51 protein-coding genes (1 of these 51 only partly in view) are annotated in these 57,671 nt (G+C 64.9%); 30 read left to right on the top strand and 21 right to left on the bottom strand.

Translation table 11 applies throughout. From position 1 onward, the window contains the following. Positions 1-1,196, top strand: the 3' portion of a protein-coding gene (gene menE / locus QFZ30_RS09350; RefSeq protein WP_307075540.1) for an o-succinylbenzoate--CoA ligase. Its footprint begins 343 nt before the window's first position; only the last 1,196 of its 1,539 coding nucleotides appear in the window; its start codon lies off the left edge, out of view; it ends in the stop codon at positions 1,194-1,196. 33 nt (positions 1,197-1,229) lie between these two features. Here menE and QFZ30_RS09345 read toward each other — a convergent pair whose 3' ends face one another. After that, positions 1,230-1,817 carry a PadR family transcriptional regulator gene (locus QFZ30_RS09345; protein WP_307075538.1) on the bottom strand — a complete coding sequence of 196 codons (588 nt, stop codon included), beginning with the start codon at positions 1,815-1,817 and terminating at the stop codon, positions 1,230-1,232. A gap of 172 nt (positions 1,818-1,989) precedes the next feature. Here QFZ30_RS09345 and QFZ30_RS09340 point away from each other — a divergent pair, with 172 nt between their 5' ends. Both QFZ30_RS09340 and QFZ30_RS09335 read left to right on the top strand, forming a co-directional pair. Continuing rightward, complete coding sequence (locus QFZ30_RS09340; protein WP_307075537.1) at positions 1,990-3,084, top strand: aromatic ring-hydroxylating dioxygenase subunit alpha; 1,095 nt, start codon at positions 1,990-1,992, stop codon at positions 3,082-3,084. Between the two features lie 40 nt (positions 3,085-3,124). After that, on the top strand, positions 3,125-4,135 hold the full coding sequence (locus tag QFZ30_RS09335) for a PDR/VanB family oxidoreductase (protein ID WP_307075535.1): 1,011 nt from the start codon (positions 3,125-3,127) through the stop codon (positions 4,133-4,135). 26 nt (positions 4,136-4,161) lie between these two features. Here QFZ30_RS09335 and QFZ30_RS09330 read toward each other — a convergent pair whose 3' ends face one another. After that, on the bottom strand, positions 4,162-5,217 hold the full coding sequence (locus QFZ30_RS09330; RefSeq protein WP_307075533.1) for a LacI family DNA-binding transcriptional regulator: 1,056 nt from the start codon (positions 5,215-5,217) through the stop codon (positions 4,162-4,164). A gap of 164 nt (positions 5,218-5,381) precedes the next feature. Here QFZ30_RS09330 and QFZ30_RS09325 point away from each other — a divergent pair, with 164 nt between their 5' ends. Then, positions 5,382-6,317, top strand: coding sequence for a dihydrodipicolinate synthase family protein (locus QFZ30_RS09325; RefSeq protein WP_307075531.1), 936 nt, complete (start codon positions 5,382-5,384; stop codon positions 6,315-6,317). Positions 6,318-6,452: 135 nt separating this feature from the next. After that, positions 6,453-7,751, top strand: a complete 1,299-nt coding sequence (locus QFZ30_RS09320; RefSeq protein ID WP_307075529.1) for an Nramp family divalent metal transporter — start codon at positions 6,453-6,455, stop codon at positions 7,749-7,751. A gap of 106 nt (positions 7,752-7,857) precedes the next feature. Here the strand turns inward: QFZ30_RS09320 and QFZ30_RS09315 are convergent, their stop codons facing one another. Beyond that, entirely contained in the window at positions 7,858-8,118 is a 261-nt protein-coding gene (locus QFZ30_RS09315; RefSeq protein ID WP_307080180.1) for a hypothetical protein, read from the bottom strand. A 155-nt stretch (positions 8,119-8,273) separates the two neighbouring features. Between QFZ30_RS09315 and hrpB the strand changes: the two genes are divergently transcribed. From hrpB to QFZ30_RS09300, 3 genes are all read left to right on the top strand, one after another. After that, positions 8,274-10,889 (top strand): ATP-dependent helicase HrpB, encoded by a 2,616-nt coding sequence (gene hrpB, locus QFZ30_RS09310; protein WP_307080178.1) that lies wholly within the window; start codon positions 8,274-8,276, stop codon positions 10,887-10,889. 151 nt (positions 10,890-11,040) lie between these two features. Next, positions 11,041-11,184 (top strand): hypothetical protein, encoded by a 144-nt coding sequence (locus QFZ30_RS09305; protein WP_307080431.1) that lies wholly within the window; start codon positions 11,041-11,043, stop codon positions 11,182-11,184. 153 nt (positions 11,185-11,337) lie between these two features. Then, complete coding sequence (locus QFZ30_RS09300; protein ID WP_307075527.1) at positions 11,338-13,500, top strand: elongation factor G-like protein EF-G2; 2,163 nt, start codon at positions 11,338-11,340, stop codon at positions 13,498-13,500. A gap of 26 nt (positions 13,501-13,526) precedes the next feature. Here the strand turns inward: QFZ30_RS09300 and QFZ30_RS09295 are convergent, their stop codons facing one another. Then, the gene (locus QFZ30_RS09295; RefSeq protein WP_307075525.1) at positions 13,527-14,192 is read right to left on the bottom strand and encodes an alpha/beta hydrolase family protein; all 666 of its coding nucleotides are present in this window, start codon (positions 14,190-14,192) and stop codon (positions 13,527-13,529) included. Positions 14,193-14,302: 110 nt separating this feature from the next. On the opposite strand from QFZ30_RS09295, the gene ligD reads away from it, so the two are divergent. Beyond that, a complete protein-coding gene (gene ligD / locus QFZ30_RS09290; protein WP_307075523.1) occupies positions 14,303-15,325 on the top strand; it encodes a non-homologous end-joining DNA ligase in 1,023 nt (340 codons plus the stop codon). Positions 15,326-15,331: 6 nt separating this feature from the next. Here ligD and QFZ30_RS09285 read toward each other — a convergent pair whose 3' ends face one another. The 3 genes from QFZ30_RS09285 to QFZ30_RS09275 form a co-directional block, all read right to left on the bottom strand. Then, on the bottom strand, positions 15,332-15,952 hold the full coding sequence (locus tag QFZ30_RS09285) for an L-threonylcarbamoyladenylate synthase (protein ID WP_307075521.1): 621 nt from the start codon (positions 15,950-15,952) through the stop codon (positions 15,332-15,334). Positions 15,953-16,175: 223 nt separating this feature from the next. Further along, on the bottom strand, positions 16,176-17,990 hold the full coding sequence (locus QFZ30_RS09280) for an AfsR/SARP family transcriptional regulator (protein ID WP_307075519.1): 1,815 nt from the start codon (positions 17,988-17,990) through the stop codon (positions 16,176-16,178). 321 nt (positions 17,991-18,311) lie between these two features. Then, on the bottom strand, positions 18,312-18,590 hold the full coding sequence (locus tag QFZ30_RS09275) for a hypothetical protein (protein WP_307075517.1): 279 nt from the start codon (positions 18,588-18,590) through the stop codon (positions 18,312-18,314). Positions 18,591-18,882: 292 nt separating this feature from the next. Between QFZ30_RS09275 and QFZ30_RS09270 the strand changes: the two genes are divergently transcribed. Next, entirely contained in the window at positions 18,883-19,257 is a 375-nt protein-coding gene (locus QFZ30_RS09270; RefSeq protein WP_307075515.1) for a cupin domain-containing protein, read from the top strand. A gap of 46 nt (positions 19,258-19,303) precedes the next feature. Here the strand turns inward: QFZ30_RS09270 and QFZ30_RS09265 are convergent, their stop codons facing one another. Next, on the bottom strand, positions 19,304-21,280 hold the full coding sequence (locus tag QFZ30_RS09265) for an amino acid transporter (protein ID WP_307075513.1): 1,977 nt from the start codon (positions 21,278-21,280) through the stop codon (positions 19,304-19,306). Between the two features lie 177 nt (positions 21,281-21,457). Between QFZ30_RS09265 and QFZ30_RS09260 the strand changes: the two genes are divergently transcribed. From QFZ30_RS09260 to QFZ30_RS09250, 3 genes are all read left to right on the top strand, one after another. Then, positions 21,458-23,416, top strand: a complete 1,959-nt coding sequence (locus QFZ30_RS09260) for a DUF4118 domain-containing protein (RefSeq protein ID WP_307075512.1) — start codon at positions 21,458-21,460, stop codon at positions 23,414-23,416. Then, a complete protein-coding gene (locus tag QFZ30_RS09255) occupies positions 23,413-24,132 on the top strand; it encodes a response regulator (protein WP_307075510.1) in 720 nt (239 codons plus the stop codon). The genes QFZ30_RS09260 and QFZ30_RS09255 overlap by 4 nt, the downstream gene beginning before the upstream one ends. A 122-nt stretch (positions 24,133-24,254) precedes the next feature. Continuing rightward, on the top strand, positions 24,255-24,686 hold the full coding sequence (locus QFZ30_RS09250) for a VOC family protein (RefSeq protein ID WP_307075508.1): 432 nt from the start codon (positions 24,255-24,257) through the stop codon (positions 24,684-24,686). Positions 24,687-24,710: 24 nt separating this feature from the next. Here QFZ30_RS09250 and QFZ30_RS09245 read toward each other — a convergent pair whose 3' ends face one another. The 4 genes from QFZ30_RS09245 to QFZ30_RS09230 form a co-directional block, all read right to left on the bottom strand. Continuing rightward, a complete protein-coding gene (locus QFZ30_RS09245) occupies positions 24,711-25,469 on the bottom strand; it encodes a maleylpyruvate isomerase family mycothiol-dependent enzyme (RefSeq protein ID WP_307075507.1) in 759 nt (252 codons plus the stop codon). Beyond that, entirely contained in the window at positions 25,469-26,293 is an 825-nt protein-coding gene (locus tag QFZ30_RS09240) for a fumarylacetoacetate hydrolase family protein (protein ID WP_307075505.1), read from the bottom strand. Before QFZ30_RS09240 ends, QFZ30_RS09245 begins: the two co-directional genes overlap by 1 nt. Further along, the gene (locus tag QFZ30_RS09235; protein ID WP_307075503.1) at positions 26,290-27,423 is read right to left on the bottom strand and encodes a cupin domain-containing protein; all 1,134 of its coding nucleotides are present in this window, start codon (positions 27,421-27,423) and stop codon (positions 26,290-26,292) included. Before QFZ30_RS09235 ends, QFZ30_RS09240 begins: the two co-directional genes overlap by 4 nt. Positions 27,424-27,554: 131 nt before the next feature. Further along, positions 27,555-28,352: an IclR family transcriptional regulator gene (locus QFZ30_RS09230; RefSeq protein ID WP_307075501.1), complete on the bottom strand. Its 798-nt coding sequence runs from the start codon at positions 28,350-28,352 to the stop codon at positions 27,555-27,557. Between the two features lie 48 nt (positions 28,353-28,400). Here QFZ30_RS09230 and QFZ30_RS09225 point away from each other — a divergent pair, with 48 nt between their 5' ends. The 8 genes from QFZ30_RS09225 to QFZ30_RS09190 all read left to right on the top strand — a co-directional run bounded on the left by QFZ30_RS09225 (position 28,401) and on the right by QFZ30_RS09190 (position 34,429). Then, positions 28,401-29,696: an MFS transporter gene (locus tag QFZ30_RS09225; protein WP_307075500.1), complete on the top strand. Its 1,296-nt coding sequence runs from the start codon at positions 28,401-28,403 to the stop codon at positions 29,694-29,696. Then, a complete protein-coding gene (locus tag QFZ30_RS09220; protein WP_307075498.1) occupies positions 29,689-30,936 on the top strand; it encodes an FAD-dependent oxidoreductase in 1,248 nt (415 codons plus the stop codon). Before QFZ30_RS09225 ends, QFZ30_RS09220 begins: the two co-directional genes overlap by 8 nt. A 59-nt stretch (positions 30,937-30,995) precedes the next feature. Continuing rightward, complete coding sequence (locus QFZ30_RS09215; RefSeq protein ID WP_307075496.1) at positions 30,996-31,679, top strand: hypothetical protein; 684 nt, start codon at positions 30,996-30,998, stop codon at positions 31,677-31,679. Positions 31,680-31,697: 18 nt separating this feature from the next. After that, entirely contained in the window at positions 31,698-31,961 is a 264-nt protein-coding gene (locus QFZ30_RS09210; RefSeq protein WP_307075494.1) for an HAD domain-containing protein, read from the top strand. 24 nt (positions 31,962-31,985) lie between these two features. Further along, positions 31,986-32,207 carry a hypothetical protein gene (locus QFZ30_RS09205; protein ID WP_307075492.1) on the top strand — a complete coding sequence of 74 codons (222 nt, stop codon included), beginning with the start codon at positions 31,986-31,988 and terminating at the stop codon, positions 32,205-32,207. A gap of 151 nt (positions 32,208-32,358) precedes the next feature. Continuing rightward, on the top strand, positions 32,359-33,576 hold the full coding sequence (locus QFZ30_RS09200) for an inorganic phosphate transporter (RefSeq protein WP_307075490.1): 1,218 nt from the start codon (positions 32,359-32,361) through the stop codon (positions 33,574-33,576). Beyond that, complete coding sequence (locus QFZ30_RS09195) at positions 33,573-33,794, top strand: hypothetical protein (protein WP_307075487.1); 222 nt, start codon at positions 33,573-33,575, stop codon at positions 33,792-33,794. The genes QFZ30_RS09200 and QFZ30_RS09195 overlap by 4 nt, the downstream gene beginning before the upstream one ends. Positions 33,795-33,865: 71 nt before the next feature. Next, complete coding sequence (locus QFZ30_RS09190; protein WP_307075486.1) at positions 33,866-34,429, top strand: dihydrofolate reductase family protein; 564 nt, start codon at positions 33,866-33,868, stop codon at positions 34,427-34,429. Between the two features lie 11 nt (positions 34,430-34,440). On the opposite strand, the gene QFZ30_RS09185 is transcribed toward QFZ30_RS09190, so the two are convergent. Next, entirely contained in the window at positions 34,441-34,914 is a 474-nt protein-coding gene (locus tag QFZ30_RS09185) for a hotdog fold thioesterase (protein WP_307075483.1), read from the bottom strand. Positions 34,915-34,933: 19 nt separating this feature from the next. Between QFZ30_RS09185 and polA the strand changes: the two genes are divergently transcribed. Continuing rightward, positions 34,934-37,771, top strand: a complete 2,838-nt coding sequence (polA, locus tag QFZ30_RS09180) for a DNA polymerase I (protein WP_307075481.1) — start codon at positions 34,934-34,936, stop codon at positions 37,769-37,771. A gap of 21 nt (positions 37,772-37,792) precedes the next feature. Here the strand turns inward: polA and QFZ30_RS09175 are convergent, their stop codons facing one another. The 3 genes from QFZ30_RS09175 to QFZ30_RS09165 form a co-directional block, all read right to left on the bottom strand. Continuing rightward, the gene (locus QFZ30_RS09175) at positions 37,793-38,107 is read right to left on the bottom strand and encodes an ArsR/SmtB family transcription factor (protein ID WP_307075479.1); all 315 of its coding nucleotides are present in this window, start codon (positions 38,105-38,107) and stop codon (positions 37,793-37,795) included. Continuing rightward, positions 38,104-38,574 (bottom strand): SRPBCC family protein, encoded by a 471-nt coding sequence (locus QFZ30_RS09170; RefSeq protein ID WP_307075477.1) that lies wholly within the window; start codon positions 38,572-38,574, stop codon positions 38,104-38,106. Before QFZ30_RS09170 ends, QFZ30_RS09175 begins: the two co-directional genes overlap by 4 nt. A gap of 107 nt (positions 38,575-38,681) precedes the next feature. Further along, positions 38,682-40,190 (bottom strand): multicopper oxidase family protein, encoded by a 1,509-nt coding sequence (locus QFZ30_RS09165; RefSeq protein WP_307075475.1) that lies wholly within the window; start codon positions 40,188-40,190, stop codon positions 38,682-38,684. A 153-nt stretch (positions 40,191-40,343) separates the two neighbouring features. Between QFZ30_RS09165 and QFZ30_RS09160 the strand changes: the two genes are divergently transcribed. The 4 genes from QFZ30_RS09160 (at position 40,344) to rpsA (ending at position 45,265) form a co-directional block, all read left to right on the top strand. Continuing rightward, a complete protein-coding gene (locus tag QFZ30_RS09160) occupies positions 40,344-41,537 on the top strand; it encodes a sensor histidine kinase (RefSeq protein WP_307075473.1) in 1,194 nt (397 codons plus the stop codon). Beyond that, positions 41,534-42,196, top strand: coding sequence for a response regulator (locus QFZ30_RS09155; protein ID WP_307075470.1), 663 nt, complete (start codon positions 41,534-41,536; stop codon positions 42,194-42,196). The genes QFZ30_RS09160 and QFZ30_RS09155 overlap by 4 nt, the downstream gene beginning before the upstream one ends. A 74-nt stretch (positions 42,197-42,270) precedes the next feature. Next, positions 42,271-43,569, top strand: coding sequence for a GNAT family N-acetyltransferase (locus tag QFZ30_RS09150; RefSeq protein WP_373462830.1), 1,299 nt, complete (start codon positions 42,271-42,273; stop codon positions 43,567-43,569). Positions 43,570-43,789: 220 nt separating this feature from the next. After that, a complete protein-coding gene (gene rpsA, locus QFZ30_RS09145; RefSeq protein WP_307075468.1) occupies positions 43,790-45,265 on the top strand; it encodes a 30S ribosomal protein S1 in 1,476 nt (491 codons plus the stop codon). Between the two features lie 132 nt (positions 45,266-45,397). On the opposite strand, the gene QFZ30_RS09140 is transcribed toward rpsA, so the two are convergent. Next, on the bottom strand, positions 45,398-45,943 hold the full coding sequence (locus QFZ30_RS09140) for a GNAT family N-acetyltransferase (RefSeq protein ID WP_307075466.1): 546 nt from the start codon (positions 45,941-45,943) through the stop codon (positions 45,398-45,400). Continuing rightward, the gene (locus tag QFZ30_RS09135) at positions 45,927-46,616 is read right to left on the bottom strand and encodes an IMPACT family protein (RefSeq protein ID WP_307075464.1); all 690 of its coding nucleotides are present in this window, start codon (positions 46,614-46,616) and stop codon (positions 45,927-45,929) included. The genes QFZ30_RS09140 and QFZ30_RS09135 overlap by 17 nt, the downstream gene beginning before the upstream one ends. Positions 46,617-46,732: 116 nt before the next feature. Here QFZ30_RS09135 and coaE point away from each other — a divergent pair, with 116 nt between their 5' ends. The 4 genes from coaE to QFZ30_RS09115 all read left to right on the top strand — a co-directional run bounded on the left by coaE (position 46,733) and on the right by QFZ30_RS09115 (position 52,848). Continuing rightward, positions 46,733-47,956: a dephospho-CoA kinase gene (coaE, locus tag QFZ30_RS09130; protein WP_307075462.1), complete on the top strand. Its 1,224-nt coding sequence runs from the start codon at positions 46,733-46,735 to the stop codon at positions 47,954-47,956. A gap of 82 nt (positions 47,957-48,038) precedes the next feature. Further along, positions 48,039-50,138, top strand: a complete 2,100-nt coding sequence (gene uvrB, locus QFZ30_RS09125) for an excinuclease ABC subunit UvrB (RefSeq protein WP_307075461.1) — start codon at positions 48,039-48,041, stop codon at positions 50,136-50,138. Positions 50,139-50,347: 209 nt separating this feature from the next. Then, positions 50,348-51,376, top strand: coding sequence for a TerC family protein (locus tag QFZ30_RS09120; protein ID WP_307075459.1), 1,029 nt, complete (start codon positions 50,348-50,350; stop codon positions 51,374-51,376). A gap of 110 nt (positions 51,377-51,486) precedes the next feature. Beyond that, complete coding sequence (locus tag QFZ30_RS09115) at positions 51,487-52,848, top strand: MFS transporter (RefSeq protein WP_307075457.1); 1,362 nt, start codon at positions 51,487-51,489, stop codon at positions 52,846-52,848. 24 nt (positions 52,849-52,872) lie between these two features. Here the strand turns inward: QFZ30_RS09115 and QFZ30_RS09110 are convergent, their stop codons facing one another. From QFZ30_RS09110 to QFZ30_RS09100, 3 genes are all read right to left on the bottom strand, one after another. After that, positions 52,873-54,246 carry an alpha/beta fold hydrolase gene (locus tag QFZ30_RS09110; protein ID WP_307080174.1) on the bottom strand — a complete coding sequence of 458 codons (1,374 nt, stop codon included), beginning with the start codon at positions 54,244-54,246 and terminating at the stop codon, positions 52,873-52,875. 13 nt (positions 54,247-54,259) lie between these two features. Beyond that, positions 54,260-54,760, bottom strand: coding sequence for a GNAT family N-acetyltransferase (locus QFZ30_RS09105; RefSeq protein WP_307075455.1), 501 nt, complete (start codon positions 54,758-54,760; stop codon positions 54,260-54,262). A gap of 63 nt (positions 54,761-54,823) precedes the next feature. Next, entirely contained in the window at positions 54,824-57,385 is a 2,562-nt protein-coding gene (locus QFZ30_RS09100; RefSeq protein ID WP_307075453.1) for a DEAD/DEAH box helicase, read from the bottom strand. Between the last annotated feature and the right edge of the window lie 286 nt (positions 57,386-57,671).

Genomic DNA, 57,671 nt, shown 5'->3' with positions numbered 1-57,671 from the left:
CCGTCTCGGGCTCACGGGACACAGATGTCCTGCAGCGCCTCGTGGTCCGTGAGTCAAGCTCCGCGGAGGTATCTGACCGCGGCGAGGACTACGCTGCCGCATTGGCCGCCGCCCCGGCTGGGCGCATCGACGTCCGGGTCGCGCTCGACGACCCAGCCATCATCCTCTACACCTCCGGCACCACCGGACGGCCCAAGGGCGCAGTGCTGACGCACGGCAACATCACCTGGAACTCCTACAACGTGCTGGTGGACTACGACGTGGCCAGCACCGACGTGGCATTGGTGATCTCACCCATGTTCCACGTAGCATCGCTCGGCATGGGCGTTCTGCCCGTGCTGCTGAAGGGCGGCACGCTGCTGCTGGAAGCGGGCTTCGTTCCAGGCCGGGCCTTGTCCCTGATCGAGAAGTACCGTGCCACCATGATCAGCGGCGTCCCCACCACGTACCAGATGCTGGCGGAACACGACGCCTGGGCTTCCACGGACCTCAGTTCGCTGAAGAAGATCACCTGCGGCGGATCTGCTGTGCCCGTCCGCGTCATGGAAGCCTATGAGAGCCGAGGGCTGTCCTTTTCCGGAGGCTATGGCATGACCGAAACCGCGCCGGGAGCCACCAGCCTGCAGCCGGACCGGAGCCGGGACAAGATGGGCTCGGTGGGCCTGCCACACTTCTTCACCGATGTGCGCATTGTGGACCCGCTCGGCGTTGTCCAGGCGCCCGGGGCCGTGGGCGAAATCCAGATCAAGGGCCCCAACGTCATCCGCGAATACTGGAACCGTCCTGACGCCACGGCGGGCAGCTTCGCCGACGGCGAATGGTTCCGTTCCGGCGACATCGGCTACGCCGACGAGGAAGGGTTCATATACATCGCCGACCGGCTCAAGGACATGATCATCTCTGGAGGCGAGAACATTTACCCGGCCGAGGTGGAGCAACTCATCATTGAGCTTGAAGCCGTGGCAAGTGTGGCCGTCATCGGGGTTCCCGACGAAAAATGGGGAGAGGTGCCGCGGGCGATCATCACCGTCCGCGGCGGTCATGCCGTTACGGAGGCAGAAGTCCGTGCCCACCTCGAGGGCCGGCTGGCGCGGTACAAAATCCCCAAGTCCGTGGTGATTGTGGACGAAATGCCGCGGACCGCCAGCGGCAAGATCCGCAAAGCCGAGCTGCGGCAGATGTACGCGGGGGAGTAGATGTACGCGGGGCCAGGCAAGCCGCCGCCGCGGTCAGGACTCGTCGTCGAGAAGATCTATGAGCTCCAGGCCGCGGCGGGCCCAGTCGATTTCCGTCTCGGCACGGGCAATGAGCCCCTCGTACGTGAAGATCTTGAACTGCGTTGTGCGCCGGCGATCGGCGTCCGGCGTCACTTCGAGGCGTTTCCTCAGCATGACGTTTGTTCCGCTCTGGAGTTCCCCGATCATGTTTTCCCACTGCTCCCGGCGCAGCTGATGGTAGGCGATATGGGCCTTCATCTGCTCGCGTGCTGATTCCGGCGCGGCCCATTCGAGGTACGCCGCCTTCAGGTGCACAGGATCTCGCTCCCTCGAGTACTCCAATGTGGTGTTCATCCACTCCCGGAAAGCCGCAGTTCCCGCCGCCGTGATCCGGTATCGGGTCTTGGTGCTCCGCGGACCCCACGGGACCTCTTCACCTGTGAGAAGTCCATCCTTCTCCATGCGACGGAGTTCAGGGTAGATCTGCGAGTCGGGCGCGTGCCAGACATACGCCACCGAGGACTCAAACCGTTTGGACAGGTCGTACCCGGTCATGGGCTCCACCGTAAGCAGTGCCAATAAAGCGTAGCGAAGACTCATGCAGGCCTCTTTCCCTGGTCCCTTGCAAATAACTATATCCATAGATAGTCTGTGATGCAGCGCACTAACTATGGGGATAGGTATTTGTCCCCGGTCTGTTTCACCTGCTTTTTGGAAACCATCCCCACGCCGTCATTGAGGACGCCGTCCGGGAGGACGGGAAGGATTCACCGTGACAGCTGTCCGGACTCAGAGCTCCACCACCAATAAGGTCCTTGGCTACCCCTTGGACGTCTGGTACGTCGCAGCGTGGGACAAGGAAGTGACACGCAAACCGATGGCCCGCAAGGTGGCAGGCCGCCCCCTGGCGCTGTATCGCACTGAAGACGGCAAAGCCGTGGCCCTCGCCGATGCGTGCTGGCACAGGCTGGCACCGCTGTCTATGGGCAAGACCCTCGGCAAGGACCAGATCCAGTGCCCGTACCACGGCATCGTCTACAACTCCGCCGGACGCTGCGTATCAATGCCTGCCCAGGAGACCGTGAACCCCAGCGCTACCGTGCCGTCTTTCCCGGTGGTGGAGCGTTACCGCTACGTCTGGGTGTGGCTCGGCGACCCCACCAAAGCTGACCCTGGACTCGTTCCGGACATGCACCAGCTGGACTCCCCGGAATGGGCCGGCGACGGCGAAACGATCTACGCGCCCTGCAACTTCCAGCTGGTTCTGGATAACCTCATGGATCTGACGCACGAGGAATTTATCCACTCCTCCTCGATCGGTCAGGAAGAACTGAGCGAATCCGACTTTGTGGTCACCCACGACGATGACACCGTGACTGTGGCGCGCTGGATGTTCAACATTGATGCTCCGCCTTTCTGGCTCAAGAACATGAGGGACAAGTTCCCGGGTTTCGAGGGCAAGGTGGACCGCTGGCAGATCATCACCTTCCGTTCCCCCTCCGTCATCAACATTGATGTGGGGGTGGCCAAAGCCGGCACGGGTGCCTTCGAGGGCAACCGAAGCCAGGGCGTCAACGGCTTCGTCATGAACGCCATCACGCCCGAAAGTGACAAGACCTGCCACTATTTCTGGGCTTTCATGCGCAACTACCGCCTGGACAGCCAGCTCATCACCACCCAGCTGCGCAACGGCGTGCACGGCGTCTTCGGCGAGGACGAGGCCATGCTTAGCGCACAACAGGCGGCGATCGACGCCAACCCGGACTACGAGTTCTACAACCTGAACATCGATGCCGGCGGCATGTGGGTCCGGCGCCTCATCGAACGCCAGCTCGAAGCCGAAGGCCGCCTGGTTCCCGTCGCCTAGGGGCGCAGGCAGGCAGCTACGAGACAGGTGTGAAATAGCCATGGCAGCATCCAACATTGAGATCTGGCAACTGGGAACAGTTGTTGAGGCAACCAACATCGCCACCGACATCCAGCGCGTAGTGCTGGAACCGTCCAAGCCCAGGAAAGCCGAGCCGGGCTCGCATATCGACGTGATGGTCCGGATTGACGGGCACCAGGAGAGGCGCTCCTACTCGGTTGTCGAGTCCAGCGACGACGGCATGCGGCTGGTCATCAGCGTCCTGAAGGCGCCGGTCTCGCGCGGCGGTTCCGTGTTTGTCCATTCATTGAAGCCGGGCGACGAACTCGAAATGACCCAGCCCCTCCAGAACTTCCCGCTTCGAGTCGGTGCGGAGCGGTACATCCTGCTGGCCGGCGGCATTGGCATTACCGCCATGATCAACATGGCCAGGGTCCTGAAGAACCTCAGGGCCGAGTACACGTTCGTCTACGCCGGCCGCAGCCGCACAGCCATGGCCTACCTGCCGGAGCTGCAGGAGATCCATGGCGGGAACCTGGTGGTCCATGTCGACGACGAAGGTACGTCCTTGGACGTCAACACCTTGGTAGCCCAGGCAACCGAGGGCACCGAACTGTACATGTGCGGCCCCATCCGCCTCATGGATGCTGTCCGCCGGGTGTGGACAGAGCGCGAGTTGAGCTTCCCCAACCTTCGCTACGAAACCTTCGGCAACAGTGGCTGGTACGACCCCGAAGAGTTTGTCGTCAGGGTCCCCGGCCTGAATCTTGAAGTGAAAGTCGGCCAGGGCAGGTCCATGCTGGAAGCACTCGAAGACGCCGGCGCCGACATGATGTTCGACTGCCGCAAAGGCGAATGCGGCCTCTGCGAAGTTCGGATCCTCCAGCTCGAAGGCAGCGTTGACCACCGCGACGTGTTTTACAGCACCCGCCAGAAGAGTGCCGCGGAAAGAATGACGTGCTGCGTCTCGCGGGCAGTCACCTCGAAGTCAGGGCTGATGGCTGACACGGCTGCCAACGGCCCGGCAGTGGTCACCATCGAAGTGTCCTGACAGTAAGCGGATGAACCCGTTGCGGGTTACGCCGACGCTGCCGAGCCACGATCCTGAGTCGTTGCCTGTCTGGGGGACCCACTCGATTCGCGGGGGATGAGCGTCGGCATGGATTTCCGAATGGTTGGTTCCTTGCCCGGGTTCACGATGAGATCGATCGCTGTAGCGGCAATCTGGTCGAGAGGCACCCGCACCGAGGACAGTGGAGTGGCGAGCCGCGATGAGAGCGGGATGTCGTTGTAACCGACCAGGGCCAAGTCGCCGCCGACGGTGATCTGGAAGCGATGGGCAGCTGCGATGATTCCCATGGCCAGGTTGTCGTTGGCGGCGAAGATGGCTGTGGGGCGTCTTTCGCCGCTTTTGCCCAGCAGGGCTTCCCCCGCGGAGAACCCGTTTTCGATACCGTAGCCGGCGGCCAATTGCCACTTTTCCGGCGGCTTGGTATCCGCTTCCTCCAGCGCTCTACGGGCTCCGGTGAGGCGGGCGATCCCCGTGGAGGTGAATGACGGGCCAGTGACGACAGCGATCTCGCGGTGGCCCAGGTCTATGAGGTGGCGTACGGCCAAGTAACCACCCACTTCGTCGTCTCCGAGCGCTGAGGGGCTCACCCCGTCGGTGCGCAGCACCAGGGCGTGCGCTACGCCGCGTTCGCGCAGGCGGCGGGGCAATTCGTCGTCGAGGCGTGCCGTAGCCAGGATCAGCCCGTCCACATTGCGGTCGAGCAGGGTCTCAGCGGCACGCCGTTCATCGTCGGGATCGTCCCCGCTGGTGGCAACCATGGCGAAGTAGCCGCGGGCGGAGGCGGCCTTTTCGAGTTCCTCGAACATCAGCGCCATCACCGTGTCACTGAGGCGGGGCACGAGCACACCGAGCGTCCGTGTTTCGCCGCGGCGCAGGCTCGATGCGAAAGAGTTCCGCCGGTAGCCCAGTTCCTCGGCCACCTTGCGGACATGCGCCGCAGCCGCGGAGCGTGAGGCCGTGCCTCGTTCGTCCAGGGCGCGGCTGGCTGTGGAAAGACTCACGCCGCTGGCGGCAGCAACATCCCTCAGTGTGACGATCGTGCCGGGGGCAGCCGGTTCCATGCGTGTTCTCCTGTTCGCGATTGTCCTAGAAGACACTCTATTTCCTCCTTCGTCTGCAACAGGCCCTTGACAGTGAGCTGGAACACGTCGCACAATGAAAACGTTCCCGCAAACGTTTTCATCTTATCGCGGGAGGAACGACCAACACGACAGAGGAAGCTCTCATGACCATCGATCTCCGCGGGCTCGTTCCCGCTCCTGTAACCCCGTTCAACCGCGACGGCAGCGTTGACGTCGACGCTATCCACCGTCTCGGCGGATGGCTGGCCAGCGTTGACGGGGTCAAGGGCCTTGTTGTCCTTGGCCACGCCGGCGAAGGAACCTTCCTGACCCAGGACGAGCAGGCACTCGTCATCCGCGAGTTCAAAAACGCTGTCAATGGCGAAATCCCGATCATCGCCGGCATCACGGGGGAGGGCAACACCGTCGCTGCCCTCGAAGCCAAGCGGGCCGTCGACGCCGGTGCAGCCGCCGGCCTGGTCTACCCGTCACACGGCTGGCTCCGCTTCGGATACCAGCAGGGCGCGCCGCAGACCCGGTACAAGGAAATCTACGAAACGTCCGGGCTGCCGTTGATCCTCTTCCAGTACCCGGACGCCACGAAGGCCACCTATGACCTGGAAACCCAGCTCGAGATCGCCGGCATGGAAGGCGTGTTCGCCACCAAGAACGGCGTCCGGAACATGAAGCGCTGGGACACCGAGATCCCTGTCCTGCGCGCCACTTATCCGGACCTGCAGATCCTCACCTGCCACGACGAGTACCTGCTGCACACCATGTTCGACGTGGACGGCGCGCTGGTTGGTTACGGCGGTCTCGCCCCGGAACCGCTGGTGGAACTGATCGCTGCAGGCAAGGCGAAGGACTACGCCGCCGCCCGGGCAATCCACGACCGCCTTCTGCCCGTGACCAAGAACGTCTACCACCGCGGATCACACATGGAAGGCACCGTCGCACTCAAGGAAGGGCTTGTCGCCCGCGGCATTCTTGAGCACGCCACGGTCCGGCCGCCGCTGCTTCCCCTGGCACCCGGCGCCGGCGATGAAATCGCGCTGGCCCTCCGGTCCGCCAACCTCGGCAACGTCACTGTTCCTGCATAACGCCACCTGTATAAGGCCTCTGGCACCCCGTCGGATGGCGGACCAACTGTCCGCCATCCGGCGCCCCAACGTTCCACCCTCCACCATCGGTCAACGACGACCCCCAGCAACGCCGCTGGAGAAGGAGTACTCGCAATGAGCGAGCAGAATAGGACCATCCACACCCCGGACAATCAACGAGGTCAGATGGTCACGCACGAAGAAAACGCAGTTCCCGCCGCACCGGCCAAACGGAGGACCTTCCTTGGCTACCTCGCCCTGATGGGCCCGGCCTTCGTTGTGGGGGCCTGGCAGTTCGGTCCCGGGAACCTCACCACTGCCGTTCAGGCCGGCAGCCGCTTCGACTACACCCTTGTCTGGGTCATCGCCGTGTCCACCGTCCTCATGATTTTCTTCACCGACATGAGCGTCCGGCTGGGCATCGCGACGCCCACGTCGCTGATCACATCCATCAAGGAACACCTCGGCAAATGGATCGGCATCCTTGCAGGGTTCGGCGTCTTTGGAATCACGCTCATGTTCTCCGTCGGCAACGCCGTCGGATCAGGCCTGGGACTCTCACTGATTTTCGGCGGCTCCCCGGTCCTCTGGACCGTTGTCTGCACCGCCGCCGTCGGCTTCGTCCTGGCCTTCCGCAACGTTTACGGCATCGTGGAAAAGGCCCTGCTGGTCATCGTCGTCCTCATGGGCCTGGCTTTCATTGCCAGCACCGTGGTTGCCCAGCCCGACTGGTACCGGTCCATGGAAGGCATGGTTCCAAGTCTGCCGCCAGGAAGTGAAATCCTCATCGTCGCCCTGGTCGGCACCAACTTCTCCATCAACGCCGCCTTCTATACCTCCTACGGCATCAAGGAACACCGCCGCACCCGCGCCGACTACCGCGACATCACCCTCGTCGACACCATTCCCGGCATCGTCGCCCCCGGCATCATGACCGCCCTCGTCATCATGGTCGCCGCCGCCGTGCTCGGCAAAACCGGCGCCGAAGCAGGAACCATCAACGCCCTCGCCTCCGTGTTCGCGCCCCTTGCCGGGCCCGTAGGCTCCATGCTCTTCGCCCTGGGCCTCTCCGGTGCAGCGTTCTCCTCCATGATCGCCAACGCCACCGCCGGCGGCACCATGCTCTCCGACGCCCTTGGCCGCGGCGCCAAGGCTGGTTCGCCCACGGCGCGAATCGTCACCGGCATCATCCTGGCCTTCGGCCTGGTGATCACCATCTCGTTCCAGTCTTCACCCGTAGGCCTGATCGTCATCGCCCAGTCCCTGACAGTCCTCATTGCACCACTGCTGGGCGTCCTGCTCCTGACTATGAGCAACAAGGCAGCCGTGATGGGAAACCTCCGCAACCGGTGGTGGCAGAACCTCTTCGCCGCCGTCGGACTCGTAACTATCCTGGCATCGTCAGTGCGGCTTATCACCACACTGCTGGGCTGACTGCCTCATCCAAGACAGGATTGGAAGATGCCCCGCACGTTGAACTACGGGGCATCCAGGAGGGAGCCGCGGTGTTCCTCGGCGGGCAATCTTCGGAAGAAGTCCGTTACTGCCCCATCCCGGGGTGGACCCGCACAAACTCGATCCCAGGCTGGACCTTCTTCTTCGGCCCTCGGGCAAACCCCTTGGCATCGAGCTGATTCTCCGCCCGGTACACTGCCAAGGCTTCGTCGTAGATCGCATTGAGCCTGCGGCCGGAGAACTCTTCCTGTGAACCGTCGCTGAAGGTGATGGTCACTGCTGAACTGCCCGGAAAGTGCCGTTTCATGCGGATGAAGCCTTCGGCGTCCTGGTTGAGATGAATCAAGGTGGTTCCCGCTTTCATGATTGATGACCTCCAGTCTTCCCTATGTCCGATGGCCGGCGGACCGGCATCTGGTTTATGGGGACAATGGACAGGTGACGTCACCGAGCACCTCTCCAGACCCCGCGGCTGACCCGGCCAACGATGGGACCTTCAACATGGGTACGATCGGCGCAGGCCTGGCCTTTGCGGCTTCGCTCGGGGAGCTCACGGAGGCGCTGCGCAGGGGCGGCCCGGCCGCGACTGCAGTGGTGCAGGCACCTCCGGGTACGGGCAAAACAACGCTGGTACCGCCGCTTCTCGCCAACCTCGCGTCCGGGGCCGCCGGGACCAACGCCGGGCTGCGGATTGTGGTCACCCAGCCCCGGCGGGTGGCCGCCCGTGCGGCGGCCCGGCGCCTTGCCGCCCTCGACGGCAGCCGGCTGGGTGACCGCGTCGGCTACACGGTACGCGGGGAGCGGCAGGCGGGGCCAGGGACCCTGGTCGAGTTTGTCACCCCCGGAATCCTGCTCCGCCGACTGCTGGACGATCCCGGACTGGAGACCACCGGAGCGGTCATCCTCGACGAAGTCCACGAACGGGGCCTGGAGACTGACCTGCTGCTGGGCATGCTCACCGAGGTCCGCCAGCTCCGCGGCGATCTGACCCTCGTGGCCATGTCCGCGACCTTGGATGCGCCCCGGTTCGCCGCCCTGATCGGGGAAGCACAGATCGGGGATCACGACGGCGGCGGGCCGGCTCCCGTCGTCGACTGTCCGTCCGCGCTGTACCCCCTGGATGTTGAATGGGTACCGGCGGCGGTGCCGCGGCTGGATGGCCGGGGAGTGACACGGGCGTTCCTGGACCATGTGGCGGATACCGCTGCGGCGGCACATGGACACGCAGGTGTCGGTACCGACGCGCTGGTCTTCGTACCGGGGGCCTGGGAGGTGTCCCAGGTGGCTGCCCGCCTGCGCGGACGGGCTGCTCCCGGTACCGAGGTGCTGGAGCTGCATGGCCGGGTCAGCCCGTCGGAACAGGACCGCGCTGTTTCCGGACGCGGTCCGGGCGGACCCGCGCGGATCATCGTTTCCACGGACCTGGCCGAATCCTCCCTGACGGTTCCTGGCGTGCGGCTGGTCATCGACTCCGGGCTCACCCGGGAGCCGCGGCGTGACGCCAGCCGGGGCATGTCCGGCCTGGTGACGGTTTCGTGCTCCCGCGCATCCGCCGAACAGCGCGCGGGCCGGGCGGCGCGGCAGGGCCCCGGGCGGGCAGTCCGCTGCTACGACCAGAGGACGTTCGGCGCGGCCCCGGCGCACGTCACCGCGGAGATCACTGTGGCTGACCTGACGGGCACCGCCCTGGTCCTGGCCTGCTGGGGATCGCCCGGCGGCCGGGGACTGGCACTTCCGGACGCTCCGCCGAAGGCCACGATGGATGAGGCCGTTGAGGTGTTGCGGGAACTGGGCGCCGTGGACCGGGATGGACTCGCCACCGGGCTTGGCAGGACCCTGTCCAGGGTCCCTGCGGACCCGCGGCTGGCCCGTGCCCTGTTGGACGGCGCAGCAGCCGTGGGCCACCGGGCAGCGGCAGAGGCCGTCGCTCTGGTGGCGGGTGACCAGCCTGCCCCGGGCGCCGATCTAACCAGGCTCTTGGCCACCCTGCGGACAGGCAAGGACCCTGCTGCCCGGCGCTGGACGGAGGATGTCGGGCGGATGGAGACGGTCGCACGGAAAGAGAGCGCCGCCGTCGTCCCTTCCATCCTCACGGCGCCCGTGACCGGACCGGAAGCTGTCGGCGTCGTCGTCGCCCTGGCGTTCCCGGACCGGGTGGCGCGGCGAGTCCCGGGGGAGGGGCCGGAGCGTTACCTGTTGTCCTCAGGTACGCGGGCCGGGCTGCCGGCGGGCAGCCCGCTGTCCGGGCATGAGTGGCTGGCCGTGGCGGAGGTATCGCGCGCCGAAGGGCGGGACGCGGCCGGGACCGGCGCTGTCATCCGTTCCGCCGCCCCGATATCGGCGGACACCGCCGAAGCCGCCGGCCGGCATCTGCTGACTGACACCGTGCAAGCGCGGTTCAGCCAAGGCCGGGTCACGGCCCGGCGGGAACGCCGGCTGGGAGCGATCGGACTGTCCTCCACCCCGGTCCGGCCCTCTGCGGCGGAGGGACGCGCAGCAGTGGCCACTGCCCTGGGGAAGGAGGGGCTGGGGACCATCGGATGGTCGACGGCGGCCGACACCTTGCGCCGCCGGCTTGCCCTCCTGCGCCGCGAACTTGGCGATCCCTGGCCTGATGTGTCCGAGCCTGCGCTGCTTGCCCGGCTGGACACGTGGCTGGGGCCGGAGCTCGAGGCGCTGGCCGGCGGTGCCTCGACCGGCGGTATCGACCTCACGGATCCGTTGCGCCGGCTGCTGCCGTGGCCCGCCGCCGCCAGGCTGGCGGAGCTGGTACCCGAGTGGCTTGAGGTGCCCAGCGGTTCGCGGGTACGGATTGACTACCCTGAAGTGCCGGACCAAGCATCGGACGACGGCGGCAGGCCGGTGGTGGCAGTCAAGCTTCAGGAGTGTTTCGGCTGGACAGACACGCCCCGGCTGGTGGATGGAAGGGTGCCGGTGCTGTTCCACTTGCTCTCGCCTGCGCGACGGCCGCTGGCGGTAACGGATGACCTGGCATCATTTTGGTCCGGACCGTACGCGCAGGTCCGGGCCGAGATGAGGGGCCGTTATCCCAAACATCCGTGGCCCGAGGATCCGTGGACAGCGTCTGCGACGGCACGGACCAAAGGACGGAAGTGACTCCGCAGCACATCGCCGAAAAGGCCGCGTGAGAACTCCGATACACAGATGAAACGTTGCGTCGACGTGTTGAAACATGCCCCGGCTAGGCTCGTTGTTACTTGGACAGCGTGGTCCACATAAGACATGGAAGGACGCAATGATGTTGCTTTTGACTAGCCTTAACCTGTTGCTTGATGCCCGCCGGAATGACGACAACAATTCGCACAGCGGCGGGAACGGCAAGACCGAGTTCCCCAATGGCCAGCTGACCTCCACCGCTTGGGAAGGCTGGTGGCACGACGACGCCGCCTAGCTGACAGCGTCTGCCTCCACCCCCGCTGACTCACGGCGGCCGCCGGTTTCACGATGGCACCGCTCTTCCTCTTGCTGTTCAGTCACTTCAGGGTGTCGAATCGTCTTACCAAGGCCGCGTGGCGGCTGACGACTAGGACGCCAGGAGACAGTCATGTCGGTGAAAGGCACAAATGGCCGGGGCAAGGTCCCCGGCCGCGGCGGTTCTGATCTCCGGCGGGCCGATGCATCCGCAGGGCTCCAGGCCGATGCACCGGAGAAGGTCCGCAACGTTGCGCTAGTAGGCCACTCGGGCGTGGGAAAGACCATGCTGGTCGAAGCCTTGCTGGCCGCCACCGGTGTCATATCCCGGATGGGCTCCATTGCGGACGGCAATACGGTCAGCGACGCGGAACCCTCCGAAATCCACCAGCAGCGCTCAGTGGTGCTGTCGGTTGCGCCGCTGGTTTTCGACGGCATCAAGGTGAACCTGCTCGACACGCCGGGCTACGCAGATTTCACCGGCGAGCTGCGGGCCGGACTGCGGGCGGCGGACGCGGCGCTCTTCGTGGTGTCCGCCCTGGACGACATCGATGCGGCAACCACAGCGCTGTGGGCCGAATGCGACCAGGTCGGAGTGCCGCGGGCGGTGGTGATCAGCCGGCTCGACCATCCGCGCGCGAATTTTGAAGCGACGGTCGCCGCATGCCAGCGGGCTTTCGGTGACCTGGTGGTGCCGGCGCATCTTCCGGTGCGGACAGGGGCGGCCATCACCGGGTTGCTGGGCCTGCTCTCCGGGACGGTTTCAGAATACGACGCCGCCGACGCGGCGCCGGCCGTGCGGGAAGCGAACACAGAGGAGCTGGCTTCGTCGGAGGCCGCACGCGGAGTGCTCATCGAAGGGATCATTTCAGAGAGCGAAGACGAGACGCTGATGGACCGCTATCTGGGTGGCGAGGAGATCGACGTCGATACCCTGACAAGCGACCTGGAGACCGCAGTTGCCCGCGGGTCGTTCTTTCCCGTGCTTGCCACGGCTGCGGAGACGGGACTGGGGATCACCGAGCTGCTGGAAATGCTGACCCGCGCGTTCCCGTCGCCGGTGGAACGTGACCTGCCGGCAGTGACGGACCTTGCGGGTACACCGGCCGGCCTGCTCGCGTGTGACCCGGCGGGACCGCTGGCCGGTGAAGTGGTACGCACCACCATCGACCCGTTCCTGGGCAGGGTCTGCCTGGTGCGCATCTTTTCCGGCACGCTGCGGCAGGAGTCGGCCGTGCACGTCGGCGGCCGCGGGCTGTCCGAGCGCGGCCACGAGGAACATGACAGCGACGAACGGGTCACCCACCTGTATTCACCCGTGGGTTCCAGCCTGAAGCCTGTGCCGTATTGCATCGCGGGGGACATCTGCGCGATTGCCAAGCTGGCCAATGCCGAGACCGGCGACACCGTTTCGGCCAAGGAGAACCCGCTGCTGGTGGAGTCGTGGGACATGCCCGAGCCGCTGATGCCTGTAGCCATTGAAGCGGCCTCGCGCAGTGACGAAGACGCCCTTGCCAAGAGCCTGGGGAAGGTGGCGGCCGGAGATCCGACGCTCCGGGTGGAACGCAACTCTGAAACCCACCAGCTGATTCTGTGGTGCATGGGGGAGGCCCACGGCGAGGTGGTGCTGGACCGGCTGCGGGACCAAGGGGTGAAACTGGCCACGGTTCCGGTAGTGACGCCGCTGCGGGAAACGTTCGCCGGACCTGCCACCGGCCACGGACGCCACGTCAAGCAATCCGGCGGCCACGGGCAGTACGCGATCTGCGATATCGAAGTCGAGCCGCTCGAGCGTGGTGCCGGGTTCGAGTTCGTCGACAAGACCGTCGGCGGGGTGGTTCCGGGCCATTACATCCCCTCTGTCGAGAAAGGCGTCCGGGCCCAGATGCAGAAGGGCGTCTCCGCGGGGTTCCCGGTAGTGGACATCCGCGTGACACTGGTGGGCGGCAAGGCACACAGCGTCGATTCGTCGGACGCCGCCTTCCAGGCCGCCGGGGCGCTGGCCCTGCGCGAGGCTGCCGCCGCCGGCCGCATCCAGCTGCTGGAACCCGTCTCGTCGGTGGCCATCACCACACCGGACGAGTACGTCGGTCCGGTGATGAGTGATTTGTCTTCCCGCCGCGGGCGTGTGACAGGAACGACGTCGGCAAGCGGGGAACGCACGGAAGTCGTCGCCGAAGTGCCCGACGGCGAACTGTTGCGTTACGCCATCCAGCTGCGTGCGCTCACCGCCGGAACCGGCCGCTTCCGGCGCAGCTACCTGCGCCATGAGCCGGTTCCGGCGAGCGCGTCTTAGGGTGCCGCCACTGTCTCAGGCCAGACTCAGCCGTTGGCGCGCATGAACGCCGCTACCGCTGGGGCCACCGAGGCGCCGACCTCTTCCGCGCTGCGCTTTCTCCCAGCGACGGCGAAGGAGTGGTCTCCGCCGTCGATCCATTCCAATACGGCGGCCGGACCGATCCGTGACACTACATCTTCAAGCAACGCGGGAGTCGCGAACGTATCCCGCGTCCCCTGCAGGAAAAGCATGGGAAGTTCCAGCCCGTAGAGGTGTTCATCGCGAAGTTTCTCCGGCTTGCCCGGCGGGTGCAGCGGATAGCCGAGGTACACGAGCCCCCGGGCGTCCATGCCTTCTGCTACGGCCATGGACGCCATGCGCCCACCGAAGGATTTGCCTGCAGCCCATACGGGCTCCCCGTCTGAGCGAGACCGGGCGACGTCCATGGCCACCCGCCACGCAGCGATGGCGGCCGGTGGACGGTCCGGGAACTTCCTGCCCGCTTCACGGTAGGGAAAGTTGAATCGCAGGGTGGCCACACCGTGGCCGTTAAGGGCTTGGGTGAAGCCACGCAGGAACGGGTGCTCCATTCCTGCGCCGGCACCATGGGCAACCACCAGCGTGGCGAATGGCTGTTCCGGGCGGGCATAGACGCCGGAAACGTCGGATTCACCGACGGCGATGCTGATGGCAGACTCTGGGACGGGCATGGATCAATCATGCCGGATTGCCATGCTCTGCTGTATCAGGCACTCCATTGTCGAACCTCTTTGCCGCGCGAATCTGTTTGCCACGGTGGTTGGGGGTGTAGCTTGTCCCCATGGCGAGCGAACAGACCACCATTACAGTCCAAGGCCCCAACGGGGAGCGCGAGATGCGCATTTCCAGTCCCAGCAGGGTCCTCTGGCCGGACCTTGGGCTGACCAAGCTGGACCTTGCCCGCTACGTGGCAGAAGTCGGGGACGCGTTCATTGCCGCCAACGGGGACAGGCCCGTCTCGCTGCAAAGATATTCGGACAACGTCGACGGTGAGATGTTCTTCTCCAAAAACCCGCCCAAGGGTACGCCCGAGTTCATCAGGTCCGTCAAAGTGATCTATCCCAGTGCGCGGTCGCATCCGCAACTGGTACTGGACGAACCCGCCGCGGCGGTGTGGGCGGTGCAGATGAACACCGTCGTGTTCCACCCGTGGCCCTCCCGCGCAGAGAACACCGACAATCCGGACCAGCTGCGCATCGACCTGGACCCGCAGCCAGGGACGGACTTCGATGACGCCGTTCCCGCAGCGCTCGGGCTGAAGGAGGTGCTGGCGGAGGCCGGCTTGACCTGCTTTATCAAGACCTCGGGAAACCGTGGGCTCCACGTCTATGCTCCCATCGAGCCGACGCATGAGTTCCTGGAGGTCCGCCACGCCGTAATCGCCGCCGCCCGGGAACTCGAACGGCGGATGCCTGACAAGGTCACCACTGCCTGGTGGAAGGAGGAACGGGGCCAGCGGGTGTTCCTGGACTTCAACCAGGCCAACCGCGACCGGACCATTGCCGGCGCCTACAGCCCGCGGGCCCTGGCCCACGCCCCCGTGTCATGCCCCATCACCTGGGATGAACTGGGCAGCGCGGACCCCAAGAACTTCACCATCCTCACCGTGCCCGAACGGCTGAAGACCGTTGGTGATCCGTGGGCTGACATGAACGCCAGTCCCGGCACCATCGATACTTTGCTGGGCTGGTGGGACCGCGACATCACCTCCGGGCTGGGCGAGCTGCCTTTCCCGCCCGACTATCCCAAGATGCCTGGCGAACCGCCCCGCGTGCAGCCCAGCCGGGCACGCAAACCGGACTAGACACGCTTACTCGAAGCGGGAAGGATCACCGGTGCCCCGCCGCGCCACTTCCGCCACGCCACTGGAGAAGTCAATCACGGTGGTGGGCTCGGCCCCGCAGTCACCGGAATCGATCACGGCGTCCACATCATGCTCCAGCCGCTCCTTGATTTCCCACCCGTGGGTGAGCGGATCCTCCTCGTCGGGAAGCAGCAGCGTGCTGGAGAGCAGCGGTTCACCCAGCTCCGCCAGCAGGGCCTGGACCACGCGGTTATCCGGGATGCGGACGCCCACCGTTTTTTTCTTCGGATGGAGGAGCCGGCGCGGGACCTCCTTGGTGGCCGGCAGGATGAACGTGTAGCTGCCCGGCGTGACCGACTTGATGCTGCGGAAGACATCATTGCCGATGTTCACGAACTGCCCCAACTGGGCGAAGTCCTTGCAGACAAGGGTGAAGTGGTGCTTGTTGTCCAATTTGCGGATGGTCCGGATCCGGTCCAGCGCGTCCCTGTTGCCCAACTGGGCCCCGAGGGCATAGCAGGAGTCCGTGGGGTAGGCGATCAGCCCGCCGTCGAGCACAATGCTGACAGCCTGCGTGATGGCGCGCGGCTGCGGGTCTTGGGGATGAACGTCGAAGTATCTGGCCATGCCCACGAGCCTACGGCCCGGCAGGGAATAGTGCACCCAAGGTGGCAGGGCGGTTTCTAACCAACGGTACAACAGTCAGTATTTCGACCCTAAAAGCGAGTTGGAAGCATTCAGGGCGCTCCGCAACTTCGTCGACCGCTCCTACGAGAGCAATGAGACATCGATTGAAAACTACGGGAGTTTGCTGGCGATGAAAGCCAAGGGCATTCTCCCCGGCTTTCTTCTAAAGCTGCGCCCTACCCGCAAGAAATGTATTTAACGCGGGGTTGTCTATGTCCTTTGCCAACCACGGGAGTGCGGACGCCGCGGACGTATCACCGAGGAGGGCACGGTGCGATTGTGCTCTTGCCGTGAGTTCCCGCAGCCCGCTGCTGCTGGCCAGTTTGTGGAGCCGACCGGCGAATTCGTCGGCTTTCGGAGAGCCGACTTCAATGGCGATTTCGGATGCCGTATCAAGCAGCCTTGCTGTGTACCACAAGTACCAGGGTTTGATTTCGAGTCCACGCTGGATCCACCGGACTGCGCCGTCGAGGTCTCGGCGTCCCATGCATAGGCGCGCCTGGTTGCTGGCAGCCATGACCTGGAAGCAGTGGTCCCCGCCCTGTTCTGCCAGTACCCAGGCATGATCGATGAGGGGATTCGCTTTTTCCGGTTGATTTTCGGCGAGGTACGTTTCGCCCAGCAGCCCCTCTACGAAGGGGCGGAAAGCTGTCCATCGTTCCAATGTGATGAAATCGAGAGATCGGTGCAAGGGCCCCGCAGCCCCGCGAAGATCTCCTCGGAGTAGATGCACGCGCCCGATCATGGCCAAACTGAAGCCCTGCTGGCGCCGACTGCCTGTTTTCGCAGCCAGCGCCTCGGACTCGGTAAGGGACATGAGCGCCCGCTCATAGTGGGCGGTGTCCGACTCCATCATGCCTCGAACACCAAGGATCTTGGCCTCTTCCTCAACCGATCCATCGGCGGCATTCATTGCCTCATCAAGCCATCGTGCAGCATTGTCGGGGATGCCGCGCTGCACCGAAAGAAATCCAAGCTCACGGTAAGCAGCTGCGTTTATTCGGGATCCACCAGCACGGCTTCCGGCAACAATCGCCCGGTGCAGGAGATCTGCCACTTCAGCGCCTCGACCACCTGCCTGATGAATCAGGGCCCCGGCCAGCGCGACCAGCGACTCAGCCTGCAAACCGTGGTCCGCATTGCGTCCAGACAATTCGGTCGCTAGCCTCAGTTGATCCAAAGCCCTGTCCACAGCACCCGACGAGAGGGAAGAACTTGCAGCATCAAGATAGGACCGCACGGCAGCTTCTGTAGGAAGGACGTCCTCAGTGATGGACGGCGCCGAATCGTAAAGGGCGGCCCGGATCTCCTTCGGTAAACCGAGGCCCAACTCTTTGTGGAACAGTTCGCGGCAGCGGCTAACCTGTTCGCGTGCCCACCGATGCTGACCTGACGAAATAAGCGACTTCACCAGAACCACCTGGCAGTCCGTATTGTACGGATCCCGCTCCACAGCACGGGACGCCAGCTCGGCGGCCTCGTTGGGAGCCCCACCGGCCAGGGCTGCCAGAGCCCGCTCATATAAGAGAGCCTGCACGCAGTTCTCGATCCTGTGCCGCTCGACTTCAAGCCAAGCATCGAAAGCCGGACAATCGGCAAAAGATAAACCTTCCAGCAACTCACCCTCAGGCAGTATCCGGTCCGACTCGAGGGGTTTCCTTGATTCCAGGACAACACGAACGTCACAACGGCAATCTGGTGACAAGATCAGCCGTATGGGGTCGCCGGAGAGGGAGACATCGTCCCCAAGGGAGCGCCTGACTTGAGACAGATTCCACCGCAGTGCCCCCAATGGATCCTCGGCATCAGGGAAGAGCAGGGCAGCAAGACGATGTCTGCTTGTCCCGCCGCGCTCAAGGGTCAGGTACGCCAGCAAGCCCCAGGCCTTACGGCCCCGGAGTTGTTGGGCCTCGCTGTCCATTCGTGCGATCGACGGTGATCCAATGAGCCGAATCACTAAGCCGGGCATGGCAGCCATGGTACATCTCCGAGCTCTTCAAAAGCGGAAACCCTAGGCACAGATCCCTCACTGCAACGAGATGGCTGGCAGCTGCGAGGCCTTCGCCGAAAGCCAGGAATCATCGCGAACCCTTCAGTAACCGAATTGGATTCGCATAGTCAACCAACGCCCATGTGACCGTCCGCGCCGTTTGAACACCCTTCTCTCAGAGGAACGGAGCAACCTCGCCAGCACGGCCCAAGTCTTGTGTGCACCCAGTCGGCGATAGGCTGCCGTCCCGTTCGAAGGCGGTTTTCCCATTAGTATCCGACGCCCAGGACGGCAACGAGGTAAGAACGACTACGCGGCGAGCGCTAGGCCAGATGAAGTGCTGAGCAGGTGTGTGAGCAATTGTGTCTGTGTGGCGGCCGGAAGTTCCCGAAGCAACACGCCATGCACAATACCGAAGGCCCTAAGCCGGGCAATCTCCGAACCGTTCCAATCCACGAGCGCCGCCGCTGCACCAGGGCTCAAGTCCCTGGCGGCAGAAGCCATCGCTTCCAGGGCCAGCGATTCGAACTGCGTCCCATCAGCGACGATGTGATTGGCGGTGCGATTGAGGAGTTCATTCAGTTCCATGGCAATTCTCCTGTTCGATGTTGGAATCCATAACAGAAGACTGGGTCATCACCGTGTGAGCAGGCGTGTGAGCCATGGCGTGTATAGCCACGTGTGTATAGGCACCATGCACATCATCCACCCACCGCGCTCACGGCCGAGCACTTGAAGGCCAAGTCGTTTCTGCTGGACGGTCTGGGCGGTACACGTCAACTGGCTAGGTCTTTGGAAACGCATTTCTGCTCACACGGTTGCTCACACGGTCACAGCTCAAAGTGGGGACATCCTGTAACCACCGCATGAGGAGGACATTATGTCCGCAGTAACTGTCAAGGCCCTAGAATCGAAGTCATTCAACGAACCTGATGAAAAGCGCCGTCCGCCCAAGACCGAAGTTGACGTGGTTACCCTCGGTGACACCACCTTGGGTAGGTTCACCTTCGAGCCCGGCTGGCGGTGGTCCGAGACCGTCAAGACCGTGGTCCACACCGACAGCTGCCAGAACAACCACGTGGGGTTTTGCACCGCCGGAACGCTAACAGTGGTGATGGAAGACGGAAGCCGCGCCACAATTCACGCCGGCGACGCCTATTCAATTCCCGCGGGCCATGATGCCTGGGTCGAAAACGATGAGACGTTCGTAGGTTTCGAAATCATGAGTGCGGCCACGTACGCCAAACCTGCTTAGTCCCCGAGACCTCCGTTGGAACCGCACGGCCCGCCGTCGTAATGGATCAGCCCACATGCACCCAGGGCCGCTTTGTGACATCGGGTTCCGCTTCCCGCAGGATCTCACGGGTCACGGGGGCGATCTCGCCTTCGCCCAGGACGAGGAAGCGCAAGAGGTTCTTGACAGGATTCCCCTCGGTCCAGCGGAAGTAGATGTGCGGCATCAGCCCGGTCACGTCCCGGATATGAAGGAGCACCGACGCGATGGTGTTGGGTACCCCCGGTCCATGGACTTCCAGGACCGGGTACCCGTGGCGGAGAACTCCGCGGACCTCCAGCGCCGTCTCGAAGTCCGACGAGTCGTCCACGATCACTTCCAAGAACAACGCCTGGTAGTCCGCCGGGAAGTGACTTGCCTCAGTGGCGGACGCAAGCTTCCGCCGGTACGCCTCAGCGGTCTGCCTCACGGGTTCGTGGGCGATGATCCCGATCGGACCGTTCAGGGTTGCGGCCATGAATTCCAGGGCCGCTGTGTCCAGGCGGACATGTGTGGCGTGGAGTTCGAACGAACGCAGGACCCGGGACAGCAAAGAAACTCCGACGATTCCCAGAATGAAGAACCCCGCAATCCTGATGCCCTCAGGACGTTCGAAGATGTTCGCCACCGTTGTATAGACAAACAGGACGGCGATAATGCCAAAGCCGATGGTCCGTTTGCGTTGCTGCAGCCTGCGCGCCGAGAGTGTCACGGCAACGGCTGCGGAAGTCATCAGGACCAGGACTCCGGTGGCGTAGGCGCCGCCTTGCGCATCGACGTCGGCATCGAAGAGCCAGGTGATCAGGAACCCGGTGAGGGTGAAGACCAGTACCAGGGGGCGGACCGCTTTGGCCCATTCGGGCGCCATGCCGTAGCGGGGCAGGTACCGGGGCACGAGGTTCAGCAGGCCCGCCATCGCTGACGCTCCGGCGAACCAGAGAATCGCGATCGTGCTCAGGTCGTAGAGGGTGCCGAATCCATCGCCCAGGTATTGGTGGGCCAGGAAGGCCAGCGCACGGCCGTTTGCCTCACCGCCGGGAAGGAACTCGTTCGCGGGGATAAGGACCACGGTGGTGAAGCTGCTGGTGACCAGGAAGGAACTCATGATGACGGCGGCAGCGGTCAGCATCTTGCGCGTGCCCTGGATCCGGCCAGCGGGGTTGCTCTCCGTATCAGTGGCCCGGCCGCGGACCTGCGGCATCACTGCGACGCCGGTTTCGAAACCAGAGAGGCCAAGGGCGAGTTTGGGGAAGACCAACAGGGCGATCGCCACTGCCATCAGTGGATTACCGTGGGACGTCGTCAGGGTCTGCCACCAGTCGCCGACGGCGACGGGATGGCTGGCCGCCTCCAGGATTGACCTGGCGATGACCACCACGTTCAGGCCGAGGTACGCCACCACCAGGACCACGGCCACGCCAATGGCCTCCTTGAAGCCGCGGAGGAACACTGCAGCCAGAAGGGCCAAAAGGACCAAAGTCACCGCCACCTGCTGGTCATGCAGCCAGGCCGGTGCGAAGGGGTTCTCGATCAGGTGGGCGGTGGCGTCGGCAGCTGAAAGCGTCATGGTGATCATGAAGTCCGTGGCCGCAAAGCCCAGCAGCACGAGCACCAGAAGCTTGCCGCCCCAGCGGGGGAGCAGCCGTTCCAGCATGGCGATTGATCCCTCCCCCTTGTGGCTCTCGCCGGCCACCCGCCGGTAGACGGGGAGAGCGCCCAACAATGTCACAGCGACCAGGACAAGGGTGGCCAGGGGCGAAATGGCACCCGCTGCCAAGGCGGCAATGGCTGGCTGGTACCCGAGGGTGGAGAAGTAGTCCACGCCCGTCAGGCACATCACCTGCCACCAGTGGTGCTTCTTCTCCCGGTCCGCCGCCAGTCCGCCAGCACCCGGATGGGAGCCCTTCGCATCCTGCAGCCCGACCAACAGCCAGTTCCTGAGGGCGGCCGGTCCCGTCGGGGGAAGGGCCGAGGGGTCTGCCGGCGGCCTGCTCATGGTAGTCATGAAAACCTTTCAGTCGGCGGCACGGCGCCGCGGGCACAGCCGAACCTAGCACCGGCCTGGCCTCGCGGCATCCGATCCCGCCGGATCTTGACGGATCGTTAACGCGGCCATGACGGAGACCACATCGTCCGTGTCCGGAGGACGAAGGAGCGCCCGATCCGGTGGGAGAATGGCCGCATGGCAAGGGAACGGATAGTCATTGGCCTCAACGGCAGCGACGACGCAGAACTGCTCCTCCGCCGCGCCGCCAGGATCCTGGAAAGGAGCGACGGCGGCGAGCTGGTGGCCGTCCACGTCCGCACCGCAGAGGATGCCCCGGGGGAGTCGCCGCAGCTCCTGGAGGCCCAGCGGCGGCTGGTTGTTGAGCTGGGAGGAACATACCGCACCCTGTCGGGACCCGACGCCGCGGCGGCCCTCCTCGACTACGCCCGCAGGTCCCGTGCCACCCACATTGTCGTCGGCCAGTCCCGGCGCAAGCGGCTGGCAGGACTTCTGTCAGGGCTGCTCTCCGGCGGGACCGTGGAGACTAGGGTGGTCCGCGGTGCAGGGGACATTGATGTCCAAGTAGTGCCACGCTTCGAGGCCCAGCGTGCTGCGGCGCGCAGACGCCCCGACTTGGGCCGGGCCAGGGTGGCTGTCGGCTTTGCGCTCGCAGCTGCGCTTCCCGTTGTGTTGCAGCTGCTGCTCGCGGCCTTCGACCACAGTGTTGCCACCGCCGTCCTGATCCAGCTTGCGGGAGCCGTTGCGGTGGCCCTGGCGGGCGGATTGTGGCCTGCCGTGGTCGGCGCGCTGTGGAGCAGCGTGCTGGTGAACTACTTTTCCACGCCGCCGCTTGGCGATCTGGCGATCAGCGATCCGCAGGACTTCCTCTCCCTCGGTGTTTTTGTGGGAGTGTCCGTAGCCGTCGCCGGCGTGGTGGACACGTCCGCCCGCCGGTCCAAGGAGGCCGCGCGCGCCCAGGCCGAGGCCGCGACGCTTGGTGACCTCGCGCTGGGCGCCTCCCGTTCCGAGGACACCCTCGAAGGGATCCTGGCGGAGGCCCTGGACGTTTTTGGCGCAACCGGCGCCGGCGTGTTCAGCAGCCGTGACGCCAAAGCCGAAGGTACCGGACCGGCGTCGGAACCCCCAGGGGTCCGCGGTCCGGACGGTGACGGCCGCGCCTGGCGGATGGTTGCCGGTGCCGGGGACACCAGCGGGTGGGCGCCTGGCGTCACCGGGCCTGCGGCCAGCACTGCAGAAGAGGTCGACGCCGATACCCGGCTTGTGCTGTTCGGCAGCGAGGTCCCGGCTGCCCAAAGCAGGCTGCTAGGTGCCTTTGCGGTCCATGTGAAAGCCCAGCTGGAGCGCCGCCAGCTGGCGGTGAGCCGCCGCGAGGTGCTGCGGCTGGCCGAAGGGAACACCATGCGCACTGCTATCCTGCGTGCTGTGTCCCACGACCTGCGGACGCCCCTTGCCGGGATCAAGCTCGCCGCGGGTGGGCTGCTGCAGCGCTCCGTCACCTATACGCCTGAGGAGGAAAGGGAGCTGCTGGAAACCATCGATGAGTGCACGGACCGGCTGGACCAGTTGGTGGGAAACCTGCTGGACATGTCGAGGATTACCGCCGATTCCGTCAGGCCCATGCTCGGGCCTGTGCGGTGGAGCGACGTTGTTGCCCCGGCCCTGCGGGGGCTCCCGGACGGTGCGGTCCGTGTAGAGCTGCCAGCCAATATGCCCACCGTGGAAGCTGATCCGGTGCTGCTGGAGCGCGTCATCGCTAATATCGTCGAAAACGCAGTCAAGTACGCGCCCGGTTCCGGGATCACCATCACTGGCGCCTCCGACGGCCTGGGTACGGCCACCCTGGATGGCTACCCTTCCGGCGAGCTTCGGATCATCGACCACGGCGTCGGCGTGCCCGCCCGGAAGGTGCTGGAAATGTTCCAGCCATTTCAGCGGCTCCACGATCTTCCCCAGTCCACGGGAGTGGGCCTGGGCCTGGCGGTCGCCGACGGGTTCGTCAAAGCCATGGGCGGCACGCTGACTGCACAGGAAACTCCTGGCGGCGGATTGACCATGGTCATCACGCTGGCCCTTTCCACCGGCGAAGCGGGCGCGCGTCACGCAGCGGGCCAGCCGCGGCAGGCGGCACCGTGAGCGCAGGCAAGACTGAACTTTCCGGCACCCAGTCCGGCCACCGGACCAGCGTCCTGGTGGTCGACGACGACCCCCACCTCCTGAAGGCGCTCCGGATCACGCTCCAGGCCCACGGCTACGCTGTGGATACAGCGGCCGACGGCGGAACCGCCTTGCGTGCCGCATCCTCCCGGCCGCCGGACCTGATGGTCCTGGACCTTGGATTGCCGGACCTGGACGGAGCGGACGTCCTGCGGGAACTCCGCCGGTGGAGCAGCCTGCCGGTGCTGGTGCTGTCCGCACGGCACGGCTCATCGGACAAGGTCGACGCCCTCGACGCAGGCGCGGACGACTACATCACCAAACCATTTGGCCTGGACGAGCTCCTTGCCCGGCTGCGTGCTCTCCTCCGCCGTGTCCCGGAGCCCGAATCGGCACCCACGGTGGCAGCGTCCTCCTTCACCGTGGACCTGCTGCAGCGGATTGTCACGCGCGACGGGAACACCGTCCGGCTGACTCCCACTGAATGGGGCATCCTGGAGCTCCTGGTCCGGAACCCGGGAAAACTCATTACACAGCAGCACTTGCTGTCAGCAGTCTGGGGGCCGGCCTACGAGAAGGAAACCAACTACCTCCGGGTCTACATGGCCCAGCTTCGCAGGAAGCTTGAAGCAGACCCGGCAAGCCCGCGGCACCTGCTGACGGAGCCTGGGATCGGGTATCGCTTCGTGCCCTGATGCGGGCAGGACAGGCCGGCCTTGACCCCTATAAGTTGACCCCTATGAACAGGGCCCGGTTTGGGGCAGTATGTTGACTGTTTCCATCCCCCTTCCGTCCAGCACCACAAGGAGAACCGGCCATGCCCACGTTGCTCAACCCATACCTTGGCTTTCGCGACAATGCCCGGGAGGCGATGACCTTCTACCAGTCCGTGTTCGGCGGCGAACTGACGCTCAACACCTTCGGGGAGTTCCAGGCCAGCGAAGACCCAGCAGAAGCCGAGAAGATCATGCACGGCATGCTGACCGCGAATAACGGCCTGGTGCTGATGGGGGCGGACACTCCCAACGGCATGGACCTCGCGTCCGGCAGTTCGATTTCGGTTTCGCTGAGCGGCGACGACGAGGCCGAACTGCGCGGTTACTGGGACAAGCTGGCCGGCGATGGGGGCTCCGTGACGGTCCCGCTTGAGCAAGCGCCGTGGGGAGACATCTTCGGCATGTGCACCGACAGGTTCGGGACCGCCTGGCTGGTCAACGTCAACGGTGCGCAGGCGGCCCCTGCTACCTAGCGGATGCCCCGCTGGTTCAGCGGCTCAGATCCATTTCGGTGCCGCCGGCACCTTGGCAAGTACGGCGCCGTTCTGCGTGGCGGTGACACCAGCAGCGCCCCGTCCTGTGGTCCACCTGACCACCCCGGCCAGGGGACCGGAGATAACCACCGGCGCTTCCGCGCCGGCATCGTCGATCACGTGCCCTGTGTCCTGCCCCGACACCTCTATCAGCAGGCCGGCATCTGAGCCGCGGCTCTTCCACGCGCCGGTGATGTCCTTGAGGAGCCGGCTGAGCACCGGTTCGGGGATGTCGGTGAAGGACGCGCCGTTGTCGAGGTCGACGGCGTGGACCCAGACTTCGCGGGTGCGCATCCAGACGGTTTCCTCGGCCGCGACCAGCCGGCCCTGGATGGTCCTGACCTTGCTGTGCCAGGCGTCTTCGGGCAGGTCACGCCATTCGACGTTCAGGTGCACTGCCGAGTGGTCAAAGAGGTTCCGCAGGGCCACGGGGCTGAGTGTCGCGCCGAAGCTGATCTCACGGTCGCGGACCTCGGTGGACGGGTACATGGGGGTTACCACGCCGGTCGCGGCCCACTCGACCAGCCGCGCAACGGCGCGGGCGTTGTAGCCGATGTGGGCAACGACGTGGCGGCGGGTCCAGCCGGGCAGCAGCGAGGGTCCGTCGAGGCCGCCGTCGGTGAGTTCGTTGAGCTTGCGCGCGAAGAAAGCGGTGCCTCGTCTTGCCTGTAACAGCGCATCGAGCAGCTGCGGGTCAGTTGTCTGGTCGTGGCGGGCGGCCATCAGGCTTCCTTGACCACGCGGTTCGCCAGTTGGCCGAGGCCTTCGATGGTGGTGACGAGGAGCTGGCCTTCCTGGAGGTAGCGTTTGGGGTCCTGGGCGTGGCCCACTCCGCCGGGGGTTCCGGTGGCGATCACGTCGCCCGGGTTCAGCGTGATGATGGTCGAGATGTAGGAGACCAGGAACTCCGGGGTGAACACGAGGTCCCCGGTGGGCGTGCTCTGCTGGACCTCACCGTCCACCGTGGAGGTCATCAGCGGGCCGGCGCTGAATTCTTCCTTGGTGACCAGGGCTGGGCCGAAAGGGGTGGACTTCTCCCAAGTCTTGCCTTGCAGCCATTGGATGGTGCGGAACTGGTAGTCGCGCATGCTGATGTCGTTCAGGACGGAGTAGCCTGCGATGTGGTCCTGGGCGTCGGCTTCGGTGATCCGGCGTCCCTTCTTGCCGATGACCACGGCGAGTTCGGCTTCCCAGTCAACGGTGTCTGATTCCTGCGGCAGGGCCAGGTCGTCGTTGGGCCCGATCAGGGATTCGGCGTATTTGGCGAACAGGGTGGGGTGCTCCGGGATTTCCCGGCCCATCTCCTGGATGTGGTTGCGGTAGTTGTGCCCCACGCAGATGATCTTGCCGGGGAAAGGCACGACGGCGGCGAGGTCGGCGCCGTCGAGCGCGTGCGTTGCGCCGCTGGCGCCCTTCGCCTTCTCCTCCCAGGCTGCGTCCTTGAGCAGTGCTCCGACGTCGGAGAAGCCGTCAATTTCGGTGAGGGTGCCGCCGTCCTGGCGTACGGCTTTGGTCCCGTCGGAGGTGCGGAGGGTGAGTAGTCTCATTTGTTGGTGCGTCCTTCGATGTAAGTACGGTTGAAGTTCAGTCGTTCGAAAATGGGGGCATCGCTGAAGCGGAAGAGATCGAATTCCGTGTCTGCCTGCAAGGACCACTTCGCCCATGAGGGGACAACGAACAGGTCGCCTTTTTCCAGGGCCATGGCCTTGCCGTTCAGGGTTGCGGTACCGCGGCCCTCAAAGACCTGCCAGACGCTGGAGCCGACCTCGCGCAAGGCCTCGGTGGAGGCTCCGGCGCGCATGCGGTGGAACTCGGCCCGGATGGTGGGCATCACGTCCCCGCCGGTGGTGGGATTGCTGTACCGGATGGCGGCGTGGCCTTGGCTGACGGTGGCCGGATGGCCTTCATCCTCAAGGAGCAGCTGTTCGCGGAGGGCCCGGTCGGTGTGCTCCCAGCGGTAGGCGGCAATGGGGGAGTTGGTGGTGTCGTCCAGCCCGGAGAGCGGGCGCAGGCCGGGGTGGGCCCAGAGCCGCTCGGACCGGGAGATGTCAGGGGTGGCCTCGTCGGTGACGCGCTCGGTGCCGAACTCGAAGAACCCGGCATCGGCGTAGTGCACGAACGGGATGTCCAGGCCATCGATCCATGCCATCGGCTGGTCGGTGTCGTTGTGGTGGCCGTGGAAGTTCCAGCCAGGGGTCAGCAAGAAGTCGCCGCGGCGCATAGCCACCGGATCCCCGTTGACCACCGTCCACACTCCTTCGCCTTCGACCACGAACCGGAACGCGTTCTGCGAATGGCGGTGTTCGGGCGCGGTCTCGTGCGCGCCCAGGTACTGGATGGCCGCCCACAAGGTGGGAGTGGCATAGGGAGTGTTGCCGAGGCCCGGGTTCGCCAGGGCAATGGCGCGGCGCTCACCGCCGCGGCCCACCGGAACCAGGTCCCCGGCGCGGGCGGCCAGCGGGTACAGGTCATTCCAGCGCCAGACATGCGGCACGGCCTTCGGGGACGGGACCATCGGCATCAGATCCGCGATCTCCGTCCACAGCGGGATCAGGTTCCCGCTGGCAAAGTCGCGGTACAGCTGTTCGAGCTGGACGGCCTCCTCGGGCGTCGGCTCCGGAACCGCCAAACCGGCGGCAACTGATTCGTGAGTCGTGTTCTCGGCACTGATGGACACGGGGGCCTCCTCGGTAGGTGCGGATAGCGTTTGGACGTACATCCGACTCTAGAGATGGGCCAATGTGATCCCCAGCATATTCTGCCAGCCAGAATTTTGGGACCTTTACCGCGGGAAACCAGCGTGGGCCCTTAGCCCGGCTCGGCGGGATTGGCGGCGATGTCGATTTCCAGCTGCCGCCGGGTTTCCAGCATCACTCCCACCAGCCCTGCGTCGAACAGCCTGCGGAACCTGGCCACGGGGGTGGCCACGCTGAACGCTCCAACCACCTCGCCTTTTCCGTTGTGCAGAGCCATGCCGAGGGCGCTGATCCCCTCCTCGGTCCCTTCGAAGTTGGCGGCAAAGCCGTTACTGCGGACGGTCTCCAGCTCCCGCAGGAAGGCCGCATACTCCGCATCCGGAATGCTGTCGCCGCCAATTTCCGCGTTCTGGCTGCGGAACAGCTGATCGATCATCGCGGGGTCAAGCTCGGCCAGCATCGCTTTGCCGCCCGAGGCCTTGTCTGCCGGCAGCACTGTGCCCTGCCGGTCGCCCACCCGAAGGACATTGGTGCTTTCAACCGTGTCCAGGAACCGGACCTTTGTCCCCACCCGGATCATCAGGTTGACGGTCTCGTTCACCCGGGAGCACAGCAGCTCCATATGGGGCCGGGCCACCTCCCTCAATAGCCGCGTCCAGCTCAGCCCCGCGGGGCCTGCCCCCATGGCCGGCCCCGGCACGTAGCGCCGGGATTCATCCTGGACCGCAAAACCGCGGTACACCAGCATGGCCAGGAGCCGGTGGGCGGTGGAGGGCGCAACCCCCAGCTCGTTTGCTGCGTCCTTCAGCCGGAGGCTCCCGCCGTCGCGCAGCAACTGAAGCAGCTGGAGCGCGTTGTCCACCGCCTCGATGGAGTAGGTGGGCTTCTTCTGAAGAGGCAACTTCTGCATGGCAGAATTGTATAGTTTCCCGACAGTGGCCACCATGACAGTGGTGGGATGAATCACATACCTTCCGCTGCAGCGCCGGAGCGGACCACCACCGGCGTAAACCTTGCAGCCGGGCCCTCGTCCCGGTTCCCCAGGCAGTCTGCCCTTGCAGTGCTCGTTTGCTGGCTCCTGGTCGTTTTCGACGGCTACGACCTCATCGTCTACGGCACTGTACAGTCGTCGCTGATCAATGACACCGGCTGGGGGCTGACCAAGGCCACGGCCGGCACCGTGGGTTCCATGGCTTTCCTGGGCATGATGATCGGCGCCATCTTCGCCGGCAGGATGTCCGACACCTTCGGTCGCCGCCGGACGATCCTCGGATGCGCCATCGTGTTCTCGGTCTTCACCATACTGTGCGCCTTCGCTCCCAACGCGGCCGTCTTCGGCGGGCTCCGGCTGCTGGCCGGCATCGGGCTGGGCGGACTGGTTCCCTCGGCCAATGCGCTGGTGGCCGAACTGGTGCCCGCGAAATGGCGGTCCACCATCGCCACCCTGATGATGTCCGGCGTTCCGATCGGCGGCTCGATCGCAGCGCTGGCGGGCATTCCGCTCATTCCTGCCTTCGGCTGGCCGATGATGTTCCTCATCGCGGTCCTGGCACTGCTCGTTGTCATTCCGCTGGGTCTTCGCTACCTGCCCGAGACACTGTCCCCGGTGCGTGCCGGAGACCAGGCCAAGGAACCTGCTGGTTTCGGTTCCCTGCTGCGCGCCCCCTTCCTCGGCATGAGCCTGCTGTACGCCATCGCCACGCTGGTGACGCTCTTCGCCTGGTACGGACTAGGTACGTGGCTGCCCAACCTGATGCAGCTGGCAGGTTACAACCTCGGATCGGCCCTGACCTTCGCCCTTGCCCTGAACCTGGGCGCGGTGGCGGGGTCCGTCATCACCGCCTGGGCGGGCACCAGGTTCGGCCCGATCCCGACGGCGGTAGCGGCCGCCGCCGTCGCTGCCGGCGCGCTCGTGGTCCTGGTGACGGGCCCTCCGGTCGCCGCCGTGTATCTCATGCTGGTCCTGGCCGGCGTGGGAACGCACGGCACGCAGTGCCTGGTTATTGCCGCCGTCGCCAGCCACTACCCTGCGCATCTCCGGGGCACCGCCCTGGGCTGGGCCCTCGGCGTCGGACGCATCGGTGCCGTCGCGGCACCCCAGGTGGGCGGACTCTTGCTTGCGGCCGGCCTGGGCGTCAACTCCAACTTCCTGGCATTCGCCGGGGCAGCCGCTGTGGCCGCCGTTCTGCTCGGTGCCATCGGCATCAAGATCAAATCCAACCAACCAATCTCAGTAGGAGCCAGCAATGTCTGACCGGAAAACATCCACCGATGTCCTCGTCATTGGAGGGGGGATGGCCGGCCTGGCCGGGGCCCTGGCCCTCCGCGGGAACGGTGCCGACGTCACGCTGGTTGAACGCGCGCCGGAATTCGGCGAAGTGGGCGCCGGCCTCCAAATGGCACCCAACGCCTCCCGGGTCCTCAAGCGCTGGGGACTCCTGGACAAGGCCCTCGAAATCGGCGTCCAGCCAAAGCACCTGGTGTTCCGCGACGCCCTTACCGGCGAGGAGCTGACCCGCCAGACGCTCGGCGGTGAATTTGAGGAGCGCTACGGCGCCCCCTATGTGGTGATTCACCGCAGCGACCTGCACCGGATCCTGCTCGAAGCTTGCCAGGCGGCCGGCGTCCGACTGGTCAACGACGTCATGGTGGAGAGCGTAGAAACAGTCAACGGTCGGGGCACGGCGCACACCGCAAGCGGCGCCGTCTATGCAGCCGACGTCGTCATCGGAGCCGACGGGCTCAAATCCACCCTGCGGACGGCAGTGGCGCAGGACGGCCCCGTGTCGTCGTCGTACGTCGCTTACCGCGGAACCGTCCCCATTACGGAGAACACGCCCAAAGCCGACCTCGAAGACGTCATCGTCTACCTCGGCCCGGACTGCCACCTGGTGCAGTACCCCCTCCGCAAAGGCGAACTGCTCAACACCGTCGCCGTCTTCAAATCGCCTTCCTTTGAGCGGGGCGAGGAGCAGTACGGCGGCGTGGACGAACTCAAGGCTGCCTACAAGGACTGCGTGCCTGCAGTCCAGGACGCCCTCAAGAACCTTGCCACCGGCATCCGCTGGCCGATGTATGACCGTGACCCTGTCGAGAACTGGGTGGCCGGCCGGCTGGTCCTGATGGGCGACGCCGCACACCCCATGCTGCAGTACCTCGCGCAGGGCGCTTGCCAGGCCCTGGAAGACGCGGCCGTGCTGCAGGACGTCAGCCGGGGAACGGTTTTCACCGACGACGGCGCTGACGCCGGCGCCTGGGACCAGGCCATCCACCAGTTCAACAAAAAACGCGCAGCCCGCACCGCCCGCATCCAGCGCAGCGCCCGCATCTGGGGCGAATCCTGGCACGTCTCCGGGTTGGCCCGGACGCTGCGGAACCTGCTGTTCAAGAGCCGAGGCGACGGCAACTACCAGTACAGCGACTGGCTCTACGGCCAGGCTGAGCCTGGTACTCCGACGGTCTCGGGCGGGCGGTCCAAGGTGCTGTCCGCCTGACTCCCGGCCCCGGACGATCGGTCCTTGAGGAGGGGTGCACGCGATGCGACGATAGAAGCGTGCAGCCCCTCTTCGATTTTGTGGCCCATTACTGGTGGTTGGTCTTCCCCCTCAGCGGGGTGATGGGCGGCTGGGCCCGGTCGTGGCAAAAATCCACTGAACGCCGGCACCAGCGGAGGGTGGAGCTCTACAAACTGCGGAACCAGTCCCTTCAGGCCGAGCAGGTGGCCGTTGCCGAGGTGGAGTTGCTGATGTCGGCCCACGACGCCGTCAGCCGGCGCTGGCTGGACTATGAACTGGACGTCGGCAAGCTGATCGACTTTCCACTGATGACTGACGTCCGCGAACCCCTCACGGTGGCCTTCCTGAGGGCCAAACGGGAGGCGGACGGGCTGCGTCCTTCGTCGGCCAAGGACCTGACCGCAGCGTCGCGGCTCGAGGCCTACCGTGCGGCAGTGAACAGCTTCGAAGTGGCCTTTGCCGTTGCCGAGCGGGAAGCAAGGCGGATCAGGGACACCAACTTTACGGGGCCGGAGCGTGAGCGGTTGGCCACCGCCCGCAAGCTGCTGCGGCTTGCCGAAAATGCCGCCGCAACGCCGGCCGAACGGCAGTCCGCCTACAAACGGGCCCGCCGTGAACTGGACGGGCTCATCGTCCTTCCGGACGCCACAGTTGCTGCACTGGAGGAGAAAGTGGCACCCATGCTGGAGCCCGGTCACCCGTCCGACTTCCCCCAGCGCTGAGGTGTCAGGGAGGCCAGCGTGAAGAGCATCTCCCTCTACCTGGACGTGGACGGCGTGATCTGCCCCTTCGGTCCGGCAGGCCGGACCGAGTGGGGCTCCGACTGGAACCATGCCAACGCCGGGCTCCTTTCCGTCGCTTATGCCCAGGAGCTCGTGGACGGACTTAACCGAATCGCTGCCCTGGCAGGCCTGCGGTGCGTATGGCTCACCAGCTGGGAGGACCTGGCACCCGAATACCTGTGCCCAGCCATCGGGCTCGACGCCGGCCGGTGGCCGTACTAAACGGCCGACGGCGGAGGAACCGGCGTGAGCTGGTGGAAACTCCGTGCCATCCAGGACGACCTGGACACGTCACGCGCCGACGCCCTGGTGTGGATCGACGACCAGCTCCGGTTTGAGCAGGAGGCGCAAGCATGGGCGAGGATCCTGGGGCCGCGCATACTCATGGTGTCTCCCGATCCGCGGCGGGGAATCTCGCCAGGCGAGCTCGCAGCCGTCAGATCATTTCTGGAACAGCCGGTGTTTTGACCTCATGCCGCGGACGCGTACGATCGATAAGGTTTCACGCCGGTTCTGCAACCACCACAACTCATTTCACATGAACGACTGGTGAATTATGCTGTGCAAGCAGGCGGAGGAAAGAAACTGCTGAACGTCGACTCTGCAGATTGGGCAACAGGTGGATATCACCTTAATGGTGGCGCTGGTCATCGCACTGGCACTATTTTTCGACTTCACGAACGGCTTCCACGACACCGCCAACGCGATGGCCACCCCTATCGCCACGGGCGCCATCAAGCCGAAGACTGCAGTGACCCTCGCGGCCATCCTGAACCTGGTTGGTGCCTTCCTGTCAACGGAGGTGGCCAAGACCGTCTCCGGCGGCATCATCAGGGAAGGTTCAGACGGTGTCCAGATCACGCCGGACATCATCTTCGCAGGCCTGATGGGCGCCATCCTCTGGAACATGATCACCTGGCTCAAGGGCCTCCCCTCAAGTTCCTCGCACGCCCTGTTCGGCGGCCTGATCGGTGCGGCGGTGGCGGGCATCGGCTTCAACTCGGTGAACTTGGAGACCCTGCTCCAGAAAGTCATCCTTCCGGCTATTTTTGCACCCCTTATTGCGGGCATCGTTGCCTACGCCTGCACCCGGCTGGCGTATGGGCTGACGGCACGTCACGATCCGGAAACCGGCAGCAAACTCACGCAGAAACGTGGCGGCTTCCGCACCGGGCAGATTTTCACGTCCAGCCTGGTAGCACTGGCGCACGGCACCAACGATGCACAGAAGACCATGGGCATCATCACCCTGGTCCTGATCGCCGCCGGCACGCAGGCCCCGGGAACCGGACCGCAGTTCTGGGTCATCGCGGCGTGTGCGCTGGCCATAGCCGTCGGCACGTACGCCGGCGGCTGGCGCATCATCCGGACCATGGGATCGGGACTCACCGAGGTCAAGCCGGCGCAGGGATTCGCCGCCGAGACGAGCACCGCTTCGGCGATCCTGGCGTCCTCCCACCTGGGCTTCGCTCTGTCCACCACGCAGGTGGCTTCCGGTTCCGTCATCGGCTCCGGAATGGGCCGCAAGGGCACCACAGTGCGCTGGAACATGGTGGGCAAGATCGCACTTGGCTGGCTCTTTACCCTCCCGGCCGCCGGCATCGTGGGCGCACTCACTGCATTGCTCGTCAAGACCGGCGTTGTGGGCGTGGTGATTGCCGCCGTCGCCGGAACCGCCGCCGTACTGTTCATGTTCTTCTACTCCCGTAAGTCCCAGGTGGGCCACCACAATGCCGTGGAGGTCGAGGAAGCCGGGCAGGCCGTCCGGTTCGCCAAAAAGAAAGCCATCGCCCGGGCCCGTGCCAGGGCGAACAAGCCAGAGGATACTCAGCGATGAAGTGGTTGGAACTCCTGACCGTCGGCGGTGCAACGCTGGTTTCGGCCGTGACCGTGGTGGTCCTTTACTCGCTCGGCGTCAGGCTCACGGCCATCGCCGGCGACACCGAGCAGCCTTCGCCGCGCGTGAAGCGTTCCTTGGCGTACATCTGCTTCGGCTTGTGCGGACTGGCCGTCCTCTTCGGCCTGTACCTGATCATCCCGTACTTCAGCAAGTAGCCCGCGCGCGTCCGGTGATCCGGGCGGCCATCGCTCTGTGCAGGGCAGGTGCCCATGGCTAGGCTGGATCCATGTCCAGCATCCAGTATTTTGTGGCTTCATCCCTCGACGGTTTCATCGCCACCTCAAAAGACGACCTGGCCTGGCTCCTGCAGTTTGACGGCTTCGAGGGCGGCAAGGAAAGCTACGACACGTTTATGGACGGGGTGGGCTGCATCGTTATGGGCGGCGAAACGTACGCCTGGCTGATGGAGCACGAGCCCGGAAACTGGCCTTACCCGTCCACGCCCTGCTACGTCTTCACCCGTCACGAGTACGCCGCGCCGCCGGGATCGGACATCACGTTCGTCAGGGGCCACGTCCGTGAATTCGTCCAGGACTTTAAGGACGACGCCGGCGGCAAGAATGTCTGGGTAGTGGGCGGCGGCAACCTCGCCGCGCAGTTCGCCGACGCCGGCCTGCTGGACGAACTCATCCTCTCGGTCATTCCCGTGGTGCTGGGGGATGGCAAGCGGCTGTTGCCGCTGGAGGGCCCGACGCCGCCGCTGGAGTTGACTGCCTCGCGCACCTTGGGCCGGGGAGTTGTGGAACTGCGATACCAGTTCAGCTCCGGAGACAAGCCGGCCGGGGGCTGAGGGGCCGAAAATCAGCCCCCCGTAGTGCCGTTGTCCCGCAGCATGTTGGTGATGCGGGCGGTGGAGAGCCGGCGGCCCATTTCATCGGTTATCACGATCTCGTGGGTTGCCAGGGTCCGGCCCAGGTGGATTGCGGTGCATGTTCCCGTCACCGTTCCCGCGGCAATGGCACGGTGATGGGTTGCACTCACCTCGATGCCGAGGGCATGGCGGCCTGCTCCAGCGTGCATCCCCGCGGCAAATGACCCCAGGGTTTCGGCCAGGACCACGTGGGCGCCGCCGTGCAGGATGCCCGCCACCTGGGTGTTGCCCTCCACCGGCATGGTGGCCACTGTCCGTTCCGGGCTCATTTCCAGGAAGTGGATTCCCATCTTTACCACCAGGGCACCGATTCCGAACTCACCGAGCCAGCCGTGAAGGTGTTCCGGAATGCCGGCCGTGACCAACTCGTCAGTAAAGGGGCCGGGCGTGAAATTGTCCATCATGGGAACTAGGCTGGCACCTGTGAGTGAAACTACCAAACCGGCCCCCTTCCCGTCCGAGACCGCTGCCCTCGAGGGCAACGTCGCCCTGCAAAATGATGCCGCCCTGCAGGACGTGAAGGTTCCGCCCCTGGCCAGCCGGTCGCTTTCCGCCACCGAAGCTCCCGTCATCCCGCTTACGGACCAGCCGCGGCTGCTGGTGCTGGACGGGCACTCCATGGCCTTCCGCGCGTTTTTCGCCCTGCCGGCGGACAAATTCTCCACCACCAAGGGGCAGCACACCAACGCGATCCACGGATTCACGTCCATGCTCATTAACCTCATCAAGGAACAGAAGCCCACCCACATTGCGGTAGCCTTCGACGTCTCGGACGAAACCACGCACCGCAAGGCCGAATACAGCGAATATAAGGGCGGCCGCAACGAGACCCCGCGGGAAATGAGCGGCCAGATCGACCTGATCGACAAGGTCATGGGCGCGTGGGGCATCAAGACAATCAAGATGCCGGGCTACGAAGCGGACGACATCCTGGCAACGCTGGCATCCATGGGGGAAAAGGCAGGCTACGAGGTACTCCTCGTCACAGGCGACCGCGACGCGTTCCAGCTCATCACCGACAACGTCTTTGTGCTCTATCCCCGGAAGGGTGTCAGCGATATTCCCCGGCTGGACGCTGCTGCCATCCAGGAGAAGTACTTTGTGACGCCCCCGCAGTACTCCGACCTTGCCGCGCTGGTGGGCGAGTCGGCGGACAACCTCCCAGGCATTCCGGGCGTCGGACCCAAAACGGCAGCCAAATGGATCAACCTCTACGGCGGGCTGGAAGGAGTCCTGGAGAACGCAGACGCCATCGGCGGCAAGGTTGGGGACGCCCTCCGCGAAAGCGTTGAGGACGTCAAACGCAACCGGCGGCTGAACAGGCTCCACACCGATCTCGATCTCCCGGTAACGCTGGACGATCTCGCGGAACCGCGCCCGGACGAGGCCGCCCTGGAGCAGCTGTTCGACGACCTTGAATTCAAGACCATCCGTACCCGGCTGTTTGCCCTCTACAGCAGCGACGAAGTGGAATCGGCTGAGCGCGAGAGCATCGACACGCCGGCCTTTGTGACCCCCTCTGATGCAACTGAGCTGGGCGCCTTCCTTGCGGCCGGAGCAGGGAAGCGGTCGGCCGTCGCCGTTGACCTGGTGCCCGGCCGGATTGGCGAAGACGCTGCGGCACTGGCCATCGTCCGTGACGACGCCGCCGTCTACATCGACCTCGCTGGCCAGGACGCCGCAGCCGAAAACGTCCTGGCGGACTGGCTGCGGGACGAGCAAGCCCCGAAGGTCATGCACGGCTACAAGGCAGCGCTAAAAGCCCTCTCCAGCCGTGGCCTGGGCCTCGAAGGGGTGGTCGATGACACCTCAATTTCCGGGTATCTCATCGAGCCGGACCGCCGCACCTATGAGCTCGCCGAACTGGCCCAGCACCACCTGAACATCAGCATTTCGTCCGAGACCGCCAAGGCGGGCCAGCTTGAGCTGTCGTTCGACGGCGATGACGCCGCGGCAGCGGACGCGCTGGTGCGGGTAGCCGCGGTGGTCCAGGCCCTGAGCCGCTTCTTCGCCTCGGAACTGACCGAGCGCAAGGCGGCGGACCTGCTGGCCACCCTGGAGCTGCCCGTCAGCCGGGTCCTGGCCGACATGGAGCTCGCAGGAATTGCCATCGACATGCCGCGCATGGACGACCAGCTCGCGGATCTCGCCAAGGTGATCGAAAATGCGCAGGAGCTCGCCTTCGCGGCGATTGGCCATGAGGTCAACCTCGGATCGCCGAAACAGCTCCAGACTGTCCTTTTCGAGGAACTCCAGCTGCCGAAGACCAAGAAGATCAAGTCCGGTTACACCACGGATGCCGCGTCGCTCAAGAACCTGCTGGAGAAGACCGGGCACGAATTCCTGGTCCAGCTCATGGCACACCGCGAGTCCTCGAAGCTGCGCCAGATGCTGGAATCCCTCAAGAAGTCCGTCACGGACGACGGCCGGATCCACACGACATACGCGCAGAACGTGGCAGCCACCGGCAGGATCTCCTCCAACAACCCCAACCTGCAGAACATCCCGATCCGCAGCGAGGAAGGCCGCCGGGTCCGTGGCATCTTCGTGGTCAGCGACGGCTACGATTGCCTGCTATCCGCCGATTACTCGCAGATCGAGATGCGGATCATGGCACACCTCTCGGGGGACGCCGGCCTCATCCAGGCGTACAAGGAAGGGGAGGACCTGCACCGTTTTGTGGGCTCCAACATCTTCCATGTCCCCACCGAAGAAGTCACCAGCGCCATGCGTTCCAAGGTCAAGGCCATGTCTTACGGCCTGGCGTACGGGCTGACGTCATTCGGGCTCTCCAAGCAGCTGGAGATTTCGGTCGATGAGGCGCGGACGCTCATGAAGGATTACTTCGACCGGTTCGGCGCCGTTCGCGACTACCTCCGCGGTGTAGTGGACCAGGCGCGGATCGACGGCTACACAGCCACCATCGAGGGCCGCCGCCGCTACCTGCCGGACCTCACCAGCACGGACCGCCAGCTTCGCGAGAACGCGGAGCGCATCGCACTGAACTCGCCCATCCAGGGATCGGCGGCGGACATCATCAAGCGGGCCATGCTGGGCGTTCACGACGAACTGGCCGCCCAGGGACTCAAATCACGGATGCTCCTGCAGGTGCACGACGAACTGGTGCTTGAGGTGGCCAACGGGGAGCGGGAGGCAGTGGAGAAGCTCGTAACGGAGCAGATGGGCTCCGCCGCGGACCTGAGCGTTCCCTTGGACGTCCAGATCGGCGTCGGTCCCAGCTGGTACGACGCCGGCCACTAGGCCGGCTCGGGCGCAACCGTGCTACATCTCTTCCGCGATGCGCTTGATCGTGGCCAGGCGGCGATCCCACTCAGCGCCGATGCGGTCGAGGCGCCGCGCGGTCGCACTCAACTGTGCGCCGAGCACCCGGTAGCGTAGCTCGCGGCCGACGCGCACGGATTCCACGAGTCCGGCCTCCTGCAGCACGGCCAGGTGTTTGGCGATTGCCTGCCGTGTGACCGGGAGCCTCCCGGCGAGGGTCGACGCCGACGCATCGCCCTCGCCGAGGGCCGCCAGGATGTTCCACCGGGTCTCGTCCCCGAGCGCGGCGAACACCGGAACCAGGGCCGTGGTCACGAGCCGCCCTCGAGGTAGCTGACCAGTTCGTCCAGCTCCGAGTCCCAGCCCGTTCGGTGGCTCTCCATGCTGGCGGCCGGGTCGGCCTGGGTGTCGAAGCCAGATTCGACGACCGTTAGCTGAGTACCGCCGTCGAGCTCTTTGAGGGTGAACCGGAATACTGTCGAGTGGTCGGGGTCGATGGCAGTGTCCGACATTGCCTGTTCGTTGCTCCAGCGGTAGGCGATCATCCGGGGCGGGTCGAGCTCCTCGATCAGCACCGGGAACGCGCCGAATCCCTCAAACGAAAAGACTCCACCGGCGCCGATGGCGACTTCGTCGAGCACGGCTGTTTGCCCGAACCATCGGGCGATGTGCTCGGCTTCGGTGATCGCCGCCCACACCTTCTCGATCGGAGCCGCGACGGTGATGGTGCGCGTCACGGTGAATTCGCCGTTGTCTACTACCGAGGATTGATTGGCTGTCATGGTCATGATTCTGTTCCTTTCGGTCGATTGGTGCAACCATATAGTTGCATTAAATCTCAAGGAATAGCAACCCCTTAGTTGCAGATCGACCCGAGATGGTTAAGCTGTCAGTGGCGGTGCCCTGCGTGGCCTCTGTCGTGATCTGGGCCCGGCTTGCTCACCCCGGCATCTGCGGCCGGATCAGTCACCGTGAACTGGCCCATCATGCCCTCGTCTTCGTGGAGGAGCAGGTGGCAGTGGTACATGAAGGGGACGTCCGGATCGGCGTAGTCCTCGAAGGACATGATCAGCCGGTACGTTTTCCGCGGGGACAGGTACACGGTGTCCTTGCGGCCGGCGAGGTGTTCCGGCGGCTCTGCGCCGTCGATGCTGAGGATCTGGAACTGCACGTCGTGGATGTGGAAGTTGTGCGGGAACGAGTTTCGGCTCCGGACCTCCCAGATTTCGGTGGCGCCCAACGCAACGGTCTGGTCGATCCGGTCCATGTCCATCTTCCGGCCGTTGATCTCGCGGCCCGCCAGCGTGAAGGACCGGGTCACCGAGGCAGCCTCCTCGTCGGGCGCAAATGTTGCAAGGCGCGGGGATATCTTCGCCGACGGTTGGAGAACCGGTGCGGCCTGGAGCTTCAGGAGGTCGAAGGAATCCTCGCCGCCGAAGGCAAAGGACGCGGCCACGGCCCCGAGGTCCGGCTTCGAGGAGCGGAGCATGGTTTCCTCACCGGGCGCAAGGGACAGCACAATCTCGGCCCGTTCGCCGGGGGAGAGCTGAATGTTCCGCCGTTCCAGCGGCGCCTGCAGCAGCCCGCCGTCCGTGGCCACGACCTGGAACGGGCGGTCATTGGCGAAGCCGAAATTGTAAATGCGTGCGGTGGATCCGTTCAGGAGCCGCAGCCGGACCTGCTCAGTAGTGACCTGTTGGACGGCGCCGATGCTGCCGTTCACCATGGTGGTGGACCCGAGCACGCCGATTTCATTGCCGTCATTCTTCAATGACCACTGACCGTCAGCGGTGAATTGCTTGTCCTGCACTATTAGCGGGATGTCGTCCACGCCATAGGTGCCGGGCAGGCCGGAGGAAGCAGTGTCGGGATCATCCAGGATGAACATCCCGGCAAGTCCCCGGTACACCTGTTCCTCGGTCCTACCGTGCGGGTGCGGGTGGTACCAGAGGGTTGCAGCCGGCTGGTCGATGATCCATTCCGGCCGCCACGTGGCGCCGGGCGCGACCTCCTGATGCGGGCCGCCGTCCATTGCCGCCGGCAAGTGCATGCCATGCCAGTGCACGCTGGTGGCCTCGGCCAGACTGTTGGTGACATTCACCGCCACCTTTTCGCCGCGGGCAGCGCGCAACGTGGGCCCGAGGAAGGTTCCGTTATAGCCCATGGTCTCCGTTGCACCGGCCGCCGTGAACTCGGTGGTGCCGCCCCGGGCCGTCAGGTCGAATATCCGGGTCCCGCTCGCATCCACGTGTGATTCCGCCAGCGGTGGGATCATCAGCGGCTGCCCGAAATCCGCGGGGACATCGATCTCGGGGGAGCTGCATCCGGTCAGCGTGAGGGCCACTGCGACGGCGGCCGCACGCGCAGCGGGATGCGCGCAGCGGAGGGAGTGTTTCATGCCTTCAACGGTATGGACGCCAGAGTCCGGGCACATCGGCCCACGGTCGCTTGGGTACGTAGGCAATTGTCGACGGCGGATGTCGTCAGGAGGCGGCAAAGCCCTAGCCGTCGTACTGACGCGTCCCTGCGCGCAGCCTCCTACGATGTAACCATGAAGACCATGGGCACGTTGCGGAGCGCCGCGGCTAACGCGCGGCACGCCGGACCGCGGGTGACGGATGCAGTCCTGGCGGTATCCATGGCTCTTGCCGTCGCCGTCGTCATTCTCGCGGACCTGGAAGAAACGGGGCGGGCCAGCCTCCCTGCTTATCTTTTCGCCGCCGGCTTCGGCACACTGCTGCTGGTCCGCCGCCGCTACCCCCTGGCCGTCCTGGTCCTGACCGTGTTGGGGATCTTCACCTACTACGCGCTCGGCTTTCCGCCTATCGGCATTTCGCTGCCGGCGGTAGCGGCGATGTATTCGGCCGCCGAACAGGACAGGACTGGGGAGGCAGCCACGGCGGGCGCGGTGCTGGTGGCCGTTTCCGCATACTTCCGGATCAGCGAGGGCCTGCCGCAGTCCTACCTGATCAGCTATGAACTTGTGACCAACATTGCCCTGATGGCGGCGGGCATCGCGCTGGGCGTCGTGGTCCGGATGCGGCGCGAAACCCGTCTCCAGCAAGACCGGCTCAACGCGCTCGCGGCAGCTGAACGCGTCCGGCACGCGGAAGGGCTGGTGCATGCCGAAAGAATGCGGATGGCCCGCGACCTGCATGACGTGATCGGCCACACGATGTCCGTCATCTCGCTCCACAGCAATGTGGCGGCCGAAGCGATAGGGCACGACGACGGCGCCGCCTCCCGCGCTGTCGAACAGATCCGCGCAGCCGCCTCGGAGACGATGAAGGAGCTGCGTTCCACCGTCAGGCTGCTCCGCACGCCGCACCAGGACGATCTCCGCTCAACGGTGGGGCTCAGCGGCGTGGGCAAGTTGGCCGAAGCAGCCCGGGAGACCGGCCTGGAGGTTGACCTGGCCATGAGCGTCGCACCGGGGGAGCTGTCCATCACCATTGACGCCGCTGCCTACCGCATCATCCAGGAGTCTCTGACGAACGTGCTCCGCCACTCTGGCGCCTCGGCTGTTAAAATCGGAGCCGCCGTGGACAATGGCGTCCTGACCTTGGAAGTGACGGACAACGGCAAAGCGGCCGCGGGCGGAACCTCGAACCAACCCTCCAACGGACACGGGATCATCGGGATGCGCGAACGTGCCACCACCCTGGGAGGCTACGTAAGCACCGCAGGTCCCTCACGGGACGGTTTTTCTGTCCACGCCCAGCTACCGGCAAGACTGGACCCATGATTCGGATTGTTGTGGTGGACGACCAGGAGCTCGTGCGGACCGGCCTGCGGACACTCGCAGAGCACGACGGTGACATCACCGTCGCCGCGGAGGCGTCCAACGGTGCCACGGGACTGCAGAAGGTCAGGGAATATCTTCCCGACGTGGTCCTGATGGACATCCGCATGCCGGTGATGGACGGGCTGGACGCCACCGGCCGGATCGTGGCCGACCCCGAGCTCGCCGGTGTCCGGGTGCTGATCCTGACCACCTTTGACGAGGACGAGAACGTCTTCGACGCCATCCGGCTGGGCGCCGCAGGATTCCTGCTTAAGGACATCGCCCCGCTTGAGCTGCGCCAGGCTATCCGGGCGGTGGCTGCCGGGGATGCCCTCCTCTCGCCTGCCATCACCCGCAGGGTCATGCAGTCTGTGGCCGCGGGGCAGCACCGGCCTGCCGATGTGGCCCCGCTCCTGGCCCTGACCGAACGCGAACGGGAAGTCCTCACCGAGATCGGCCGGGGACTGTCCAACCAGGAGATTGGCCAGAAGCTGTTCATCAGCCCGGCCACAGCGCGAACGTACGTCAGCAGGCTGCTCGCGAAGCTGAACGCGCGGGACCGGTCCCAACTGGTGGTCCTTGCCTACGAGACCGGCCTGGTCCGGCCGGGGAGCCCGTAGGAATTGCCAGTGGCCGGCGACACGTGGAACGCAGTGCTGGCCAGGCGCAGGATCCATTGGTTAGGCTCGGCCGTGTGGCTGATCTGAGTGGTGACTATGAAATCCGGCGCTTCGGCGCGGCATCCGAGGGCGAAGAGGGTTTTGCCGAAGCCGAATCGTGGATCCGGGCGGTGGCGTTCGGCTTCCACGAATCAACCAGGACGCCGGAGCACGTGGCGAGGTCACTCGAGACATACCGGGTGGACCAGCGCGTCCTGACAGGGGCGTACCAGACGCGCCAGGTGGCCGCCGGATCGCTGCCGGCGGATGTGCCCGTCGCCACGTTCGGCACGCTCCGCAAGACCCTCAACATCGGTTTCGGCCGCCTGCTGGAAACCCAGATGGTCACGGCGGTGACGGTGCGTACCTCCCACCGGCGGCGGGGCCTGCTGCGGCGGATGATGTCCGAGGACCTGGAACTGGCTCGGAAGGACGGTGTGGCAATGGCTGCCCTCACGGCGTCTGAAGGAACCATCTACGGGCGGTTTGGTTTCGGCGTGGCCAGCTTCGAACGTACCGTGAAAGTGGACACCAGCGCACGGTTCAGCGTCCGTCACCAGGCCGTGGGAAGCGTGGAAATCGCAGATCCCAAGGTGCTGCTGGACCTGGCCCCGAAGGTGTTCGACCGGGTGCACCGGCTGACTCCAGGGTCCATGGGCCGCCAGGAGTGGTACCGCCAAGGGGCCTCAGGTTCCCTCGGTCGCGACGGTAAGGAAGATCCGGCCGTCAAGGTGGCGCTGCACTATGGACCCGACGGAGCTGTTGACGGCTATGTCTCCTATAAGTTCCTAGGGTGGGACACCGAGCCCTATACCGTGCAGGTAATGGACCTCGTGGCGGCCAGCAACGAGGGGTACCTGGAGCTGTGGCAGTTCCTGGCTGCCATCGACCTGGTGGAGCGGGTGACCTGGGAGGAAGCACCGCTGGATGACCCGCTGACCTGGGCGCTGTCCGACCCCCGCTGTATTGACTCCTCCGACAGCAGGGACATGCTCTGGCTCCGCATTCTGGACGTAGGCAAGGCCCTTGAGGCGCGTCACTATCCCGCGGACGGCCGGCTGGTCCTGGAAGTCCATGACCCGCTGGGACTCGCGGCTGGAACCTTTGCACTGGACGTCACCGGCGGCCAGGCCGCCGTCGTGCCCGTGCCGGAAAGCGAGGCGGCAGACCTGGCGCTGGACGTCGCTGCCCTGTCATCGATCTATCTCGGCGCAGTCTGCCCAGTGACGCTGGTGGCGGCCGGCCGGATCCGCGAGAACACCAAGGGTGCGGCATTCAAGGCCTGGCAGATGTTTGCGGTGGAGCGGGCCACCCATTGCCTCACCCACTTCTGAGCAGGTCATTTGGCCCCTTCGGGATTGCCTGCGCTTTGACCGGTGTTGGCCACTGCGACTAGAATAAACGGGCGTGTACTACGTGCACGTATCTAGAATCCACAAAATCAGGATGACCCGGCAGGTCTGTGCGATCCGCCGAGACCTGCGCCTGCGTTCCATAACGCGGGCGCGGTGGTTTGCCTGACCGACTAACTATCCACAACGGAGCCCCTACTACATGACCATCACCTCCACCGAGAAGCCCGGTACCCCCGTAGTCGCAATTAACGACATCGGTACCGCTGAGGACTTCCTCGCAGCAGTCGACGCCACCATCAAGTACTTCAACGACGGAGACCTCGTCGAAGGTACCGTCGTCAAAGTCGACCGCGATGAAGTTCTGCTCGACATCGGTTACAAGACCGAAGGTGTCATCCCCTCCCGCGAGCTTTCCATCAAGCACGATGTTGATCCCGGAGACGTCGTCTCCGTTGGCGATCAGGTCGAAGCCCTGGTGCTCACCAAGGAAGACAAAGAAGGCCGCCTGATCCTCTCCAAGAAGCGTGCTCAGTACGAGCGCGCCTGGGGCGACATCGAGAAGGTCAAGGAAGAAGACGGTGTCGTCACCGGTACCGTCATCGAGGTTGTCAAGGGTGGTCTTATCCTCGACATCGGTCTGCGCGGCTTCCTGCCCGCATCCCTCGTCGAGATGCGCCGTGTGCGCGACCTTGCTCCGTACATCGGTCAGCAGATCGAAGCCAAGATCATCGAGCTGGACAAGAACCGCAACAACGTTGTGCTGTCCCGCCGTGCCTGGCTCGAGCAGACCCAGTCCGAGGTCCGCTCCACGTTCCTCAACAAGCTGGAAAAGGGCCAGGTCCGTCCCGGCGTCGTTTCCTCCATCGTCAACTTCGGTGCCTTCGTGGACCTGGGCGGCGTAGACGGCCTCGTCCACGTTTCCGAGCTCTCCTGGAAGCACATCGACCACCCGTCCGAGGTTGTCGAGGTTGGCCAGGAAGTCACCGTCGAGGTTCTCGAGGTCGATCTGGACCGCGAACGCGTCTCCCTGTCGCTCAAGGCTACGCAGGAAGATCCGTGGCAGACCTTCGCCCGCACCCACGCCCTCGGCCAGGTTGTTCCGGGTAAGGTCACCAAACTGGTTCCGTTCGGTGCGTTTGTCCGCGTCGAAGACGGCATCGAAGGCCTGGTCCACATCTCCGAGCTCGCAGTCCGCCACGTTGAGCTGGCGGAGCAGGTTGTCTCCGTTGGCGACGAGCTGTTCGTCAAGGTCATCGACATCGACCTCGAGCGCCGCCGCATCTCCCTCTCCCTCAAGCAGGCCAACGAGGGCGTCGACGCCGAGAGCACCGAATTCGACCCGGCTCTCTACGGCATGGCCGCTGAGTACGACGAAGAAGGCAACTACAAGTACCCGGAGGGCTTCGACCCGGAGTCCAACGAGTGGCTTGAAGGCTACGAGAACCAGCGCGCAGCCTGGGAGCAGCAGTACGCTGACGCCCAGACCCGCTGGGAAGCACACAAGAAGCAGGTTGCCCAGCACGCCGCCGACGACGCTGCAGCAGCAACGTCCGGTGACAGCGATTCCGGCACCACCAGCTACTCCTCCGAGCCTGCTGTGGCCGAGACCGGTGCAGGCACGCTTGCTTCGGACGAGGCTCTTGCAGCACTCCGCGAGAAGCTGACCGGCAACTAATTGCCACCGGCCCGGGGCTTCCCGGGCTAACAACAGCGGGCCCCTGCGAAAGCAGGGGCCCGCTGTGTTTAACAGGCCATCTGACTGGCACTTAACGCACACAAACGTACGTTTCGGTGCGTCTACTGCGGGTCAGTTGCCGAGCTCGACGACGGCAGTCACCGTTCCGCCGTCGCCGGGCGCCAGGATGGCGCCCACGGACGCCAGGACGCGCCGGGCGCCAAGGTTCGCCGCTGCGGTGCTGGCCACCAGCCGTTCCAGGCCGGAGCTGCGTGCCTCTGCCAGGACAAGGCCCAGGGCGGCGGCTCCGACTCCCCGGCTACGGAAGCCCCGTCCCAGCCAGATGCCCGTCTCCGCCGTTGCATCCCCTACGGTCGCTTCCCTTGCGGTGCCTTGATCTGGCGAAGCATGGCCCATGCGTTTGAGCCGGATGGAGCCGGCAACCTTGCCGTCGCACAAGACGGCCCAACTCTTCTCCTGCGCCGGCCCGTCAAGCCCCGCCGCGGCCTCCCGGTGATAGCTGCGGAACCAGGCAATGCGTTCCGTGTTCCATCCCGGCCCGGTGCCCAGCGGCGGAGTCACCTCGTCCGTGGAGGCGTCCTGAACGGCCAGGACCAGCAGTTGCTCCAGGACCGCCTCAGTAACATCCGCAAGCGCGACTTCAGGGGAGGGGGACATCGATCCACTCCGTTCCGCCGGGCTTGAGTTCGGCACTCCCTGCAGTAAGGGACAGCAGGCGTTCCGTGGCGGCGGAGATTTCCAACGGATCATCGGGCAGGGCCAGGCGCAGGACAGTGTCAAGGGCCCCGTAGCTTGTTTCCGCCATAACGAATCCTGCAGCCCTCAGATCGTTTTCCAACCGCCCCGCAGAAGTGTGCGGTACCGCAGCCGAGCAGATCCGCAGCCGGCTGCGCCGGACCAGCGGTGCGAGGTCCAGGGCAGAGGACACCGATTCGGAATAGGCGCGCACCAGCCCGCCGGCGCCGAGCAGGATGCCGCCGAAGTAACGGACGACGACGGCAGTGGCGTCACTGAGGTCCGTCACCCCTGGCGCGGTTTCCCGCTTGATGAGTGCTTCCAGCATGGGGATGCCTGCTGTGCCCGAGGGTTCGCCATCATCGTTGGAACGCTGGATGTCGCGGTCAGGTCCCAGGACAAAGGCGGAGCAGTGGTGGCGTGCATCGTGGAACTCGCGGCGAAGTTCGGATACCAGGTCACGGGCGGCACCCTCGCTCCCGGCGCGGCGCAGGACGGTGATGAACCTGGAGCGCTTGACCTCGATCACGTGGCGGACATCCTGCCCGTCCGCCACGGTGGTGTACGCCGTGGCCCTGCTCTCTTGCTCTTGCACCGCCCAAGTCTAGGCCCCCACCGCCCCCTCTGAGCTCGCTCCGCTTGCCCAAGGAACCCTGGCGGCGTGGGCCCATGACCGGACTGGACCTGGGCGGTGGGGACTAGGCTGGTGGGGTGCTGAAGATCGGTTTGACGGGCGGCATCGCCTCAGGCAAGTCAGTGGTGGCCTCACGGCTGGCCGGACTGGGGGCGGTACTGGTTGATGCGGATGCGCTGGCGCGGGAAGTCGTGGAGCCGGGTACCCCTGGGCTGGCCGGCGTTGTCGAAGCCTTCGGCAGCGACATGCTGGATGGCAATGGCAGGCTGGACCGGGCAAAGCTGGGTTCGGTCGTGTTCGGTGACCCGTCGCGCCTGGCGGTCCTAAACGGGATCATCCATCCGCTGGTCCGCGAAGCCGCGGCCGGCATCATGGCTTCCTCCGCGGACGGGGCCGTCGTGGTCCAGGATATTCCGCTCCTGGTCGAGACGGGCCAGGGCAGCAATTTCCACCTGGTGCTGGTGGTGGACGCTCCGGATGATGTCCGGACACGGCGGATGCTGGAGCGCCGTGGGATGACGGCGGACCAGGCGAAGTCCCGCATGGCGGCGCAAGCATCCCGCGAGGACCGGTTGGCCGCCGCCGATGCGGTCCTCGACAATTCCGGCACCCTGGAGCAGCTCGGGGAGCAGGTGGACCGGCTCTGGGCCAATCGGCTGGTGCCTTTCGCACGGAACCTTGAGGCCGCCTCCGTTGCGGCCAGGCCCGGCGGACCGGAGCTCCACCCCCCAAGGCCCGAGTGGCCGCAGCACGCCGACCGGCTGGTGGACCGGCTCCGGGCCGCGCTGAGGGAGCGACATGGGGATGCGGTCCTTGGCCTGGACCATATCGGATCAACGTCAGTGCCTGGCCTTGATGCCAAGGACGTCATTGACCTTCAGCTGGGCGTCCCGGACCTGGCCGCCGCTGATGCCCTGGCTCCCGTCCTTGCTGCCGCCGGTTTCCCCCGTGTAGCTGGCATCACCTCGGATGTGCCCAAGGCATCCCGGCCGGCCGCCGAAGACTGGGGCAAGCGGTTCCATGCCAACGCCGATCCCGGCCGTGCCGTCAATCTCCATGTCCGTGCTGCAGGTTCCCCGGGATGGCGTTTTGCGCTGTGTTTCCGGGACTGGCTCAAGGCGGAGCCCGCCGCCGCAGGGGACTACCTCGCCCTCAAGCGCCGCCTGGCGGAACTCCACGCCGCTGACGCTTCGACAGCCGGGTACGCGGCAGACAAGGAGGCCTGGTTCGCGGCGGCCGAAGACCCGATGGAGCGGTGGGCCAGGAGCTCGGGGTGGGCGCCGCCGTCGTACCCGTCCTGACCAGGTTTGCCCGCTCCTGAAAACCGTTCGCCCGTAACGGACTGGGACTGTTACTGTCGGCCCCCGGTTGTAGATTAGATTCATGAGCCTTGCGCAGGAAATCAACCGGGTTGTCGCGCCCTTCGAAGTCATCAGCGAATTCAAGCCTGCCGGCGACCAGCCCGCCGCCATCACGGAACTGACGGAGCGGATCAAGAACGGTGAGAAGGACGTAGTCCTGCTCGGTGCCACCGGCACCGGTAAGAGCGCCACCACGGCGTGGCTGATCGAGCAGGTCCAGCGGCCCACGCTGGTGATGGTCCAGAACAAGACCCTCGCGGCGCAGCTCGCCAATGAATTCCGCGAACTGCTGCCCAACAACGCGGTGGAGTACTTCGTCTCCTACTACGACTACTACCAGCCTGAGGCCTATGTAGCGCAGACGGACACCTTCATCGAGAAGGACTCCTCCATCAACGAGGAAGTTGAACGTCTCCGCCACTCCGCCACCAACGCCCTGCTGACCCGCCGTGACGTGATTGTGGTCGCTACTGTGTCCTGCATCTACGGCCTGGGCACACCCGAGGAATACATCGCCGGCATGGTCACGCTCCGCAAGGGCGCGGAGATGAATCGCGACGATCTGCTCCGGAAATTCGTAGCCATGCAGTACGCGCGCAACGATATGGACTTCCACCGCGGCACGTTCCGCGTCCGCGGCGACACTGTGGAAATCATCCCGATGTACGAGGAACTGGCCATCCGGATCGAATTCTTCGGGGATGAGATCGAGAACATCCATACCCTGCATCCGCTGACTGGCGAGATGATCCGGGACGAAGAAGAAATGTACGTCTTCCCGGCCTCGCACTATGTTGCCGGTCCCGAGCGGATGGCCCGGGCCATCAAGCGGATCGAGGACGAACTTGCCGAGCGGCTGCAGGTCCTGGAAAGCCAGAACAAGCTGGTGGAAGCCCAGCGGCTCCGGATGCGCACCACCTACGACCTTGAAATGATGCAGCAGATGGGCTTCTGCAACGGCATCGAGAACTATTCCTCTCACATTGACGGGCGCGCCCGCGGGACCGCACCGCACTGCCTCATCGACTATTTCCCGGACGACTTCCTGCTGGTGATCGACGAATCCCACGTCACCGTCCCACAGATCGGTGCCATGTACGAGGGCGACATGTCCCGCAAGCGGAACCTCGTGGACTTCGGTTTCCGCCTGCCGTCGGCCATGGACAACCGCCCGCTCAAATGGGACGAATTCCTTGAACGAGTTGGCCAGACCGTCTACCTGTCGGCCACTCCCGGCAAGTACGAACTTGGCAAGGCCGACGGCTTCGTCCAACAGATCATCCGCCCCACAGGACTGATCGACCCCGAGGTAGTTGTCAAGCCCACTAAAGGCCAGATCGATGACCTGCTCGGCGAGATCAAGACCCGGACAGCGAAGAATGAACGCGTCCTGGTCACCACACTGACCAAACGCATGGCCGAGGACCTCACCGACTACCTGCTGGGCCATGGCATCAAGGTGGAATACCTGCACTCCGACGTGGACACCCTCCGACGGGTTGAGCTGCTCCGGGAACTCCGGATGGGCGTCTTCGACGTTCTGGTGGGCATCAACCTGCTCCGCGAAGGCCTTGACCTGCCCGAAGTCTCGCTGGTGAGCATCCTGGACGCGGATAAGGAGGGCTTCCTGCGGTCCTCCACCTCGCTCATCCAGACCATTGGCCGCGCAGCCCGCAACGTGTCCGGCCAGGTACACATGTACGCCGACCGCATCACCGACTCCATGGCCCACGCCATCGACGAGACCAACCGGCGCCGTGCCATCCAGGTGGCCTACAACACGGAAAAGGGCATCGATCCGCAGCCGCTGCGGAAGAAGATTGCCGACATCACCGACCAGCTGGCCAAGGAAGACGCCGATACCCAGGAGCTGCTCAACAACAACCGCCTCGCGAAGGGTGCCAAGCGGGGGAAGTCGGCGGCGAAGGGGGCAGCCCACGTCCGGGCGGACGGTCTCGCCGCGGCGCCGGCCGAAGACCTGGTGGGGCTCATCGAGCAGCTGACCGAACAGATGCATGGCGCGGCCGCCGAACTCCAGTTCGAGGTGGCGGCACGGATCCGCGACGAAGTCAGTGACCTCAAGAAGGAGCTCCGGCAGATGCAGGCCGCAGGCCACGCCTGAGCTGGTCACACAAGCAGACATGGAAGCAGGCACCGTTCCGGCTGGGGTACAGTTAACGTCACGTAGGGGAGTATCCCGAGCGCTACGATCGTCAACACGCCAGGCATGGTTGCCTGGCCGGGCGTAGCGGGCCGCCGATTCAGCACCAAGTGCACAGGCTGGCCGGAGAGACTTACACCGCTTCTCTGTACCCTGCGAAAGGTATCCCTGTGCTCGAACTTCCCGTCTGGTTCGAGGTCGGCTCATTCGTCGTCCTCGGTCTCATCCTTGCTCTTGACCTTCTCCTGGTGCTCCGTCGCCCGCATGAGCCTTCCATGAAGGAAGCCGGCCTGTGGGTGGCTTTTTACGTGGCCCTGGCCCTGGTTTTCGCCGGCGCAATGTTCCTGTTTACCGGCCCTGAGTACGGCGGGCAATTCGTGGCCGGCTGGGTCACCGAATACAGCCTGAGCATCGACAACCTCTTCGTCTTCATCATCATCATGGCCCGCTTCTCGGTGCCGCGTAAGTACCAGCAGGAAGTGCTGATGGTGGGCATCATCATCGCGCTCATCCTGCGCGGAATCTTCATCATGCTTGGTGCTATCGTCATCGAACAGTTCAGCTGGGTCTTCTACATCTTCGGTGCCTTCCTGCTGTGGACCGCGTGGAAGCAGGCGCAGGACGAAGGCGAAGACGAAGAGGACAAGGAAAACCCGATCATCGCCAAGATCCGCACGGTGATTCCGATGTCGGAGAAGTTCGACGGCGGCAAGCTGCGGACAACCGTGGACGGCAAGAAGGTCTTCACCCCGATGCTCATTGTCTTCATCACCATCGGCATGACCGACCTGCTCTTCGCCGTGGACTCGATCCCCGCGATCTTCGGCCTCACCCAGAGCGCATTCATTGTGTTCACCGCCAACATCTTCGCGCTCATGGGCCTCCGCCAGCTGTACTTCCTGCTGGGCGGCCTCATGAACCGTCTCATCTACCTCAAGCACGCGCTGTCCGTGATCCTTGCCTTCATCGGTGTGAAACTGGTGCTGCACGCCATGCATGTCAACGAACTCCCGTTCATCAACGGCGGCCACCACATCGAGTGGGCTCCGCAGATCCCCACGTACGTGTCCCTGGGCGTCATCATCGGCACCATCGTCATCGCCGTCATCGCCAGCCTGGTGAGCTCCAAGGCGCAGGAATCCAAGCTGGATCCCCGCCTCGAGGAAGACGCCAAGAAGAGCCTCAGCGACGCCGAGTAACCGTTCCTTCTCTCAACATCCTTTGGACAACCCTGGCCGCCCTGCGGCCGGGGTTGTCCGTTTAAAGTTGCCCCTGTAGGAACCCCTCCGGCCGGGACTATGCTCTGAGAATGGCTTCCACCCTCGATTCCGAAAGTAGAGTGCGTCAGGTACAACGGCGCACCGTGGTCCTGCTGAGCGCGGCCCAGGTTTTTGGTGGCATCGGCACCGGAGCCACGGTTTCCATCGGTTCGATCCTTGCGGTGGAGCTGTCAGGTTCCAGCGCCTGGGCGGGCGCCGTGGCCACCGTCATGACCCTGGGCGCTGCGCTGGCAGCGCTGCCCCTCGCCGCGCTGGCAGACCGCCGCGGACGCCGGGTTGGCCAGGTCACGGGGCTATCCGCAGCGCTGGCGGGCGCCGTGCTGATTGTGCTGTCCGTGGTGTCGGGCCTTTTTGTCCTGCTGGTGCTCGGGGCTGCCGGAATCGGCGTGGGCACCGCGGCCAGCCTGCAGGCACGCTTTGCCGCCGTCGACCTAGCGCATGCTGAACACCGGGGCCGGGCGCTGTCTGCCGTCGTGTGGGCCGTGACCGTCGGGGCGGTAGCCGGACCGAACCTGATCCAGCCCGGCGCCGTGGTGGGTCAGGCCCTCGGTCTGCCGCCAATTGCTGGGCCCTTCGTGATCTCCGCTGCCGGGCTACTGCTGGCAAGCGCTCTGCTGTATGCCGGTCTCAGGCCCGACCCGCTCCTGCTCGCCCGGGAACTCGCCACCCGGCCAGGCGACGGTGTTGAATCGGGCCTCCCACAGCCGGCAGCGAACCAGCAGGCCATCCTTGCTAAGGCGCCGGGGGGATCACTGGTCCGCGGGCTGCGGGCGATCCGGCAGTCCAAGCCCGCTGTCCTGGCACTGTCCGCCGTGGTGGGAGCGAACGCCGTGATGGTGGGCGTGATGTCCATGACGCCCGTGCACCTGCAGGAGCTCATGGCAGGGCCGGGCTCTTCCCATGCCGGCCATGCGGCCTCCGGCGATGTGCTGGTGATCATCGGGTTCACGATCTCCCTGCACATTGCGGGCATGTTCGCGCTCTCACCGGTCATGGGCTGGCTGACGGATAAGGTGGGCAGAACCGAGACGATCATCCTGGGCTACGGCCTGCTCCTCTCCGCGGTCGCCACCGCCGGATTCGGACAAAGGTCCACAACGGCCGTGGCCTGCGGGCTTGTCCTCCTGGGCCTTGGCTGGTCCGCCACCACCATTTCAGGCTCCACCCTCCTGGCGGAAAGCGTCGGCCAGGAGTCCCGCGTAGTAGTCCAGGGCGTTTCGGACATGTTCATGGGCGCGGCGGGCGCCGTGGGCGGTGCGGCATCCGGCCTGATCCTCAGCTGGTCCGGCTATCTTGGACTCAATATGGCGGCCGGCGTGGTGGGAGCGGCCGTCCTGTCAGCCGCCGTCGCCACCCTCCTGGCACGCCGCGTCAGGTCAGTGCCGGGCTGACGGCTCATTGTCGGGCGGAACGGCTCAATGCCGGGCTGAACGGACCATGCCGAGAAGCCGCCCGAAGATCGCCTCGCCGTCGTCGGCGATGCCGTCGTGGTGGAAGTCTCCCGTTTCCCAGACCTGAAGTCCCCGGACCGCCGCCGCGGTCTCCAGGGAAAGGCCGCGGTCAACGTAGATGTCGTGACTGTAGACAGCCGCGGCAACGGGCACAGTATTGGTTGCAAGGCGATGGGAGTCGTACAACGGTTTCCAGTCCGTCTTAGCGGCCACCAGCTCCGCCACGCTGCTCAACGGCAGCAGAGCAGGATCCTGCTCGAAGTACCACGGGTACACCATCTCACCGGTCAGCAGCAGAGGCTCGGCGGTAGGGCTGAACTCCGGGTACTCCTGCAGCACGCGCCATGCGGCCCAGTCCGTCGCCTGGCCCTGTCCGTAGATCGACTCGTGCATCAGGGCGTACAGCGGGTTGGCCTGGCGGGACACGATTCCCTGCACCTGTTCCAGGAAGGAGTCCGAGAGCCTGCTGCCCTGCGGTGTTTCGCTGAAGGCGTCCTCCAGCAGGTAGTGAAGGCCGTCCACCCTGGTGTTCCCGCCCAGGAAGGCTCCCACCATCTGGAACCGCTCCACGGTGAGCTGCCCGCCGTCGGGAAGGAATTCGGGCGTGCTCCGCAGGTGGCCGGCGATCCGATCCACCATCTTGCGGTCCTCGGGATACCAGCTGAAGTATTCGGCGTTCCGCGCGGCCACCCGGCTGAACGTGGCCCGGTAGACGTCCTCCGCCGGTCCGGCAAGCGGCGCAAGCCCGCCGGTGATGAGGGCTTCCCGGAGCCCTTCGGGTGCAAACGACAGGTAGCTCAGCGCGCAGAATCCGCCGTAACTCTGCCCATAGATGCTCCACGGCCCCGAGCCCAGTGCGTGGCGGATGAGCTCGGCGTCGGCAACGATGGAGTCCGCCCGGAAATGTTCCAGGTACGCAGCCTGCTCCGCGGGTGTGCCCCGGAGAGGCAGGGTGTTCCGGTCGATCGGGGAGGAGAGCCCAGTTCCGCGCTGATCAAGCATCAGGATCCGGAAGTCCTTGGCGGCCGCCTTGTTCCATCCGCCCAAGGAGGCCAGCCGGTTGCCGCGGCCGCCCGGGCCGCCCTGCAGGAACAGCAGCCACGGAAGGTCCTCCGCCTCAGCCGCGGTATGGGAGGAGGACACGTACTCGCGGGCAAAGACGGTGATGGTTTCAACGCCCGTCCCTGCCGCGCTGTGGGGGTTCATGGCATCAACGTGGTCCTGCGGCCCGAAGTGGACCAAAGGTACGGTGAAATAATGCTCAGCCGTTCGCATGCCCCGGAATGCGTGCCTTGCCCTGACCGTGTGCCGGACGAGTCCTGCGGACCGCGCCGCCATAGCGGGCGCTGCCTCAGCCACTGACGGCCGCTGCGTTGTGGCTGCCGAAGTGCTCCAGCGCCTTTCCGGTCAGTCGAAACGTGGACCAGCCGTCCATGGGGAAGGCACCGAGGTTCCGGTAGAAGTTGACGGACGGCTCATTCCAGTCCAGGACGCTCCACTCCACACGGGCGTAGCCGTTTTCGAGGGCCGTGGCCGCGAGGTGCTGCAGGAGGGCCTTGCCGTGGCCCTCGCCGCGTGCCTCCGGGCTGACGTAGAGGTCTTCAAGGTAGATGCCGTGGACGCCTTCCCACGTGGAGTAGTTCAGGAACCAGAGTGCGAACCCCTGGACGTCGCCGCCCGCATTTTCAGCCATGGTGGCAAATACGCGCGGATTCTCACCGAACAGCACCCCGGCCAGCTTTTCGGGGGTGTTGCGCACGGCGTCCGGTTCTTTCTCGTAGATGGCCAATTCATGGATCATCTGGAGGATCACGGGGACGTCTTGCACGGTTGCGGGGCGGATTACACTCATCCTTCGAGCTTACCCGGGGGGCCTTCTTGCTGCCTTCAGAAACTCCGCTTCAGGCTCCCGCTGTCAGAGCCTGTTGACGTTGGTCACCCGGACCACGGCGGTCCCGGTTTCGTCGGAGGCCGCCAGATCCACTTCGGCCGAGATTCCCCAGTCGTGGTTTTTGGCAGGATCGTCGAAGATCTGGCGCACCTTCCACAAACCGGGCTCTTCAGTGATGATCAGCAGCCCCGGGCCGCGGGCATCCGGCCCGGTGCCGATGTCGTTGTGTTCGTCGAAGTAGTCGTCCAGCACGTCCTCCCAGCGGTCGCCATCCCAGCCGGTGCCGCCGTCGAGCTCTCCAAGCGCGGCTGCATCCTCATCCGCAAACAGTTCCACCCGACGGAACATCTCATTGCGGACCATCACCCGGAAGGCGCGGATGTTGGAAGTCAGCGACGGCGGAGGAGGCGGTGGCGCGTCATGCGGCGTAGGCGCGGCCCCGGAGGTCAGTTCCTCCCATTCGTCCAGCAGGCTGGAATCCACCTGCCTCACCAGCTCACCGAGCCAGGCGATGAGGTCTTCGAGGTCCTCCCGCAGCAGGTCCTGCGGCACGGTCTGGCGGAGTGCCTTGAAGCAGTCTGCCAGGTACCGCAGCACAATTCCCTCGGAGCGGGCCAGCCCGTAGAACTGCACGAATTCACCGAAGTTCATGGCACGTTCGTACATGTCCCGGACCACAGACTTTGGAGCCAGCTCGAAATCGCCCACCCACGGCGCGGCCTTGCGGTATACCTCGAAGGCCTCGCCCAGGATCTCCGCCAGCGGCTGCGGATAGGTGACCTCCTCCAGCATCGCCATGCGCTGGTCGTACTCGATGCCGTCCGCCTTCATGGCGGCGATCGCTTCGCCGCGGGCCTTCTTCTGCTGGGCGGAAAGAATCTGCCGGGGCTTTTCCAGAGTCGCTTCGATCACGGACACCACATCCAGGGCGTACGACGGCGACTCCGGATCAAGCAGTTCCAGCGCCGCCAGCGCGAAGGGCGAAAGCGGTTGATTCAGGGCGAAGTTGGCCTGGAGATGGACGGTCAGCCGCACCGTGCGTCCATCCGATCCTTGCTGGCCCGCAGGAATCCGTTCCACGACTTCGGCTGCCAGCAGCTCCCGGTAGATGCCGAGGGCTTTCTTCATGAGCTGCAGCTGGGAGGACCTGGTCTCATGGTTCTCGGTCAGGAGCCGGCGCGCAGCGGTGAAAGGGTCGCCCGGCCGCTCCATCAGGTTCATCAGCATCGAATGCGTCACGCTGAAACTGGAGCCCAGCGGATCCGGCACTGACTCCACCAGGCGTTTGAAGGTGGGCTCACCCCAGGAAACAAATCCTTCCGGCGGTTTCTTTTTGACCACCTGGCGCAGCTTCTTTTGGTCATCGCCGAACTTGGCCGTGGCCTTGGCCATCGCCTTCACGTTCTCGGTCACGTGCTCGGGAGCCTGGACCACTACGGTACCGGCTGTGTCGTAGCCGGCACGGCCTGCCCTCCCTGCGATCTGGTGGAACTCCCGCGAATTCAGAAGGCGGGTCCGGACGCCGTCGTACTTGCTCAGGGCTGTGAGAAGCACGGTTCGGATGGGAACGTTGATGCCGACGCCCAGAGTGTCAGTCCCGCAGATCACTTTGAGGAGGCCCGCCTGGGCGAGCTGCTCCACCAGGCGCCGGTACTTCGGCAGCATGCCGGCGTGGTGGACCCCGATCCCGTGGCGGACAAGCCTGTTGAGGGTCTTGCCGAAACCCGCGGCAAAACGGAAGTTTGCGATGAGCTCCGCGATCTTGTCCTTTTCTTCGCGGGTGCAGACGTTGATGCTCATGAGGGTCTGCGCTCGGTCGATCGCCTCGATCTGGCTGAAGTGCACCACGTAGACCGGAACCTGCCGTGTGGACAGCAGCTCCTCGAGCGTTTCGTGGACCGGTGTCTGGTGGTAGTAGTAGTGCAGCGGAATAGGGCGCTCGGCAGAACTCACGGTGGTGGTGGGGCGGCCCGTGAGTTTCGTGATGCCGTCCTCGAACCGGCTGACGTCGCCCAGGGTTGCAGACATCAGGAGGAACTGGGCCTGGGGCAGTTCCAGCAGCGGCACCTGCCACGCCCAGCCCCGCTGGGGATCGGAGTAGAAGTGGAATTCGTCCATGATGACAGCACCCAGCTGGGCGCCGGCGCCCTCGCGGAGGGCGATGTTGGCGAGGATCTCGGCAGTGCAGCAGATGATTGGCGCATCCTGGTTCACGCCGGAGTCGCCGGTGATCATCCCGACGTTCTCGGCGCCGAAGATCTCGCAGAGCGCGAAGAACTTTTCGGACACCAGCGCCTTGATGGGGGCCGTGTAATAGCTACGCTGCCCGCGAGCCATTGCCTGGAAATGAGCTGCTATGGCGACGAGCGACTTCCCGGAGCCCGTGGGGGTTGCCAGGATGACGTTTGCGCCCGTGGCCAGCTCCATGATGGCTTCATCCTGGGCGGCATAAAGTGCCAACCCCCGGCTTTCCGTCCACTCAAGGAAATGCGTGTACAGGGCATCCGGGTCGACGCCTTCACTGGAAAGGCTCCCACCGGGAAGGCTTCGGGCGGACATGACGGGCAGCTGGTCAACGAGTTTCATTGATTTCCAGCTTAGTGCCCGGCGGATGCCGGAGATCCGGACAGTACCGCGATAGGCTTCGCGGTACTGGAGAGATCACCAGAACAGGGAGGCAGATGTGAAGTGGGACCCTGCAAAGTACGTTCAATTTCGGAGACTATCGGGACCGGCCTTTTTCGATCTGACGGGCCGTATTCACGCCGACCATCCGCACCACGTGGTGGACCTTGGATGCCGATGGCCTTCGAAGCAGAGTATGCGGCAGCTTTGAAAGCTGAGTACCCGGAGACGCATCACGGGACGGTGT

It is taken from the genome of Arthrobacter pascens, from assembly GCF_030815585.1.
In the GTDB taxonomy this organism is placed as follows: Bacteria; Actinomycetota; Actinomycetes; order Actinomycetales; family Micrococcaceae; genus Arthrobacter; species Arthrobacter pascens_A.
Note: the sequence above shows the minus strand (reverse complement) of the source record. Positions and strands in the feature narration are given on the sequence as shown.

Coding starts and splice junctions, on each gene's coding strand:
- QFZ30_RS09345 (WP_307075538.1), bottom strand. CDS start 1,817: ATGAGTCTTCGCTACGCTTTATTGGCACTGCTTACGGTGGAGCCCATG.
- QFZ30_RS09335 (WP_307075535.1), top strand. CDS start 3,125: ATGGCAGCATCCAACATTGAGATCTGGCAACTGGGAACAGTTGTTGAG.
- QFZ30_RS09330 (WP_307075533.1), bottom strand. CDS start 5,217: ATGGAACCGGCTGCCCCCGGCACGATCGTCACACTGAGGGATGTTGCT.
- QFZ30_RS09325 (WP_307075531.1), top strand. CDS start 5,382: ATGACCATCGATCTCCGCGGGCTCGTTCCCGCTCCTGTAACCCCGTTC.
- QFZ30_RS09320 (WP_307075529.1), top strand. CDS start 6,453: ATGAGCGAGCAGAATAGGACCATCCACACCCCGGACAATCAACGAGGT.
- hrpB (WP_307080178.1), top strand. CDS start 8,274: ATGGGTACGATCGGCGCAGGCCTGGCCTTTGCGGCTTCGCTCGGGGAG.
- QFZ30_RS09300 (WP_307075527.1), top strand. CDS start 11,338: ATGTCGGTGAAAGGCACAAATGGCCGGGGCAAGGTCCCCGGCCGCGGC.
- QFZ30_RS09295 (WP_307075525.1), bottom strand. CDS start 14,192: ATGCCCGTCCCAGAGTCTGCCATCAGCATCGCCGTCGGTGAATCCGAC.
- ligD (WP_307075523.1), top strand. CDS start 14,303: ATGGCGAGCGAACAGACCACCATTACAGTCCAAGGCCCCAACGGGGAG.
- QFZ30_RS09285 (WP_307075521.1), bottom strand. CDS start 15,952: ATGGCCAGATACTTCGACGTTCATCCCCAAGACCCGCAGCCGCGCGCC.
- QFZ30_RS09280 (WP_307075519.1), bottom strand. CDS start 17,990: ATGGCTGCCATGCCCGGCTTAGTGATTCGGCTCATTGGATCACCGTCG.
- QFZ30_RS09275 (WP_307075517.1), bottom strand. CDS start 18,590: ATGGAACTGAATGAACTCCTCAATCGCACCGCCAATCACATCGTCGCT.
- QFZ30_RS09270 (WP_307075515.1), top strand. CDS start 18,883: ATGTCCGCAGTAACTGTCAAGGCCCTAGAATCGAAGTCATTCAACGAA.
- QFZ30_RS09265 (WP_307075513.1), bottom strand. CDS start 21,280: ATGACTACCATGAGCAGGCCGCCGGCAGACCCCTCGGCCCTTCCCCCG.
- QFZ30_RS09260 (WP_307075512.1), top strand. CDS start 21,458: ATGGCAAGGGAACGGATAGTCATTGGCCTCAACGGCAGCGACGACGCA.
- QFZ30_RS09250 (WP_307075508.1), top strand. CDS start 24,255: ATGCCCACGTTGCTCAACCCATACCTTGGCTTTCGCGACAATGCCCGG.
- QFZ30_RS09245 (WP_307075507.1), bottom strand. CDS start 25,469: ATGGCCGCCCGCCACGACCAGACAACTGACCCGCAGCTGCTCGATGCG.
- QFZ30_RS09240 (WP_307075505.1), bottom strand. CDS start 26,293: ATGAGACTACTCACCCTCCGCACCTCCGACGGGACCAAAGCCGTACGC.
- QFZ30_RS09230 (WP_307075501.1), bottom strand. CDS start 28,352: ATGCAGAAGTTGCCTCTTCAGAAGAAGCCCACCTACTCCATCGAGGCG.
- QFZ30_RS09225 (WP_307075500.1), top strand. CDS start 28,401: ATGAATCACATACCTTCCGCTGCAGCGCCGGAGCGGACCACCACCGGC.
- QFZ30_RS09220 (WP_307075498.1), top strand. CDS start 29,689: ATGTCTGACCGGAAAACATCCACCGATGTCCTCGTCATTGGAGGGGGG.
- QFZ30_RS09195 (WP_307075487.1), top strand. CDS start 33,573: ATGAAGTGGTTGGAACTCCTGACCGTCGGCGGTGCAACGCTGGTTTCG.
- QFZ30_RS09190 (WP_307075486.1), top strand. CDS start 33,866: ATGTCCAGCATCCAGTATTTTGTGGCTTCATCCCTCGACGGTTTCATC.
- QFZ30_RS09185 (WP_307075483.1), bottom strand. CDS start 34,914: ATGATGGACAATTTCACGCCCGGCCCCTTTACTGACGAGTTGGTCACG.
- QFZ30_RS09170 (WP_307075477.1), bottom strand. CDS start 38,574: ATGACAGCCAATCAATCCTCGGTAGTAGACAACGGCGAATTCACCGTG.
- QFZ30_RS09165 (WP_307075475.1), bottom strand. CDS start 40,190: ATGAAACACTCCCTCCGCTGCGCGCATCCCGCTGCGCGTGCGGCCGCC.
- QFZ30_RS09160 (WP_307075473.1), top strand. CDS start 40,344: ATGAAGACCATGGGCACGTTGCGGAGCGCCGCGGCTAACGCGCGGCAC.
- QFZ30_RS09155 (WP_307075470.1), top strand. CDS start 41,534: ATGATTCGGATTGTTGTGGTGGACGACCAGGAGCTCGTGCGGACCGGC.
- rpsA (WP_307075468.1), top strand. CDS start 43,790: ATGACCATCACCTCCACCGAGAAGCCCGGTACCCCCGTAGTCGCAATT.
- QFZ30_RS09140 (WP_307075466.1), bottom strand. CDS start 45,943: ATGTCCCCCTCCCCTGAAGTCGCGCTTGCGGATGTTACTGAGGCGGTC.
- uvrB (WP_307075461.1), top strand. CDS start 48,039: ATGAGCCTTGCGCAGGAAATCAACCGGGTTGTCGCGCCCTTCGAAGTC.
- QFZ30_RS09115 (WP_307075457.1), top strand. CDS start 51,487: ATGGCTTCCACCCTCGATTCCGAAAGTAGAGTGCGTCAGGTACAACGG.
- QFZ30_RS09110 (WP_307080174.1), bottom strand. CDS start 54,246: ATGGCGGCGCGGTCCGCAGGACTCGTCCGGCACACGGTCAGGGCAAGG.
- QFZ30_RS09105 (WP_307075455.1), bottom strand. CDS start 54,760: ATGAGTGTAATCCGCCCCGCAACCGTGCAAGACGTCCCCGTGATCCTC.
- QFZ30_RS09100 (WP_307075453.1), bottom strand. CDS start 57,385: ATGAAACTCGTTGACCAGCTGCCCGTCATGTCCGCCCGAAGCCTTCCC.